We start from the raw sequence: 57,497 nt of genomic DNA on the forward strand, positions 1-57,497 counted from the left end.
GATCGAAAGCAGCGCCGCACCGAGCTGCAGCGGGGTCTGCACCAGACCGACCGCGATCATCGACAGCCCAATGCCGGCAAAGAAGATCACCATCATGTGGCGGCGGCTCCAGCGGTCGCCGAGCCAGCCGGTCAGCAGCGATCCCGCGCCGAACGCGACGAAGCCCGGCGTCGCGTAAGGCAGCAGTTCCGAATAGGCCATGCCCAGCGCCGGCCCCATCACGATGATGGCGGCGGCGAAGATCAGCATCGAATAATGGTCGATGAAGTGGGCGGCGTTGACGTAACCGATCACCCTGGCCGGGCTGTTCATTGGCGAATCCTGACTTTTCCTGACATAGGTTATACGGTGTTGCGCTGACGGGATGTCGCCAATGAATATCGCCGAAAAGCCAATTGCCGCGATCAAGGGCCGCCGGATCTCAACCGGCGACGGCCTGCATCTGATCGCCAACCACTACCGGCGCGGCGTCCGCCTCGACACTCATATGCACCGCGAGGCCCAGCTGGTGTACGCCGCCCGCGGCACCATGCAGGTCACCACCCCGAAGGGACGCTGGCTGGTGCCGCCGGACCGCGCGGTGTGGGTGCCGGCGCGATCCGAACACGCCATCGACGTGCTCGCCGACATCGAAATGCGCACGCTGTATTTCGATCTCGCCTGGCTGGAGCGGGAAGACCGCAGTGCCAGCCTCGATGCCGAATTCGTGGTGCGGGTCTCGCCGCTGCTGCACCAGGCCATCCTCGCGCTGTTCGACGGCCGCAACGACCCCGACCGCACCGCGCTCCTGATAAAGCTCGTGATGCTCGAACTGCACCAGGCCGAGGACTCCGCGACCTTCATTCCCTTGCCGCGCGAACCGCGCTGCCGCCGCGCCGCCGACATCGTGCTCGGCGACCCCACCGGCAGCCACGAGATCGAGGCGCTGGCGCGCGAAGTCGGCACCTCGGCGCGAACCCTGTCACGCCTGTTCGCATCTGAAACGCAACTCAGCTTCAAGAGCTGGTGCCAGCGCGCCCGCATCGCCGCGGCGATCGAAAAACTGTCGGTCGACGCCAACCTCTCGGTCAAGCAACTCGCCGCCGATCTCGGATATTCGAGCGTGCCGGCGTTTTCATACGCGTTCCGGCAGGTAACGGGCAAGACGCCGACGGAGTTTGCGGAGAAGGAGTGAGGCGTTGGCCGCAAAACCCATTCAGAAATCGTAGCCCGGATGGAGCCATCGGTTCGGCGCAAGGCGCCGCTCGATGGCGCAATCCGGGGCGGCCTCACCTCCGTTCCCGGATTGCGCCATCGGACGCGCATTCGCGCGTCCTCTCGGCTCCATCCGGGCTACGCTACCTGGTGAAGGCAACGCTCAAGCTCGGGGTCCTTTGATCAAGATCTTGGAACTGAGTTCGACGACATCACGTTTTGGCCTCCCAGCGGTGGTGTCGGTCTCACTCCGCACCCACTAGCGTTACTGTGCATGGGGTTGTTTTCAACATTTTTGGTTTGGGCCTGCCATTCCCCTTCGGGACCGGACAAACTTTCACTTAACACGTCGGGCAAATCACCTTTAGAGATTCGCCCCGCCTCATCCGAAGAAAAAGGGCGGTTCGCGATCGTCACGACCGCACGGCGGGATGGGTGGACGCGATGGCGGACGGAAGTGTGTCTGATGGTTGGAATGTGGCAGGGACGACGTTGAGATGACGTGGCACACCGCTGACCGCCGCCTCCGTAGCGCGCCATGACGTCTTTTTACTCACCCACATCAGCTTGATTGTGATCCGTTCCGCCTTAATTCTCGTGTAGGATTTCCATCCAATCAGGATTCGACCCGCCCGCCATGAGCAGCAACGCCTTCTTCTCCGACCTACTCGCCTCGATTTCCGAGCGCGGCCGCACCTTGCTTCGCCGCGGCGGGGCGCCGGATGCGAAACAGGATGCTTCCGAGCTGATCGAATTGTGCGAGGCGCTGCTGTCGGGCCGTGGCGAAGCTTCCGGCGTCGCGATCGCGCGCGAGGTGCTGGACCGCTATCGCCAGCTCGACGACGCCGGCCGGCTGGCGTTCTTCGAGACGCTGGCGCGCGGCTATGGTCCGGACCGCGAACGGCTGTCGCAGGCGATCGAGGCCTGGCGCGCGCAGCCGTCCGACGAGGACGCCAGCGACCTGCACTTTGCGTCGGAGCCGCGTCGGCAGGAACTGATCCGCCGGCTCAACCGCGCGCCCGGCGGCACCAGCGAGCTGGTGGCGCTGCGCGCCGACCTGCTCGGCCTCATGAACGGAGGCGGCCACAAGGATCTGGCCGCGCTCGACCGCGACGCAGTGCATCTTTTGTCTTCATGGTTCAACAGGGGATTTCTCGTGCTGCGCAGGATCGATTGGCAGACGCCAGCGAACATTCTGGAACAGATCATCCGCTACGAGGCGGTGCACGAGATCCGCGACTGGGACGATCTGCGCCGCCGCATCGATCCGGTCGACCGGCGCTGCTACGCGTTCTTTCATCCAGCCCTGGTCGACGAGCCCTTGATTTTCGTCGAAGTGGCGCTGACCGAAACCATCCCCGCCGCGATCGCGCCGCTGCTCGCCGAAGACCGGGCGCTGGTGCCGATCGAGCGCGCCCGCACCGCGGTGTTCTATTCGATCTCCAACACCCAGAAAGGCCTCGGCGGCATTTCGTTCGGCAGTTTCCTGATCAAGCAGGTGGTCGAGGAATTGCGCCGCGAATTGCCGAAGCTGGAGAATTTTGTCACGCTGTCGCCGGTGCCTGGTTTTGTCGCGTGGCTGAAGCAAGCGAGCGATGTCCCGGTGACCGACGAGGAGCGGGCGCTGCTGGAAAACCTCGAAAAACCCGGCTGGTTCGAGGATGCGGAGCTGGCATCAAAACTGCGCGCGGTGCTGGAGCCGCTGGCCGCGCATTACTTCCTGAAGGCCCGCACCGCAAAGGGCCGGATGATCGATTCGGTGGCGCGATTCCATCTCGGCAACGGCGCGCGGCTGGAGCGGATCGACTGGCTCGGCGATGTCTCGCCCAAGGGCCTGCGCGAATCCGCGGGCATCATGGTCAACTATCTCTACCGGCTCGAGGACATCGAGAAGAACCACGAGGCCTATGCCAACCAGGGCGAGGTGATCGCTTCAAGTGCGGTGAAGAAGCTGCTGAAGGGCGAAGGGCGGCGGCTGCTGGATATGCGGTTGTCGTAAAGAGGCCGGGTTATTCGATATGCCCGCCACGACGGCGGTGAGCCCCCTCTCCCCCTGTGGGAGAGGGTTGGGGTGAGGGGTTACGGTCTATCGGTGAGCGTAACCCCTCACCCGGCGCTTCGCGCCGACCTCTCCCAAAGGGAGAGGTGAAAGGAGCGCCTCGCGCGCTACCCCGCCAGCGCCCTCATCTCCGCAAACAGATCGCTCTTGCCCTCGAACCCGATGCCCGGCAGATCCGGCATGGTGATGTGGCCGTTCTCGACGCGCACGCCGTCCGGAAAACCGCCATAGGGCTGGAACAGATCGGGATAGCTCTCATTGCCGCCCAGCCCGAGTCCGGCCGCGATGTTCAGCGACATCTGGTGGCCGCCATGGGGAATGCAGCGGCTTGCCGACCAGCCCTGGGTCTTGAGCACGTCGAGCGTGCGCTGGTATTCGCACAGCCCATAGGATAGCGCGCAATCGAATTGCAGCCAGTCGCGATCAGGCCGCATGCCGCCGTAGCGAACGAGGTTGCGCGCGTCCTGATGACTGAACAGGTTCTCGCCTGTCGCCATCGGCCCCGGATAGAACTCCGCCAATGCGGCCTGCAGCTGGTAATCGAGCGGATCGCCGGCCTCCTCGTACCAGAACAGCGGATAGTCGCGCAGCATCCTGGCGTAGGCGATCGCGGTCTCCAGATCGAACCGGCCGTTGGCGTCGACCGCGAGCCTGGCCTCGCTGCCGATCTCTTCGAGCACGGCCTCGATGCGGATGCGGTCCTCTGATATCGGCGCGCCGCCGATCTTCATCTTCACCACGGTGTAGCCGCGGTCGAGATAGCTGCGCATCTCGCCGCGCAGCATCGACAGGCCCTTGCCGGGATAATAATAGCCGCCGGCGGCATAGACGAACACGCGCGGATTGGCGGTGCGCCGGTGGCGCTCCGCCAAGAGCCGGAACAGCGGCTTGCCAGCGATCTTCGCCACCGCGTCCCACACCGCCATGTCGATGGTGCCGACCGCGACCGAGCGCTCGCCGTGGCCGCCGGGCTTTTCGTTCGACATCAGCGTCGCCCAGACCCGGTCCGGATCGAGATTGCCGCCAGCCTCGTCGAGCAGCGTCTTCGGGTCCGCCTCCATCAGGCGCGGCGCAAAACGCTCGCGGATCAGCCCGCCCTGCCCGTAGCGGCCGTTGGAATTGAAGCCGTAGCCGACCACCGGCCGGCCGTCGCGTACCACGTCGGTGACGACGGCCACGAGGCTGGTCGTCATTTTGGTGAAGTCGATATAGGCGTTGCGGATCGGCGACGAAATCGGCTTCGTCACCTCCCTGATATCGACGATGCGGACCGACATAGCTTACGATTCCGTCTTGTCCCTGAAATACGGCTCGACCGGGCCGTGCACCTTGATGGTTAGCGGATTGCCGTAGCGGTCCTTGGCATTGCCGGCGGTGACGCGCACCCAGCCCTCGCTGATGCAATATTCCTCGACATTGGTCTTCTCGGCGCCCTTGAAGCGGATGCCGACGTCGCGCTGCAGCAGCTCCTCATTGTAGTAGGGGCTCTTCGGGTTGGTGGACAGGCGGTCCGGAAACGCGTCGCTCATGGTCTCGTTCTTCTCGTTCATAGCAGTGCCTCGATTTCCTTCTTCAGACCTTCCGGCTTCGCCGTCGGCGCATGCCGCGCCACCACCTTGCCGGAACGGTCGATCAGGAACTTGGTGAAATTCCATTTGATCGACGGCCCGAGCAGGCCGGATTTCGCATGCTTCAGATACGCAAACAACGGGTGCTCGTTGCTGCCATTGACATCGACCTTGGCGAACATCGGAAAGGTGACGGCATATTGGCTCGAACAAAACTGCTCGATCTGTTGCGCGTCGCCCGGTTCCTGGCCACCGAACTGGTTGCACGGAAATCCGAGCACCGAAAAGCCGCGCGGGCTGAGCGTCTGATGCAGCACCTCGAGCCCCTTGTATTGCGGCGTGAATCCGCACTTGCTCGCGGTGTTGACGATCAGCAGCACCTGACCCTCGAACCGCTTCAGCGGAACGTCCTCGCCGGCCAGCGACGTCGCCGTGAAATCAAGAACGCCGGTCATCTTGCTCTTTCGTTGCGGCCAGACAAATTCAGCCGGCGGGATCGATCGCCGCCGAGGGAGTTCCGCCGGCTTCGATCGCCTCACCCGCGGCGAGGCAGAGATCCTCGCGGTAGCGGCCGGCGACGACCTGAACGCCGACGGGAACGCGCCCCACCAGACCGGTGGATACCGTTAGCCCGGGCAGCCCCATGAAGGGAATGGCGATCTGCGTCAGCTGCGCGTGCCACACCCGCGCGAACGAGGCATCGTCCTTGACGTCGAGCTGATCGGGAAACGGCAATTCGCCGGATACCGGCATCACCAGCACGGCGTATTTCTCCAGGAATTGCAGCCATTGGCGCGTCAGGGTCGCGCGCCGCGTCAAGACTTTCGAGAGCGTGTCGACATCAAACGGAAACACCTTGGACCGGTTGCCGCGCAGGCAGGCCAGCGCGCCGGGATCGCCTTCGCGTTCGGCGGTAGCCAGCTGCGCCTCGTAGCCATCGCCGAGCCACAGCTTGGTCTGCAGTTCGGCGGCCTCGCGCAGCGGCGGCGTCTCGACCTCCTCGACCACCCATCCCGCGCGTTCCAGCCGCTTGCCGGCATCCGCGACGGCGGCCCTTACTTCCGCTACCGGATCGAGCCCGTCGGGATTGAGGCACAGCGCGGCGCGCTTTTGCATCGCCGGCCCCTGCAGCGGCGCCGGCACCCACCAGGGATCGCGGGCGTCGTAGCCCGACATCGCCGCCAGCGCGATCCTGAGATCGCCGATGGTGCGCGCCAGCGGACCCGACACCGCCGAGATCTGCGGCCCGATCGGGCGCTCCGGCAGCTCGGCATTGAAGGCGGCGATGCGCCCGATTGTCGGACGCAGGCCATGCACGCCGCAGGCATAGGCGGGATAGCGGATCGATCCCGCGATATCGGTGCCATGCGCGATGTGGCCGATGCCCGCCGCCACTGCGGCCCCTGCCCCGCCCGACGAACCGCCCGGCGTGATGCCGGGGTCGCGCGGATTTTTGGTGTCGCCGTGAACCAGATTGGTGGTGAACCAGCGATAGGAAAACGCCGGGCAGTTGGTGCGCCCGAGAATGACGGCGCCGGCCTTGCGCAGATTGTCGACCACCGGGCTGTTGGTCCTGGCAATCACCTCGCGCTGCAGCTTGAGGCCGTTGGTGGTGGCAAACCCTTGCTGGTCGATATTGACCTTGACGGTGACGGGCACGCCCGCCAGCGGACCCGGATCATCGCCCCGCGCGATCGCGGCATCGATGGCGGCGGCCTGCGCCAGCACATCCGCCGGCCGATGGTCGACCACGGCGTTGATTTTGGGATTGACCGCGTCGAGCCGGGCCAGCGCCGCCGTTGCTGCCTCCGTCGCCGAGATTTTCTTCGATCGCACCAGGGCAGCGATATCGGTAGCCGACAGACGCCAGAGATCTTGCATGAATAGCTCCGTTTGATCGCCCGCTTGTAGCGCTGAGCGGAGGGCAAGGCCACCCGGAAAAAGCGCCTGTCTGGCCCAGATCTAGCGCACGCGGGCGATGAAATGAGCGAGATCAGGCGATCTGCTCCGGCGTGACCTGCGCTACGCCGAAATGCTCGCCGACTTTGGTCACGCGGTTGAGTTCGTCCTCGGAAATGTCTTCCGACATCCAGTCGCGGCCGTTAACGCCCTGAGCCAGGCGGCGTTGCGTCAGTGCCTGGTGGCCGCTTCGCCTGTCATGTCGAGGATCGCCTCGGTGAACGGAAACTCCAGCACGATCTCGCCTGCGTCATCCGTCACCTCGAGGGTCGCATTCAACAGGCCGCCTTCCGCGCCTTCGAGCTTGAGCAACTCCCGGATCATGGCGCGCGCAATTTCCCATGCCTGATCCGGATCCCTCAGCTGTTCGCCTTCGGGATCCGAAATCAGCTCGTCCCCGATCCGTGTGTTGAAGAAGTACCGGGGCATGGCAAACCACTTTCCATTGCGGGGCTCCAGCCAAAGCCCCGCGACATCTCACAAGTTCTTTATCCGAAAGGCGACGGCCCGCCACCTCGGCGCGAAGTCACCATCTAGGTGACTTGGGCGCAACTTTGAACCCGTTGATCCCTCGTTGTTTTAGGTCGCGCTCGCACAATTAAGTGAGTTCCTTGTGCATCGCAGCAAGAAAACGAAGATTTACGACCGAAGATTTAAGTGGCGAACTTTTCATTCCGCAGTAGTTTATCCTGGGAGGACGGAAGTCGTCCGTTCGAAAAGGAGAGCCAAATGGCCTGGAAAACCCCGAAGATCGTCGAAGTGCCGGTCGGCATGGAAATCAACATGTACGCGTGCGCCGCCCGCAAGTAAGCGGCTGCGACAGCTTCACATGATTTGAGGTGGACCTCCGGGCGTGACACGATCCCGATCGTGGGATTGTGCCCGTACCGGCGTCCACCTTCGAAGCTTGAAGACCTCACATTCTTCTAGACCTCAAGGCTTTGGAATCTCCGGGAGGCGAATCATGCTTCGCGTCGTCGTCCTGGGCGCCGCGGCAGGTGGTGGCGTTCCGCAGTGGAATTGCGGATGTCCGGTTTGCCGGGCCGCAAGAAGCGAGCATCCCGAGCTCCAGAGCACCCAGGCCTCGATCGCGATCAGCGCCGACGGCGAACACTGGTTCCTGATCAATGCCTCTCCCGATCTGCGCCAGCAACTGATTGCGACACCGCAGCTTCATCCCAGGGCCGGAAAACTGCGTCACAGCCCGATATCGGGCGTGATCCTGACCAATGGCGAGATCGATGCCGTGGCGGGCCTGCTGTCGATGCGCGAGGGCTCGCCATTCACGATCTACGCCCACAGCCGGGTGCTTTCGATCCTGGGAGATAACAGCGTCTTCAACGTGCTCAACGCGAAGAACGTGAGGCGCCAGCCGATCGAACTGGACACAATTTTCGAGCCGACGCTGCCCGACGGCGCGCCGTCCGGGATCGAAATCCTGCCGTTTGCCGCTCCCGGCAAGGGCGCCTGGTATCTGGAGGGCAAGGCCCATCCAGCGGGTAATGACAGCGCAGGCGACACGCTCGGGCTACGAATCGGCGACAAGGCAACGGGCAAGTATTTCTATTTCCTCGCCGCCTGCGCCGATGTGACCGACGACCTCAAATCCAGGCTTGCCGGCGCGCCCCTGATCTTCTTCGATGGCACGGTGTGGCGCGACGACGAGTTGATCGTGGCCGGCCTCGGCACCAAGACCGGGCAAGGCATGGGACATATCGCCATGTCGGGCGAGCGCGGCGCGATCGAAGCCTTGTCGGGCCTCAATATCGGCCGCAAAGTGTTTCTGCACATCAACAATTCCAACCCGGCGCTGCTGCACGATTCCGCCGAACGCCAACAAGCCGAGCGCGCGGGCTGGCAAATCCCCGCCGATGGAACGGAGATTACGCTGTGAACGCAATAACCCTGAACGGGATGACAGCCTTCTCGCTCGCCGGCAGCGCGCCGCTCAACAGTGCCGACGAACTGGAAGCAGCCTTTCGCCACATCGGCGCGACCCGCTACCACAATCTGCATCCGTTTCACCGGCTACTGCACGGCGGCAAACTCAACAAGGGCCAGGTGCAGGCCTGGGCGCTGAACCGCTACTATTACCAGAGCACCATTCCGATCAAGGACGCGGTGGTGATCTCGCGCTTCCGCGACCGCGCCATCCGCATGGAATGGCGGCACCGGATCGAGGACCATGACGGAGACGTCGGCACCGAGGGCGGCATCGAGCGCTGGCTGAAGCTGACCGAGGGACTCGGGCTCGACAACGCCTACGTGGAATCCACCGAGGGCATCTTGCCGGCGACGCGCTTCGCGGTGGAGGCCTATGTGCATTTCGTTCGCGACAAGAGCCCGCTGGAGGCCATCGCCTCGTCGCTGACGGAACTGTTCGCGCCGAACCTGCACGAAGAGCGCATTTCGGGCATGCTGGCGCATTACGATTTCGTCAATCCCGACACCATGAGCTATTTCAGCCGGCGCCTGACCCAGGCGCCGCGCGACGCCGGCTTTGCGCTGGAGTACGTCAGGGAACACGCCACGACGCCGGCCGAGCGCGCGGTAGTCTGCAATGCGCTGATCTTCAAGACCAATGTGCTATGGGTTCAGCTAGATGCGCTGTATCATGCCTATGTCGATGGCCACATACCGCCGGGGGCATTTGTTCCCAAAGCCGGCTAGAGACGAGACATGGCAACCCCGCGTAACCGCAACATCAGCGTCAGCGAGACCAGCAGGCCGGTTCTGCCGCGGCATGCCAGACTGAAGTTCGATGAAACGCGAAAGGTCTGGGTCATTCTGGCGCCGGAGCGGGTGCTGGCGCCGGACGAAATCGCGGTGGAAGTGCTGCAGCTGTGTGACGGCGTTCGCAGCGTCGCCGACATGGTCGACCACCTCGCCGCCAAGTATTCCGCCGAACGCGAGGCGATAGCCACCGACGTCATCGCCATGCTGCAGGACCTGGCCGACAAGGGATTTTTGACGGAAGCACGCGAGAAGACCGCATGAGTCCGACGCTGACAGATGCCGGCGTAGCGGCCAGCGACCCCCACGACGGGCTCGCGGTGCTGGAGGCGCGCGGCTCGACCGCGGAGACGTTTGGCATTCCGCTCGCGGTGCTCGCCGAGCTGACGCATCGCTGTCCGCTGCAGTGTCCCTATTGCTCCAATCCGGTCGAACTCGACCGCGGCGGCAGCGAACTCACGACCGATGAATGGAAGAAGGTCCTCACCGAGCTTGCGCAAATCGGCGTGCTGCAGATCCATTTTTCCGGCGGCGAACCAACCGCGCGCAAGGATCTGGTCGAACTGGTGCAACACGCCAGCGATGTCGGGCTGTACTCCAATCTCATCACGTCGGCGGTGTTGCTGACCCGCGAAAAATTGTCTGCGCTGGCCGATGCCGGGCTGTGCCACGTGCAGATCAGCTTTCAGGGCAACGAGCCCATGGTGGCCGACCGCGTCGCCGGCCTGAAGAACGCGCATCAGAAGAAGATCGAGGTGGCGCGGTGGACCCGCGAACTGGATCTGCCGCTGACCGTCAACGCAGTAATGCACCGGCAAAACCTGCATCAACTCGCCGACATCATCCAGATGGCGGTCGATCTCGACGCCGACCGGCTCGAGGTCGCCAACGTGCAATATTACGGCTGGGCGCTGAAGAACCGCGCGGCGCTGATGCCGACGCTGGAGCAGATCGAGGAGACCAGCCGCATCGTCGAGGAAGCCGAGGCGAGGCTGAAAGGCATCCTCGCCATCGATTATGTGGTGCCGGATTATTATGCGCTGCGGCCGAAGAAGTGCATGGGCGGCTGGGGCCGGCAGTTCTTCAACATCTCGCCCGCGGGAAAAGTCCTGCCCTGCCACGCCGCCGAGTCGATCACCGGGCTTGAATTCGAAAGCGTGCGATCCAATCATTCGATCGCCTGGATCTGGCAGAACTCCGAGGCCTTCAACCGCTATCGCGGCACCGGCTGGATGAAGGAGCCGTGCAAGAGCTGCGAGTTCCGGGAGATCGATTTCGGCGGCTGCCGCTGCCAGGCTTTTGCCCTCACCGGCGATGCCGGCAATACCGACCCGGCCTGCACGCTGTCGCCGATGCATGAGCAGATTTTCAAGCAGGCCGAGTTGGAGTCCGCGACCGGCGGCGACCGTTTCATCTACCGCAATTTCGCCGGGGGAACGCCCGAGACCGGCGGCGACCATGGCGCCTGACGCCGAAGCGGGCAAAGCCGGCAGCCATCGCTCCGATCCCTTCGCCTCGCTGACGTCGGAGTTGCTGTCCGTCGGCGACGGCCACGAGATCCATGTCGAAAGCGTCGGCCGCGCAGATGGTATTCCCGCGGTCTATCTGCATGGCGGCCCCGGCAGCGGCTGCCAGGCCGACCATCGGCGGCTGTTCGATCCCGAGCGCTTCCACGCAGTGCTGTTCGACCAGCGCGGCGCCGGGCGAAGCCGCCCAAAAGGCCGCCGCGAGAACAACACGCTGCCGCATCTGATCGCCGACATGGAGCTGATCCGCGAGAAATTCGGGTTTCAGCGCTGGATGATCGTGGGCGGATCCTGGGGCGCGACGCTGGCGCTGGCCTATGCGCAGACGCATCCCGACCGGGTCACCGGCATCGTGTTGCGCGCGACCTTTCTCGGCAGCCGCCGGGAGCTGGAAGGCGCCTTCCTCGATGCGCTGCCGCGCCTGCATCCCGGTCTCTCCGAAGATTTTTTAGGCGCGCTGCCGCCCGAGGATCGCGAAAAACCGCTGGATGCCTACTTCCGCCGTATCCTTGACTCCGATCCGGCGGTGCACGGCCCCGCCGCCCGCGCCTGGGGCGACACCGAACGCATTCTTTCGGAACACACCTCGTCGAGGGTCCGGCTCGATCTCAATGCGCTGAACTCGACCCGTGCACTGCCCTCGACACCGTTCATGGAAGCGCATTATTTTCGGAACGACTGCTTCATGCGACCCGGTCAGCTTCTCAGCGAGGCTAGCCGGCTCGAAGGCATTCCCGGCATCATCGTGCAAGGCCGCTATGATTTGCTGTGTCCGCCTGCGACTTCGCATGCGCTGGCCGCCGCATGGCGCGGGTCTGAAATCCGCATCGTCGAAGGCGCCGGCCACTCGTTGTACGATCCCGGCGTGCGGGACGCCGTGATGAAGGCGATCGCGGATCTGGCTTCCATCATCAAGCGATAAGGACAAGCTGAAATGCCGCTCGCCGGAAAGGGAATGCTGCTGACGTCGATGGACATCGACCCATCCGACGAGGCCGAGTTCAACCGCTGGTACGACCGCGAGCATCTCGAGGAGCGCGTCGCGATTCCCGGCTTCCTCGAGGCCAGGCGCTATGTCGCCCATGACGGCCAGCCGAAATATCTCAGCCTCTATTCCACCGAAACCTTCGAGGTGCTCGACAGCCCGGCCTATCGCACGGCGCTGGCCAACCAGACCGCCTGGTCGAAGGCGAACATCGCGCGCTTCAGGAACATGATCCGCGCGGTCGCGCACATTACGATCAGCCGCGGCCAGGGCCGGGGCGCCGCACTCGGCATCGTGCGCCTGCGTCCCGTGGACAAGGATAGGTTGCGTACCGCACTGCGGGATCAACTCGAACCCGGGAAGCTGGACGGAATTATCTCGATGCACCTGCTCGAAAGCGATGCTTCGTTGTCCAAACCGATCACCGACGATCCCTCGGCCGCCAATCCCGGCGCGGGCGACTGGTTCGTGCTGATCGACGGTACGGATGTGACAGCGGTGTCGGCAGCCATCACCGCGCGCCTGGGCGATGCCGCGGTCAAATCCGCCGTGATCTCGACCGGTCTCTATTGTCTGATGTGGGACCTGGCGAAGAGCGACCTCCCGACGATTTGAACGTCGCATGAACCGCTTTGCGCATGTTGCACTGCCGCAATAACGGCAACGTTATGGCGTTCGACTAATGAAGGCGGGTGGTGAGACAAATTTGCCTTTGTGCACGCTCTGGAATGCCTCTAATAAGGTAAGCCTATGATGCAATTCAATAACCGCAAGAGCGCCGACTGAGCGTTCGCAGGCAAAGATAAGGCCGCGCCGTCCTTGAAGCCGCGCGGACAAGGTAGGAATGAAACCGACTGATATTTCGGCGCCGGACTACTTCCATAAAGTGGTCGATTGCCAATGGGCCTGTCCTGCGCATACGCCCGTTCCAGAATACATCCGTTTGATTGCTGAAGGCCGCTACAGCGACGCCTACATGATCAATTGGAGATCCAACGTGTTTCCGGGGATTCTCGGACGCACCTGCGATCGCCCGTGCGAGCCGGCCTGCCGCCGCGGCCGCGTCGAGGATACGCCGGTCGCGATCTGCCGGTTGAAGCGCGTCGCCGCCGATTTCAAGGACGACGTCAAGCACCGCATGCCGAAGCTATCCGCGAAAAACGGCAAGCGTATCGCGATCGTCGGCGGCGGCCCCGCCTCGCTGACGGTGGCCCGAGACCTTGCGCCGCTCGGCTATCACTGCACCGTGTTCGATTCCGATCCCAAGGCCGGCGGCATGATGCGGACGCAGATTCCGAAATTCCGGCTGCCGGATTCGGTGATCGACGAGGAAACCGACTACATCCTCAATCTCGGCATCGACTTCAAAGGCGGCCACCGCATCGACAGCCTGAAGCAGTTGCTCACCGAAAACTTCGACGCGGTCTTCGTCGGCTCCGGCGCGCCGCGTGGCCGCGAGCTGGAAATTCCCGGCCGCAAGGAAGCCGCCGCCAATATTCACATCGGCATCGAATGGCTCGCCTCGGTCTCGTTCGAGCATGTGAGCAAGATCGGCAAGCGCGTCATCGTGCTCGGCGGCGGCAACACCGCGATGGATTGCTGCCGCACCGCGCGGCGGCTCGGCGGCGAAGACGTCAAGGTGGTCGTGCGTTCCGGCTTCGAGGAAATGAAGGCCAGCCCCTGGGAGAAGGAAGACGCCCTCCATGAGGACATTCCGATCCTCAATTTCATGGTGCCGGTCGCCTTCGTCCATGACAACGGCAAGCTCACCGGTGTCACCTTCCAGAAGGTGAAGGCGGAATACGACGCCAACGGCCGCCGCAACCTGGTGCCGGCGGGCGAAGCGGACGAGACGATCAACTGCGACGACGTATTGGTGGCGGTCGGCCAGGAGAATGCCTTCCCCTGGATCGAGCGCGACTGCGGCGTCGAATTCGACAAGTGGAACATGCCCAAGGTCGACGCCAGGACTTTCGTATCGACCAATCCGAAGGTGTTCTTCGGCGGCGACGCTGCTTTCGGCCCGAAGAACATCATCTGGGCGGTGGCGCACGGCCACGACGCCGCGCTGTCGATCCACAAGATGCTGTCCGGCGAGGATATCACCGAACGGCCGCTGCCCGAGGTGACCATCTCCTCGCAGAAGATGGGCATCCACGAGTGGAGCTACGACAACGACATCTCCGTCGACAAGCGCTACAAGGTGCCGCATCGCGACAAGGTGATCGCGCTGAAGGACATCCGCGCCGAAGTCGAACTCGGCTATGACGTCAAGCTCGCGCTCGGCGAAGCCCACCGCTGCCTGAACTGCGACGTTCAGACCGTGTTCGCGGCCCCCTTGTGCATCGAATGCGACGCCTGCGTCGATATCTGTCCGATGGACTGCATCACCTTCACCCAGAACGGCGAGGAAGAAGATCTGCGGACCCGGCTGAAGGCGCCCTCACCGCATCCGGATCAGGACCTTTATGTCGCCGACGGCCTCAAGACCGGACGCGTCATGGTCAAGGACGAAGACGTCTGCTTGCACTGCGGCCTGTGCGCCGAACGCTGTCCCACCGGCGCCTGGGACATGCAGAAATACCTCATCGATATGACTCACGCAGGAACATCATGTCCGTCCAAAGCCCGATCAGCAGCGTAAACGACTTCGTCGTCCGCTTCGCCAACGTCAACGGCTCGGGGTCGGCGAGCGCCAACGAAATGTTCGCGCGCTCGATCCTGCGCCACGGCGTACCGGTCAGCCCGCGCAACGTCTTCCCGTCCAACATCCAGGGCCTGCCGACCTGGTACGAGGTGCGGGTGACCGAGGATGGCCATCTCGGCGCCCGCGGCGGCGTCGACATGATGGTGGCGATGAACCCGCAGACCTGGGACAAGGACATCGCCGCGATCGAGCCCGGCGGTTACCTGTTCTACGATTCGACCAAGCCGATGCCTGCGTCGAAATTCCGGGCCGACATTACCGTGATCGGCGTACCGCTGACCGCCATCACCAACTCGACCTATACCGATCCGCGCCAGCGCCAGCTGTTCAAGAACATCATCTATCTCGGCGCGATGTGCGCCCTGCTCGACATGGACCCGAAGCTGGTCGAGCAGCTGATCGGCGAGCAGTACAAGGGCAAGGAGAAGCTCTTGTCCTCGAACATCCACGCGCTGCATCTCGGCCGCGACTGGGCGCTGCAGAACCTGAAATGCCCGATCGGCCTGCGCGTCAAGAAGGCCGACAAGGTCGGCGACCGCATCTTCATCGAAGGCAACAGCGCGGCTGCCCTCGGCGCGGTCTATGGCGGCGCCACCGTGTGCGCCTGGTATCCGATCACGCCGTCGTCGTCGGTGGCCGACGCTTTCACCAGTCACTGCAAGAAGCTGCGCCACGACCCCGTCACCGGCAAGGCGAAATACGCCATCGTGCAGGGCGAGGACGAACTGGCCTCGATCGGCATCGTGATCGGCGCATCCTGGAATGGCGCCCGCGCCTTCACCGCCACTTCAGGACCCGGCATATCGCTGATGACGGAATTCATCGGCCTGTCCTATTTCGCCGAGATTCCGGCTGTGATCATGAATGTGCAGCGCGCCGGTCCCTCGACCGGCATGCCGACGCGAACCCAGCAATGCGACATCATCGCCTGCGCCTATGCCTCGCATGGCGACACCAAGCATGTGCTGCTGTTTCCGGAAGACCCGGCCGAAGCCTTCGAATTCGCGGCGCACGCCTTCGATCTCGCCGAGCGGCTGCAGACCACGATCTTCCTCATGCTCGATCTCGACATCGGCATGAACCACCGCCTGTCGCGTCCACTGAAGTGGGACGACGCCAGGCAATACGACCGCGGCAAGGTGATGACGGCGGAGATGCTGGATGAACCCGGCCGCGACTTCGGGCGCTATCTCGACGTCGACGGCGACGGCATCCCGTACCGCACCTATCCGGGCACCCACCCGACCAAGGGCTCGTTCTTCACCCGCGGCACCTCGCGTAACCGCTACGCGATCTACTCCGAGGAAGGTCCTGTTTATGCCGACAACATGCAGCGGCTGGTGCGCAAGTTCGAAACCGCCCAGGACATGGTGCCGCGGCCGCTGCAGGCCAACGCCGCCAAGCCGACAAAATACGGCGTGATCTATTTCGGCTCCACCGCGCCGGCGATGGACGAGGCGATCGGGATCCTGGAATCGCGCGGGCATCAGCTCGACCGCTTGAGGATCCGCGCCTTCCCGTTCCATTCCAGTGTCGCCAGCTTCATCGCCGACCACGACTTCGTCTATGTGGTCGAGCAGAACCGCGATGCGCAGCTTCGCTCATTGATCGTCAACGAGAACGGCATCGATCCGGTCCGGCTGATCCCGATCCTGCATTATGACGGCACGCCGATTACCGCGCGCTTCATCGCCGGCGCGATCGGCGACCACCAGGACCAACTCAAGGTGACCCCGCTCCGCAAGGTGAAGTCATGACGGCAAAGCAACAAGTTTCGAGGCTGTCACCTCTCCCCGCGCGCGGGGAGAGGTCGGATTGCGCAGCAATCCGGGTGAGGGGGACTCTCGGCACATTCGACTCGCTGAGACCCCCCTCACCCCGACCCTCTCCCCGCAAGCGGGGAGAGGGAGCAGAAAGGTGAAGTCATGACCTATATCGCCAAGCCGAAATTCCATCATCCCGGCCTGCCCAAGAACGATCTCGGCTTCACCCACCGGGATTACGAGGGCAAGATCTCGACGCTGTGCGCCGGCTGCGGCCATGATTCGATCACGGCATCGATCATCGAGGCCTGCTTCGAACTGTCGATCGAACCGCACCGGGTCGCCAAGATTTCCGGAATCGGCTGCTCCTCGAAAACCCCGGACTATTTCCTCGGCAATTCGCACGGCTTCAATTCGGTGCATGGCCGGATGCCCTCGGTGCTGACCGGCGCCAACCTCGCCAACCGCGAGCTGATCTATCTCGGCGTTTCCGGCGACGGCGACTCGGCCTCGATCGGCTTCGGCCAGTTCGCGCATTCGATCCGGCGCGGCGTCAACATGACCTATATCGTCGAGAACAACGGCGTCTACGGCCTGACCAAGGGCCAGTTCTCGGCTACCGCCGACCGCGGCTCCAAGTCGAAAAAGGGCCTGATCAACAACGACAGTCCCATCGACCTGGTGGCGATCGCGCTGCAGCTCGGCGCGAGCTTCGTGGCGCGCAGCTTCTCCGGCGACAAGACCCAGCTGGTGCCGCTGATCGCGGCCGCGATCCAGCACAAGGGCGCGGCGTTCATCGACGTCATCAGCCCCTGCGTCGCTTTCAACAACCATGCCGGCTCGACCAAGAGTTTCGATTATGTGCGCGAGCACAATGATGCGGTGAACCGGCTCGACGTCATCTCGGGACGTGACCCGATCACGGTGGATTATGCCCCGGGCACCGTGCAACTGGTCGAGCAGCACGACGGCACCAGGATCGCGCTGCGCAAGATCGATGCCGACTATGATCCGCATGATCGCGTCGGCGCGATGTCGTTCCTGCAGAAGCACGCCGCCAGGGGGCAGATCGTTACCGGCCTGTTGTTTGTCGACCCGGAATCGGACGACCTGCACAGCCATCTTGACACGGTGGAAGTGCCGCTCAATACGCTGGACGCGGGGGATCTTTGCCCCGGCACCGCCGCGCTCGAAAAGATCAACGCGAGCCTGCGCTAGAGCGTTTTCAAGCGAAGTGGAAACCGGTTCGCGTCAAGAAAACGCGCTAAATCAAGAAGCCGGCGTTCCGTTTCGATGCAATCGAAACGGAACGCTAGGGCCGCAATAATTGCGCCCACTCCGTCTCCAGCCGTTCGATCGCTGCGGGAAGCGGCAAAGCCGACAGCATACCATCGCTCTCGTCCAGTAGCCCGAGGCGCTTTAGCCGCGTCAGGGCCTCATCGATCGCGAACTCGGCCGAGACGCCGAAACGATGCGACAAAAGTTCGTCGATGCTCGTACCGAGCGCCGCGCGCGTGAGCGGTTCCGCCGCCGTGCTCAGGCAGTAATGAGCGAGCAGCGCTTCCTTGCATTCCTGCTCCTCCGCCTCGTCGATCAGATAACTGAAAATGCCGGAATTGTTGTTGATGTTGCGATAGTAGATATTGTCGGTCAGCTGCTTCTGATGGATCAGCGACTGACGGTGGAAGTTTCCCCACTGCCGCAGCAGGAAGGCGCCCAGCGCGAACAGGCCGCTGAGCGCGGCCAGCGCCTGTTCGAGATCATTGTCGCCGAGCGTTCCATTGACGCCAAGATAGAAGCCGGCGACCAGGAACAGGATCACCAGGGTCGAGGCCAGCTTGATCAGGATCGGGATGCCGCCAAACACGGCTGGTACGCCCAGCATGAGCTGATCGGACAGGCTCATCACCACCCGCACATTGGGAAACAGCGCCTCGAGATCGGCGCGCGCGACGTGCCGGAAATACTTGAACAACACCGCGCCACCGCGAATTTTCTGACTGCTCCGTTTCCCGCTCCAGCGCAGCTTGCGGGCGTCCGCCGGCGGGCCGCCGCCCGGCCGGGTCGCAACCATCATCACCACGTCGTCGAACACCTCGATCTCGCGCGAGCGCCGGCGCAGGCCCCGCCAGACCGGAATTTCGATGGTCTCCATGTGGCTGCCGCGGCGGAACATGCGGACGTCGCGATACTCCTCGACCGGAGCCTTGAGCTTGACTCGAACCAAAGCGTGCTCGGCAAAGGCCTTGATGATTTCGTCATGCGTGATCTCGATGAAATTGGCCTCGGTGAGCACACGAACCACCTCCTCGCTCAGCCGGCGATAGGCCGCCTCGTCATCCTGCTGAGGCCCGCAGGACCGCGCATCAACCTCGGGGTCGAAAGGAAAATAGGCCTCGCGCAGCAGGTCGAGCTGTTCGAAATACTGGTAATGAAAGACGGCGCCGAGTTGACGCGCAAATTGCCGGAACCCGGTCTCGCCGGCGTCGCCGAGATGGCCCGCGGCGACGAGGCCGTCGATCAAATCCGACTTCCGAAGCGGAATGAAACGATCCCGCAGCGCCAGCGCGGCAGATTCGCCTGAAATGCCGTTCACAAAACCATCGCGCGCGCTGGAATAGCCATCGCTGGAATTATCCCGCAAACCTGGGGGAAAACAATAGCCGTATTCGGGATCGGCCACGCCTCCAAATGATCTCTACCGATCCGAAATTTTGCCCCAATCTCCATAGGATATGGCCCCACGGGCGTAGCGTATGCAGGGGTTGCAAATGGCTTCCAAGCGAACCGAAATGGCGATCGAGAAGATTATCGCGGCATGCGACGGCAACATGCGCGGAGCGCTTGAAGCCTTGTTGCTGGTCAACGAGCATCTAGAAACTGAGCTTCATCAGCTCTATGCGCTCGCGTGCCGCGCGGGCCCACCACGCTACCGAACGGTGCACTAACGGCCGGCCCACGGGAATCCGGCGCCAGGGCGCCGGCTTTCCGACACGGGCAAATCGCCGTCAGATGCCGCGGCCCCAATAGCCGCACCCGCGGTGGACGTTCCATTCGATATTGGCCTCATAGCCGGTCAGCGTGCCGTATTGCGGCAGGCGCACCTCTTTTCCGGCTGGATCGAAGCATTTGCCGGCGTCCGATGCCTTTTTGACCTCGGCTGAAAGGTCGGTCATGAAGGCGAGTTGCTTCTCCATGTCCTCCCTTGTGCCGAGCCGGCCGCCGGAGCCGGGATGGCCGGGGATCTGGCGGTCCTACTTCAGCGCCAGCGTGCGCTTCAATGAGGCTTCCCATTCGATCGGATAGGAATCGTTGACCGCGAGCCGCGACGGCACCGCGTCCAGCGAATTGAAGACGGCTAGGATGATCTTCTCCTTGCCGGCATTCCCCCAATTCCAGCCGATCCGTTGAACGTCCCCCGCGGCTGCCGCGACCAAGGATTGGCCCCGCAGGCCCGGAACGCAACGCCGCGCGCTGCGTCAAAATGGCGTGCCGGGCGTCAAATGGATGTACGTAAAATGGCCGCGAGCTTCATGAAACATTGCTGGAACGTGATGCTGGCTGCCGCCGCGGTGCTGGCGATCTCCGCTGCCGGAATCACCCTCGGCCATGCCGAGGAGGACGGCATCGACAAGGCCAAGGCCGCCGCATTCGACGTCAGGATGTTCACCAAGCCGCCCGGCAAGAAGGCCTATGCTTGCTTCGTGCGCCGCTATGACCCCGACCACCTCGCGCGGCATCCCCTGCAGAAGGTCAACGCGATGAAGCTGCTGGTCACCGCCGAAATCCTGCCGGAAGAGAAGAACACCAATTATTCGTTCCGGCTCGGCCTGAAGTATCGCCACCGCACGGGCGATTTCGACTCCAGCGGCACCTGCAATCATTTCGTGCCCGAAGACAGGATCCATGAAATACACCTCGGCTGCGGCGTCGATTGCGATGGCGGCGGGATCGGCGTGGCGATGTCGAAGGACGACAAATCTGTGGTGGTCCGGGTCGAGCGGGTGCGGATCTGGCAGAACAGCAAGCCTGACGAGGAGCTCAGCGACGCATTGGTCGCCGGCGCCGACGACAAGGTGTTCCGGCTCGACCGCGCCGACATCCGCGAATGCGCCGCGCTGGTGACCGACCGCAAGGAACTGGCGGAGATCAGGCGCAAACGATAGGCTCGCTGCAAATCCCCGTTCGGCAACCCGAGGAAAGTGCCATGCATCGACGCAGCATCTTGTGGGGCGCGGTTTCGGCCCTTGGCACCGCCTTCGCCGCATCGCGCGCCAGCGCCGCCACTGACGCAGCACCCGCCGCCAAATTGAAAGTGGTCTATCACCTCAACGACCTCGACAAGGTCTCGTTCGTGCTCGGCAATATCCAGAATCATTTCGACGGCGTCGGCGGTCCCGACCACGTCACCATCGCGCTGGTGATTCATGGCCAGGCGCTGCGGTCGTTTCACTTGAGTGCCGCGAACCCGGATATCACCCGGCGCGTCGCTCAATTTTCCAAGGCCGGGGTCGAACTCGCCGCCTGCGGCAACACCATGAAATCGCAGAAGATCGAGCTGAAGGATCTGCTGCCGGGCTTTGTCGGTGTCGAGCAGGGCGGCGTGGTCCGGATCGCGGAACTGCAGTCGCAGGGCTATCTCTATCTGCGGCCGTAAAGGTCCGTAACGCCCAGCTGCTGGAAGTTGATATAGCGCAAGCCCGGTTCTCTTGCCGTGTGCCAACCTGCATCTAGGCAATCTCGTCGGAATTTTTTGCCTGCCCGCCAGCGAAGATCCGGACGCCCTGCACCAGGTGAAATGACCGACAACCCGCTCACCCCCTTGCACGCGACTTCCACACAGCGGCTGTCTGCGCGTGCATTCCGCCTTGGCCGTCGACTCAAGCTGACGAGCCTCGAAGCCGCAGACCTCAATCAAGCAGAAGCCGTCACGACGTCGCCATTGATATTGCGCCTGCGCGGTGGAGGGTCTGCCGCGCTGTTGCCCTACGGTACCGTCGTCCTCATTGGCGTTTCGCAGGGCGAGGAAGAGGCTTTCCTGCAAAAGCTGCGCGATTGCGTCGAAGGCCGGTTGGACGCGCCGGTCACCGTCACATCGGAGATCGAGATCGGAGCCAGCGACAAGATCTCGGGGGACATTATTACCGTTCGGGACCTGTCCCCGCCGCGACTGGTTGCCGTTGCCGACGCGCTTGCCAAGAATGTCGCGCTCGCCTTTGAGGAAGAAGAAGTCAGAAAACTCATCGAGGTGCTCGAACCTTTCGCCAGCGACCTCGCCAGTACCGGCCGGCTGCCGTGGCAGCGGAAACGGATGCTGCGCACTGTCGGACATGCGCTGCTGACCCATCATCGCCTTCTTGAACGGGTCGAAGTGGAAGAAAGACCCGAGCTGTTGCCGGATGATGGTGGAGTCGGACAATTGCATGAGCGTCTGGCCGAAGCCTACCATTTCAAGAAACGAGCCAAGGCGTTGTCGCGCAGACTCGATGCGATCGAAGTGATGACGGCCGCACTCACCGAACTGATCGACGCGCAGCGCGGGATTCGGCTGGAAACGATGATCGTGCTCCTGATCGTGTTCGAAATTTCGGTCTACCTGTATGAGCTTTTCTTGAGCCCAGGCTGACTTCTCCGTCGAACCGCGGCGGCCGCCGGTCAGGCTGCCGTCGCCCAAAAAACGGTTCAATCGGCCTCCGGAAACCGGGACCGCCACCAAACCGCCACGTCCCGGAGGGATCGATATGGTGTGAATGGCGTTAGCCCCCCGGGGATCCGCATATTCCCCTCCCCAGCGTTGCCCAACGACTTGTTGACAATCCGGCCCCCCACCAGAAAAGGTGCTGGGAACCCGCGATAAACCCCGCTCGAACAGAACAAGGCATCATGAATCCCGTCAAAGCACTCGAAAACCACGGCCAGGCGGTCTGGCTGGATTTCCTGGCCCGCGGCTTCGTCGCCAAGGGCGACCTGAAGCAGCTGATCGACACTGACGGCGTCAAGGGCGTCACCTCCAATCCGTCGATCTTCGAGAAGGCGATCGGCAGTTCGGATGAATATGACGGCGCGATCGGCAGCGCCCTGAAAAAGGGCGATCGCCCGGTTGCCGAGCTGTTCGAGCATCTGGCGATCGAGGACATCCGGAACGCGGCGGACGTGCTGCGCCCGGTCTATGACCAGCTGAGGGGCGAGGACGGTTTTGTCAGCCTGGAGGTCTCGCCCTATCTGGCGATGGACACCAAGGGCACCATCGCCGAGGCCGAGCGGCTGTGGAAGGACGTCGGCCGCAACAACCTGATGGTCAAGGTGCCGGCGACGCCGGAAGGCCTGCCGGCGATCCAGCACCTGATCGGCAAGGGCATCAGCATCAACATCACGCTGCTGTTCTCGCAGAAAGTCTATGTGCAGGTCGCCGAGGCCTATCTCGCGGGCCTGGAAAAACTCGTCAAGAGCGGCGGCGATCCCTCACGCGTCGCCAGCGTCGCCTCTTTCTTCGTCAGCCGCATCGACAGCGCGGTCGACAAGGAGCTCGATGAGAAGATCGCGCGCGCCAACGACCCGACCGAGAAGGCGCGCTTGGGCGCGCTCAAGGGCAAGGTCGCCATCGCCAATGCCAAGATGGCCTACCAGGATTACAAGCGGCTGTTTTCCGGCGCGCGCTGGGACAAGCTTGCCGCCAAGGGCGCCAAACCGCAGCGGCTGCTGTGGGCCTCGACCGGCACAAAGAACAAGGACTACAGCGATGTGCTCTATGTCGAGGAGCTGATCGGTCCCAACACCATCAACACCGTGCCGCCGGCGACGCTCGACGCCTTCCGCGACCACGGTACGCCGCGCGACAGCCTCGAGGAGAACATCGAGGATGCACGGCGCGTGCTGTCGGAACTCGAGAAGTCCGGCATCTCGCTCGATGCCATCGCCGCCGAACTGGTCAGGGACGGTGTCAGGCTGTTCGCCGACGCCGCCGACAAGCTCTACGGCGCGGTCGCGCACAAGCGCGCCAGCGTGCTCGGCGCAGGCATCGACCGCCAGCAGCTGAAGCTGGGCAGCACCATCGCCAAGGCGGTCGAGAAGGCCACGGAGGAATGGCGCGCGTCCGCAAAAATCCGCCGGCTGTGGCAGCACGACAAATCGGTCTGGAGCGGGAGCGACGAGCACAAATGGCTGGGCTGGCTCAACAGCGCCGAGGCCGCCGACATCGCCGATTATGAGGATTATGCGCAGCGCGTGAAGGGCCAAAACTTCACCGACGCCGTGGTGCTCGGCATGGGCGGATCGAGTCTCGGTCCGGAAGTGCTGGCAGAAACATTCGCGAAGCAGCCCGGCTTCCCGAAACTGCATGTGTTGGACTCGACCGATCCCGCGCAGGTCCGCACCCTGCAGGCCTCGGTCAACCTCGCCAACACCGTTTTCATCGTCTCCAGCAAATCCGGCGGCACCAGCGAGCCCAACGCGATGAAGGATTACTTTTTCGCACGCGTGTCGGAGACCATCGGCGCCGACAAGGCCGGCCACCGCTTCATCGCGGTGACCGATCCCGGCTCGTCGCTGGAGAAGGTCGCGACCAGACAAGGCTTTGCCCGCATCTTCCATGGCGATCCCAGCATCGGCGGACGCTACTCCGTGCTGTCGCCGTTCGGACTGGTGCCGGCGGCAACCGCGGGCATCGATGTCCGCACCCTGATCCAGCATACGCTCGCCATGGTTCGCTCCTGCGGACCGGACGTGCCGCCGCACGAAAATCCTGGCGTGCAGCTTGGCCTGGCCTTGGGGCTGGCCGGGCTCGAAGGCCGCGACAAGGTGACCATCCTCTCATCCGCAAAGGTCGCCGATTTCGGCGCCTGGGCCGAGCAGCTGATCGCGGAATCCACCGGCAAGGAAGGCAAGGGCCTGATCCCGATCGACGGCGAGCCGCTCGGCGATCCCGCGCTCTACGGCAAGGATCGGTTCTTCATCGACATCCGCACCGAAGGCGAGGACGACGCCGCGCATGACGCGAAGCTGTCAGCACTGGAAACCGCGGGGCATCCGGTGGTCCGCATCGTCATGAAATCGATCCACCATATCGGCCAGGAATTCTTCCGGTTCGAGATGGCGACGGCGGTGGCGGGCGCCGTGCTCGGCATCAATCCGTTCAACCAGCCCGACGTCGAGGACGCCAAGATCAAGACCCGCGAGCTGACCACCGCGTTCGAGAAGACCGGCAAACTGCCCGCGGAAAAGCCGGTCATCTCCACCGCCGGGGCCGATCTCTACACCGACGACAGGAATGCCGCCGACCTGCGCAAGGCCGGTGCCGATGGCGATCTCGGCTCCTGGCTGAAAGCCCATCTCGCCCGCGCCGGCGCGGACGATTATGTCGCGCTGCTGGCCTATATCGAGCGCGATTCCGCCCATATCGACAGCCTGCAGGCGATGCGGCTCGCGGTTCGCGACAAACGCCATGTCGCGACCTGCGCCGAATTCGGCCCGCGCTTCCTGCATTCCACCGGGCAGGCCTACAAGGGCGGCCCCGACAGCGGCGTCTTCCTGCAGATTACCGCCGATGACGACAAGGATCTGGCGGTGCCCGGCCAGAAGGCCAGCTTCGGCGTGATCAAGGCGGCGCAGGCCCGCGGCGATTTCGATGTGCTGACCGAGCGCGGCCGTCGTGCGCTGCGCGTGCATCTCAAGGGCGATCTCGCATCGGGACTGAAGCTGCTCGATGCCGCGATCACCGAGGCCTTGAATTAGGGTATTCCACATGCAGCTCGGAATGATCGGCCTGGGGCGGATGGGCGGCAACATCGTCCGCCGGCTGATGAAGCACGGCCATTCGGCGGTCGTTTATGACAAGGATCCCAAGGCCGTTGCCGCGCTCGCGGCCGAGGGAGCAACGGGCGGCAACTCGCTACAGGATTTTGTCTCCAGACTGGAGCGGCCGCGCACCGCCTGGGTGATGCTGCCCGCGGGCGGGATCACCGAGGCGACCATCGACGAACTGACAAAGTGGATGGAGAGCGGCGACGTCATCATCGACGGCGGCAACTCGTTCTGGCAGGACGACGTCCGCCGCGGCAAAGCGCTGAAGGAGCGCGGCCTCCATTATGTCGATGTCGGCACCTCGGGCGGCGTCTGGGGCATCGAGCGCGGTTATTGCATGATGATCGGCGGCGACAAGGCGGTGGTCGACCGCCTCGACCCGATCTTTGCGAGCCTGGCGCCGGGCATCGGCGACATTCCGCGCACCGACGGGCGCGAAGGACGCGATATCAGAATCGAGCAGGGCTATATTCACGCCGGCCCCGTCGGATCAGGGCATTTCGTCAAGATGATCCATAACGGCATCGAATACGGCCTGATGCAGGCCTATGCCGAGGGCTTCGACATCCTGCGCAATGCCAATATCGACGCGCTGCCCGCCGAGCATCGATTCGATCTTGATATCGCCGACATCGCCGAGGTCTGGCGGCGCGGCAGCGTGATCCCGTCATGGCTGCTCGACCTCACGGCTTCGGCGTTGGCGAAAAATCCAACGCTGGAGAGCTATTCGGGATATGTCGATGATTCCGGCGAGGGCCGCTGGACCGTCAACGCCGCCATCGACGAGGCGGTCCCGGCGGAGGTGCTGACCGCGGCCCTGTTCGCGCGGTTTCGCTCGCGCAAGGAGCATACCTTCGCCGAGAAAATTCTTTCCGCGATGCGCGACGGCTTTGGCGGCCACAAGGAACCGCAGCAACATCCGGGTCCGGTGCAGCAGAACGCGCCCGACATCGTCAAGCCGAAGGCGTAACCGCCGATGCCTTCAGATCAGCCGGCGCAGAAAAGGCCCGAACCCTGTTGCTTCGTGATCTTCGGCGCCACCGGCGATCTCGCCCACCGGCTGGTGATCCCGGCGCTGTATAATCTGGCGGCCACCGGACTGTTGCCCGACAAATTCTGCGTGGTCGGCATCACCCGCAAGACGATGTCGAACGACGCGTTGCGCGACAGCCTGATGAAGGGCCTCCGCGAATTCGCCACCCGCCCGGTGGAAGATGAAACCGCCGAGCGTCTCCTCAATTGCGTCACCTGCATCGCCGCCGATCCCGGCGATCCGGCCTCGTTCGACCGCATGGAGGCGCAGCTCGACGAACTCGAGACTATCAGGCAGACCGGCGGCAACCGCCTGTTCTATCTGGCGACGCCGCCCGATGCGTTTGCGCCGATCGCCCGCGAACTCGGGCGAACCGGCATGTTGAGCCAGCCGAACGGCACGTGGCGGCGGCTGGTGATTGAAAAGCCGTTCGGCACCGATCTGGCCTCGGCCAAGGCGCTGAACGCCGAACTGCTCGGCATTGTCGACGAACACCAGATCTACCGGATCGACCATTATCTCGGCAAGGAGACGGTGCAGAACATCCTGGTGCTGCGCTTTGCCAACGGCATGTTCGAGCCGATCTGGAATCGCAATCACATCGACCATGTGCAGATCACGGTCGACGAAAAGCTCGACGTCGGCCATCGCGGCGGCTTCTACGATTCGACCGGCGCCCTGCGCGACATGGTGCCGAACCATCTGTTCCAGCTGCTGTCGCTGGTCGCGATGGAGCCGCCGATCCGGTTCGATGCGCATTCGGTGCGCGCCGAGAAGGCCGACGTGCTGGCGGCGATCCAGGTTCCGAGCGAGAGCGAGGCCCTGCGGAATTCCGTGCGCGGCCAGTACCGGGCCGGCAGGGTCGACGGTGTCGAGATTGGGGACTATCGCAGCACCGCGGAAGTCGATCCCGACAGCACCACCGAAACCTATGTGGCGCTGAAGCTCACCATCGACAACTGGCGCTGGGCGGGCGTTCCCTTCTACCTGCGCACCGGCAAGGCGCTCGGCGTCAAACGCACCGAAGTGGCGATCAAGTTCAAGCAGGCGCCGTTTGCGATGTTCAGCTGCACGCCGGTGGAGACGCTGGCGCAGAACTACCTCGTGATCGGCGTGGCGCCGACCGAGGGCATCGCCCTGCAATTCAACACCAAGGTGCCGGGTCCCTCGATCCGGATCGACGGCGTCGAGATGAAATTCCGCTACAAGGACTACTTCAAGGCGGAGCCGAGCACCGGCTACGAGACCCTGATCTATGACTGCATGATCGGCGACAACATCCTGTTTCAGCGCGCCGACAGCGTGGAAGCCGGCTGGAAGGCGGTGCAGCCGTTCCTGGATGCCTGGAAGAAGGCCGGCGCCGACGGCCTGCTCGGCTATGAGGCCGGCAGCGAAGGTCCCGCCGAGGCCAACACGCTGCTGACGCGTGACGGCCGCAGCTGGCGGAAGCTCGCATAGATGATGCCCTGCGCGCTGATCGTGATGGGCGTATCCGGCTCCGGCAAGAGCACCATCGGCGAAGCGCTGGCCGAACGCCTGGGCCGGACTTTCGAGGATGGCGACAGGTTTCATCCCCCCGCCAACGTTGCCAAGATGAGCGCCGGCCATGCCCTGACCGATAGGGATCGCTGGCCCTGGCTGCAGGCGATTGCCGATGAGATCGACCGGGTCTGCCAGGCTGGCGGAAGCGTGGTGATCGCCTGTTCCGCGCTGAAGCGGGCCTATCGCGAGGTGCTCGTACATGGCCGTGACGACGTCAGGATCGTCTTCCTCGACGGCACACAGGATCTGGTCGCCGGCCGCCTTGCCGCGCGCAAGGGTCATTTCATGCCGCCCGGTCTGCTGGCCAGTCAGTTCCAAACGCTGGAGCCGCCGGCCGGCAACGAAAATCCCGTCACCGTATCGATCGACGCCCCGATTGAGGCCATCGTCGATGACATCGTGCGCCAGCTCAGGCTTGGCGCCGAAGGCGATTCTGCCAGCAGGAAACGCCCATGAGCCGTATCGCCCTCGTTGTCTCCGATGTCGATGGCACCCTGGTGACCAGGGAGAAGATCCTGACCGATGCCGCGAGGGGCGCGGTCCGCCGGCTCGGCGATGCCGGTATCGGCTTCACCGTCGTCTCCAGCCGTCCGACCGTCGGGATGCGGTTTCTGATCGAGCCGCTGGCGATCACGCTGCCGGTCGGGTCGTTCAACGGCAGCTCCATCGTCGACTCGCAGATGAACCCGATCGAGCAGCACCTGATCCCGGCGGCCACGGCGCAAATCAGCCTCGACGTGTTGAACGAGTTCGGCGTCGATATCTGGCTGTTCACCACCAACCTCTGGCTCACCCGCAACGGCGACGGCGAGTATGTCCCGAACGAAATGCGCGCAATCCGGGCGGAGCCGACCGTCGTGGCGGATTTTTGGCCTTACCTGACCGCCGCCTGCAAGATCGTCGGCGCCAGCAGCGACGCGGCGTTGTTGCGGCGCTGTGAAGCTACGTTGCAGGAGACCCTGGGCGGGCGGGCCACCGCGGTGCGGTCGCAAAGCTACTATCTCGATGTCACCCCACCGGGCTGCGACAAGGGCACCTTCGTTCAGGCCATGGCGAAGCGCCAGGGTATTTCGACCGACGCGGTCGCCACCATCGGCGATATGGAAAACGATCTGGCGATGTTCAGAACGAGCGGCCTCTCGTTCGCGATGGGCAACGCCGCCGACGACATCAAGAACATGGCGACGCATGTCACGGCCTCGAACGCGGACGAGGGCTTTGCGAAGGCGATTGAGACGATCCTGAGGAGTAATGAAAAGAGCTGAGCGATGGCGATAGTTGCACAATGCCTCGCGCCACTCTCTCAACATGTCGTCCCGGCGTTCGCCGGGACGACGAGAGTTAATTGCCCGGCTCGCGATCAGACCGCGCTGCGACGTCCGGCGACGAGGCTGTAGACGAACAGCACGATGATGGCGCCGACCACGGCCCCGATCAGGCCCGCCCCCTCGCCGGGCCCATACCATCCGAGGGCTTGCCCCAGATAGCCCGCGACGAAAGCGCCGACGATTCCGAGGATGGTGGTGAGAATGAACCCTGATGGCTCGTTATCGCCCGGCATGAGGAACTTGGCGATCACGCCGGCGACAAAACCAATGATGATGGTCCACAAGATACTCATCTCGATACTTCCTTCCTGATTGAGGTGGCGACAGTGCGTTGGTGTTAATCGTTGGGTAGCCGGCCGCCGGGCGTGTATTTGTCCACGGCAGCCGGAAGCTCGCGGGAAAGCCGCGCCAGAATCTCGTCCTGCGAAAGGCCGGTCTGCTGCTCCAGGGCGGCCAGAACGTCGGGCCCGATCGCCTGCTTCAGTTGCGGGGGCGCGACTTCCTTGTTCGGACCGTTGTTGACCCAGGATTCGGCGGTCTCGCCCTGGCCGTTCTGCTTGAACTTCTCGAGCAACTCGCCGATGCCGCCGTTCAGCAGGCCACCGACTCCGGCGCCGCCCAGCATGCCGCCGAGGTTGCCCAGCAGGCCACCCAGCGGAGAATCCGGGGCGCCGCCGCCGGGTGCCTTGTTGGCTCCGGCCCCCTTGAGCATCTCCGCCAGCTTGTCCCGGTTCTGGTACCCGGCGATCGCAAGCAGTCCCAGCAACGCAGTCATTGAGGGCAATCCGCGCTTCATCTTCGTCTCCCATGCGATTGTCGTCGGCAACGCTCCCGGTTCCATTCGGTTCCAAACCAATATGTCGAAAACAACCCCATGCACAGAAACATGGGTGTTGATGCATCAGCGTTTTTTGGCGCCGGCCGGCTCGTCCACGAACGCCACCGGCGTTCCCTTTTTGACACTGGCGCCGAGCAGGCCGACGTCCCAATTGGTCAGCCGAACGCAGCCGTGGGATTCGGCTTTGCTGATCTTGGAAGGATGGGACGTGCCATGAATGCCAAATCCTTCCGCTGACAGCCCGATCCAGTACGAGCCCGCCGGGTTGTTCGGCCCCGGCTTGATCGTGAATGCCTTGGTGGATTTCACGCCCTTGAATTTGTAGTCGGGATTGTAGCGGTAGTTCGGATTGGCATCGGCGGAGACGACCTTGAGGCTACCCGTCGGCGTCGGCTTCTCTTCGCTGCCGACCGTCGCCGGAAAGAACGCCACGAGGCCGCCCGCGGCATCGAATGCCTTGACCGTTTGACCTGTCTTGTCGACCTCAATACGGCCGATCGCCAGCCTGGCCGGCTTGTTCAGCACGTTGGCCACGAAAATGGCTTCGCCGGCCTTGTCAAATTTCTTGCCGGGGTTGAGCGCGGCGAGCAGGTCCTCGCTCATATGGAATTTCTCCGCAATGGCCTCGCGCGGACTGGTATAGCCGAGCGCCTTGAGGCTTTTCATGTCGTCCATTTTCGCCGGCAGCTTTTCCAGGAATGGTCCCTTCACATCCTTGTCCGAGATTTTGTACTCGACGATCGCGGCGTCTTCGCCGGTCCCGGCAAGCGCCTTCCATATCTCCGGGTTAGGCAATTTGTCGGAGGCGAGGCCTTTCGCCTCGGCGAAGGCCTTCAGGGCTTTCTGGGCATTTTCACCGAGCTTGCCGTCGATCTCGCCGGGCGAAAACCTGATACGGTCGAGCAGCACCTGGATCTTGACGACAGCGGCATCGATCCGGTCATCGGCGGCACGCCTGGCGGAATACTCGGCGCCGTTGATGGCCGCAGCGTCAAGGCTGGCGGCAGCGGCCGGGGCCAACAGCCAGCCCGACAGGATGGTGGCGAGGAACAGGCGGATCAATCCGGTAACCTCCAGCAAGGGATCGGATGATCAAGCAGTCTGGAGCTTGCGGGTTCCGCGGCCGTCGGCGGTTTTGGCGTCGTTCTTCGGGAACCGGGAGGCGACGATCCGCCCAGTCTTCCGAGCGTGGCGTCAGCAGATCGAACTAATCGTATTCTAATATGCTCATAGACGGTGGTTTTGATCTGGGTCAACGTGAGCCCGTCACCCGTGTTTATCAGGCGCATGTTTTGGCTGCACTGACCAAGCCGCCGGCTCGTCGTCTTTGTCTGCTTTGGCCGCCGCCGCCGTCGCCTGCACCTTGCCGGGCTTGTGATGGGCGGGCGCATAGATCGTATAGACCTGCATCGGAGTCGTGCCTATATTGGTGATGTTGTGCCAAGTCCCCGCCGGAACGAGCACACACCAGCCGTTCGAGACTTCCTTTTCAAAAGTCAGTTTGTCTTTCGCGGCTCCCATCTGCACGCGGCCATGGCCAGCGTCGAGGCGCAGGAACTGATCCGTCTCTGGATGTGCTTCAAGGCCGATATCTCCGCCGACGGGGATCGACATCAGCGTCACTTGCAGGTAGCGCCCGCTCCAGGCGACGGAGCGATAATCTGTGTTTTCCTTCGTCGCGTGTTCAATGTCGAACGATTGTGGCTTTGGGCCAATGTCATTGATCGTCATTCCTGCCTCCATTCTGACCGCAGCACGATAATGCGCGAGCCGAGCGCGTTGATAGCAGGGCTTTGCGGCGAAGCCATTGCGGCAGATCAAGGGAGCCAAAGGGCGAATGACCGCTTCGGGTCATTCTCGCCGTTCTAATCCCTTGCCAACCACTTCCGGTCTTGCCCAGGGAACGGACATCGTCAGACCGGCCCGGTTGGTCCGGTTCGTGCCAACAAGAGACATCTCACCGACCCATTCAATGACCTCATCAGCGCCTACGAGGAGGGACGGCGGGATCGTGGGGCATCAGGCCGGCTGTAACGTTTCAGCTTCTTACGCGATTGCGACCGCATTCCTTGGCGCGGTACAATGCACGGTCAGCGCGGAGCAGCGCGCTATCCATAGCTTGATCGGTGCTGTCAATCGACGCCACACCAATGCTCGCTGTCACCGGTAAAGCTTTTCCGTTGCTGAAGATCGAAAGCTGTTCTATTGCCGAGCGCAGCTTTTCTGCAGCCAGTATCGCGCCCCATTCGTCGGTGCGGGGGAGCAGACAAACGAACTCTTCACCGCCCCATCTAATAAACAGATCACAGCTACGGAAAACTAGCTTACCGAGCGCAGCAACGCGACGGAGGACCTCATCGCCTGCTGCATGGCCGTAGGTATCGTTGATAGTTTTGAAGTGGTCCAGATCGACCATCAGCAACGAAGACGGTTCTCCGAATTGCAGAAAGCGGTCCATATCAAGTTTGGCAAACTCATCGAAAAACCGACGATTTGGCAGTCCCGTCAGCTGATCCGTCGAAGCCAATCTTGCGTAGTCCATTTCGGCGAGTTTTCGGTCAGTAATGTTCATATGAGAGACGACCGCGCCGATGTTGTTGTGCTCGATAGAGGGAGACCTGCGCCGCAAGGGACTCACCCGCGCAAGAAACCACCGGATCTCTTTCGCGGAATGGCACGGGTATTCGATCTGGAAGAACTCTCGTTCACCGCGGAGCACGGCACGCAATCCGTTGGCAAAGTCTAGTGCTTCTTCCGAACCAGGTCCGATTGAATGCCGGCAGACATTAAGATAGCTAACGCCAATATGATCACGAACTTGGCCAGGAGAGTTCTCGGCGGTAAATTGCTTCCAGGCGCGGTTTACGGCAAAGATCACGCCCTCCGGATCAACAACGCAGATTTGGGACGTCAGAGCGTCGATGACAGCAACTGCGATGTCGCCTTCAACAAGGGTGGAGCTCATTTGATATCCTGATGGCAGGCTTTGCAGCATTTCTGCTACCGTGTGTTGTTCGTGGCGCTGAGGCCCGTGCCCGGCAAATATTCCGATGAACTTTGGGCTCAGCAACTTTTCGAGTAGTTAACCAACGCTCGGGACCCGAGATTCAGTTGCAGTCGCCGGTTAAAACGGGGATCGCAGTTAACATTGTGTGCGATTGGAATTCACCTTGAGGTAAACAAAGATAGCGCGCGTGATAGTGAACAATCTTCGGCGAAGGACAGTTTGTTCAAAAATCGTGGGTTTAGGGAGCACCAATTGATCGATAGCCGAAATCGTCCTGATCAGGATGTGAGGGGGCACGGTTCCCACTATTTTGAAAACGTAAGAGGCCCGACTGATCCTGCATGATCGGACGTTAGATTTGTTCGTCCAAGGCCTCGGCGCCCTGCGAAACGGAGCGTCTGATGGTTGAGGTCGGCCAAATGAAAGGACCGCCCATGAGGCGGCCTTCCATTTTCAGCTGGGTTTCAGTTCGCGATCTAGGCTGCTTTCCTGAGCCGTTCGGTTGGCGAGGCAATGCCATTCGATGGCTACGTCCGCCCATGCACATTTAGCCTCGTATTCCTTGGCCTCGCGACCACGCTTTTCACAATCTAAAGCCTTGAGACGGTACTTCTCAGAAATCTTCATTTACTGATCGCCTTGATTGGCGGGAGCCCAACACTCTCTGTCACCGGTAACTGCCCAAAAATTGCGGTGATACAGAACCAACACTCTCGGTTGCGACGCGTTCCGCAAAAGTGAGCAATATTGCTCACCGCAGTATTACTACCGGTTGGAACATTCAAAACAGGCCACTGCTGCGCAAATCCAACTAGGCCATTAGGCCATTACTCGGGGGAACAGGCCAATAACCACGAGAGGTAGGAACATATCGTGACTTTGGAGCATTTCAAGAACACGGCGGTTCGTTGGTCCGAAGTCCGGTGTGGGTCAATCTCGACCAAATTGGTCGGGGCCATGTCCGGGTTACCCCCGGTAGCGACCGGATCGCGGACATCCCGGTTGGCAGCTTTGTGCCAAACTCGGAAGTCTCCCCGCCGTTATCGGTTACGAGAGATAAAGCACCACAGAGCTGTAACCCGGACGAGCGAAGATTCACCGCGCTCAAACGGGCTACTCGCTGTTCGTGGTTTGCGCCGGGGAGGCGCTTACTTTTTAAACCTCGCTTGGATATCGACCAGGCCAGCTTCGTAGACGCCGCTCAGGGCATCAAGCGCATCCTTTTCCTTGCCGGAATCCGGCGTGTAGGTGCCGGTCCAGGTCACGACGGAAACGCCGTCACCTTTTGCCGTGACCTTGATCGTGGATTTGTAATTTGTGACCGGCAACGGGCTCGATACGAAGGCGTAGGAATAGCTGTATTCCTTCTCGTTGCGCGCGGTCTGCGTCTCCACGAACGACGCCTTGCCGTCCTTGGTGACTAGCGTCCGGGTCGGCGGGGACTTGCCGTCTTCGATGCACATGCCGACTGGCGGCAGCCAGTCCTTGATGGCGCAGAACGAACCGATCACGGACCACACCGCCGAGGGCGCGGCGTTGACCTCGATGCTGCGGGTCAGGTTGGCGGCGGAAGCGGGCATTGTGCCGAAACCCAGGACGACGGTGCAAAGCGCCACGAAACGGACCAATGTCGTGATCCTGTGTGCTGTGTTATTCATGGGGTATTCCCTTCATTTTGAGAGCAGCCGGTATGCGATCCTGCGATGGCCGGCGGAATGCCGGCGCGCGAGACAACACGTGTCGTGCAGGCGAGCTCCTGCTCGCGATCGGTTGAATATTGATTCCGGCGATGGGCGGCCAGTTCAGGAAATGAACCCAGACCGATACAGAATCTGAACTAGGCCCCCCCCTCGTTTTAGCTTTAAGTTCCCTATCTTGCCTGTCACGGAGGAACGCATGACCATTGGCAGCTATAAACAGTTCTGCCCGGTCGCGATGGCCGCAGAAATATTGTGCACGCGCTGGACCGTGGTGCTGCTCCGCGAACTCATCGCCGGTTCGACGCGCTTCAACGAGCTTCGCCGTGGCGTGCCTCGGATGTCGCCGGCATTGCTATCGCGGCGGCTAAAAGAGCTCGAGGTGGCCGGCATCGTGACACGTGAATCGGGCTCGGAACGTGGTGTCTTCGAATATCAACTGACCGCGGCCGGACGCGAACTCGGGCCGATCGTCGAGGCCTTCGGCCTTTGGGGCCAGCGCCGCATCGATTCGCATTTGTCGCTGCAGCATCTCGACGTCCAGCTGCTGATGTGGGACATGCGGCGCAATCTGAACACGACGCCGATGCCGAAGCAGCGCAGCGTGGTGCAGTTCAGTTATCCTGAGCTGCCACCGACGCAAAGGTCGTGGTGGCTGATCGTCGATCCCAAGGAAAGCGTCGATCTCTGCTCGATTGATCCGGGCTTCGACGTCGATCTGTATGTATCGGTCGATCTGCGGACCATGACGGCAATCTGGATGGGACTCGATACCGTTCGCGCCGCAATCGCCAACCGTCGCATGATGCTGACCGGCAACCGGCAGCTCGCCACGGCCATGCAGAGCTGGCTTGGTCTCAGTCCCTTTGCGAAAGAGCAAAAGCTCGCAAGCTGAGGCGTGACCCCTCGGCCAGTTCAGTCTCTGTATCGGCCCGCTTCACTTCCTGAACTGGCGCGCCGCGACGCACTTCTGGCAAGCCGGGATCAGGCCTCCTATTCAGGCGGAGGCTGATATCGAACCAGGAGCGACACGACATGACCGCGTTTTTGATCGCAGACATCAAGGTAACAGACGACAAATGGATGCCGGATTACGCTGCCTCCGTTCACGATCTCGTGCACAAGCATGGCGGCAAATATCTGTCGCGCAGCGGCAATGTGAAGACATTGGAAGGCGCGCCGCTGGATACGTCGCTGATCGCGATCATGGCTTTCCCATCGGCAAAAGCAGCGGAATCCTTCATTACCGATCCCGCCTACATCCGCTATGCCGCAGCTCGCCGGAGCGGCAGCGAAAGCCGCTTTCAACTGATCGACGATACCGACTTAGCCGGAACAATTCCGTATCTCGCCAAAGCCTGAACGATGCTCGGGAACGGATTTGAATTGTCAACATATCAGAGAATAGCGAGCCATCCGGCATAAAGCGAAAGTTCCCCGAGTAACTTCCGGTTCCAGCCTTCCCCGACTGGGGCCGGTGCATTTTCTAGCTTGGGCGAAACGCCATCATGTCCGGTTTGGGTCAAAACTACCCTGACAGCGCCTTCGGCCCATGTCCGGTTTACCCCCGATAGCGACCGAATTGCGGACATCGCCCGAGGTCCGGTTCGTGCCAATAGGCGACATGGTTCGCTATTCGATCACCTCGTCTGCGCGAGCGAGAAGCGTTGGCGGGATCGTCAAACCGAGGGCCTTGGCAGTTCTGTTGTTTAAGACCAGTTCGAACCGGGTCGCCTGCAACACCGGCAAGTCGGCGGGCCTCTCGCCCTTGAGAATGCGCCCAGCGTAGAGGCCAGCTTGGCGATGAGCATCGACAAAACTGGGCCCGTAGCTCAACAGACCGCCCGCCAAGGCATATTCGCGCAAGGAAAAGATTGTCGGAAGACCGTGGCGCGCAGCCAGTGCGACCACTTGATTACGCCGATTGGAAAACATGGGGTCGGGGACGACTAACAGAGCAGTGGCTTGATGTTGGACAAGATTCGCGAAAGCCGCATCGAAATCCCGTTCGTGTTTGGCTTGAACGACGTGAATTTGCCGCCCAAGCGAAAGCGCCGCCGCCTGCAACTCTTTTGTGTCGGACATGGCGTTAGGATTGTTCGGATTCACAAGGATGCCGATCACAACAGTTGTCGGTACCAACTCACATAACAATTCCAGCCGCTTCGCAATCAACGTATTGAGCAGAGAACTCACGCCCGTCACGTTTCCGCCGGGAAGATTGAGACTGGCGACGAGGCCAATCTTTACCGGGTCAGCGCCAATCACGAACACGACGGGTGTCGTCGGGCTCGCCGCCTTGGCCGCGAACGCGGCAGCGCTGGTTGCGGATGCAAGGATCACCGATACTCGTCGGTCGACCAACTGAACCGCCATTGCTGGCAAGCGATCAAGCTGGTCCTCCGCCCAGCGATACTCGACAGCAACGTTTCGACCTCCGACGTAGCCGGTTTCACCGAGCCCGTGCAGAAATCCAGCCACATAAGTCGCGTGTGCTGTAGGTGATGCCGGGCTAAGAAATCCTATCACGGGATATGCCGGTTGCTGCGCGCGCGCCGCAAATGGCCACGCCGCCGCTGTGCCGGCAACCAAACTGATAAACTCCCGTCGCCTCATGTCGCCCCAAAAACAGGTCAAGGTCGCGGTCGGAAACTACCCTAATAAAAGGGGCTCGGACATAGGAAATGCAGAGCCAAGGGCGACCCGCGCCTATTTCCGCTTTGGGTCAAACTCAGACCTGAGCCCGCCAGCGCGGCACGTCCGGTCTGCCCTTAGGACCAGACATCGCCCTGCCACCCGCTCAGGTCCGAAAAGTGCCAAACCCGGAAGTGATCAGAATCGAGGAGCCGCGTTATCTAAGCGACCGTGGTCCATTTCCGCCAGTGTGAAGGACGCACTTCAACCCGCTCTTTGGTTTTGGCCTTGGCCCATCCGTATGCAATGCGACGGCATGGGAATATCAGAGCATGTGCGCCGTCCTTATCGATGAAGGCGAGTTCAAGATCACAGTCGAAAGGCGCCTTAGATATATCTTCCCATATTTGATCGGACGGTTGCGCCTTCAGACCAAATAGAACGTCGAATGTGAAGGCTTTGGGACAAAAATCGCGGAAGTCTTTACCGGCTAATCCTTTTGCCACTTCCTGTACGCATCGCTTCTTTTCGCTACAGGTAATGCACGCCCGTCGCAGATCGCCGATGATCTGAGGGTCAGTATTCGCAAGAACATTCGGATCAACGTGCAGTGCGGCAAGCATTTTCTTTAGCAAATCAGCAGCGTCGTGTCCTTTTTGCGCAAGCTCACTAAGTACGCTTGGGGTGAGCCCAAGGTCACTTGCCACACGCTTCACTTCGTCTGGACCGCACTGCCCGAGTTCATCTTGGAGACCGAAAATATGGCGAAATTTGCTTACCCAATTGGCAATGCCATTAGAGACAATCTCTAGCAAAGGGGTACTCGGAGGATGGCTTTCAGGCATGGCCCGATCCATTGGGAAAATGATTCCTATGCTGTAACACCCGCCATAAGTGAATTTGCGTTAGATCAAAGAACCGGCATTGCGGCTTACAAAGTCCGCATCGGGTCAATCTCTACCGAATCGGGCCTTTCGGGCCATGTCCGCTTTACCCCCGGTAGCGACCGGATGGCGGACATCCCCGATTGGCAGCTTCGTGCCTACAAACGACGTGCGCTACTTTGCAAGGTAGCGGCGATCTGCGTACGGAAAACCATTCAGCTGGCAGTCTCTAGATTCATCGTAATGATAGTAGGCACGCACTTCGGCAATTCGGCCCTCCGGGATAACGTACCATTCGGTTCCTCGAAATATCAGCCGGTCGCCGGTTGATGGCTGCGTGTAAGCGCAACTCCATTCACTGACTACCTCGTTGCCGCCTGCAAGTGTGTGGTCAATTTTCCAAGTTGGTTGATACATTTGTTTGAATTTCCGCCAATATCTGGCCAAGTGGTCGGACCCTCTGATGGGTCGATGGACCTGGGGCAGGAAATAGTGAACTACGTCGTGCGCCAAGGTGCTTTTCAAGTGCTCGATGTCGCCTGTATTGCAGCCATCAAAGTACTTGAGAACCAATTTGACATTCGCCTCCGGTGACATATCGATCTCCGCATCGGACAAGGCTGCAGCATCCGTAACTCAGTCTGGCATGCCGCTCGATTGTCAGGCTACTCGCACCACCGCTCCGGGTCAAAAGCCGCCGTGGCGGCCCCAAATGGGACGTCCGGTATACCCCCAGAAGCGGACGCAACTCGGACATCGCCGGAGGTCCGGTTCGTGCCAATTTCGGAAGTGAACCGTTTCGCGTGGTTCCGCCGGAACACCTAATTGCCCTGGAGTGGCCACGAGTTGCGCGTCATCGATATTCAGACAGCGCATTCGCTTAAGCTTCTCAATTCGGTGACACCGATGCCAACTGTGATGGTCCGCGCGACCACGATCCTCGGCGAGTTCGAGCACGTTCAGGCCGAACTTGTCGGCACGGCCGTGATGCTCACCGATGGCAGGGCGGGGACAGTGGAAAGGGTTTGGCTTGATGAATTGCACGGCCTGCGAATTTCAATCAGGGGCCACGATGGCAAGTGGCCTATCTCCACGGTGAAGTTGGTGGAGACCCGCTGAAATCGGACCTCGGTGAGCGTCTGAGCGCATGTCCGCTTTCCCTTCGATGGCGACCAAACTGCGGACATTGCGGAGGGTCCGGTTCGTGCCAACAGGCGATACTCAGGAGTGGACATCGTCAGGCGACCTTGGCTGGTCCGAAAAGTGCCAACAGCGGGCGTCCGCGACAGCTGGCAAGTCTCAATCGTAGAAATCCGGCGCCATCGTCAGGCTGTCGCGCTGCAATGTAGATCGTGACTGCGCTACTTCAGCGTTCAAAGTTCTGATTGCTGAAGGGAGACGCCTTGGGTACCTGGATGCGGATATACCCAACTTGACCCGCCTGGTGGCAGCTGTTGCATCCGGCGGTCAGTTCATCAAATGCCTTGACGTAGAGTGCGTGGTCTTTTTTGTTCGCCGCTTCCATCAAGCGTCTCAGAGGCTGGGCTACGAGCGTGATGTTATCAATTGGAAGACTCCGGTAAAATCCACTCGCGACATAGAAATCCTTTTCGAGCTTCTGAGCTTCATAGTTGAGCAAATCCCAGTTCTTTGCCTTTCCGATGGACCACAACTTGATATGGCGCAGCTGAATGTTCGCCATAATGTTGGCAAGCGTCGCCACAGCCGGTTCGGAGGGAAATGGAGGTGTGGCAAATGGCACATCTTCAGCAGCCATTGCTGGCGCAAGTATCAAGGTCAAGATCAAAAAAGCTGCCGGGAAACGCTTCACTGCCAACCTCTTTGCCCTGCTGATAGTAACTTTCAAATCCGCAACATGGATCAGCGGCAGGTCGATGCGTGACTGGCGCGAATTCGGAAGGCTTACTTCCGCATCAGGTGCTTGGTCGGCGTCACCGTGCTGGCGGGCACAGCCTCCGAGATCGAGAACGTCAGCCAGGTGTTCCAGCCGGATGCCCGGTTGGCGGCGTCGAACTCGCCATATCCCTTCAGGCCGAGAAACGCATGGTTGGCTCCGATCGGAAAAATATATCCGATCTGCGGACCTATGCCGAGAACGCGGGAGCGGAAGCCGCCGAGGGCTGCCGGCTGTCCAAAATCGTCGGTGATCTGCTGGTAGGCGTAGCCGGCGAAGCCAACAAAGACCTGCTTCGACAGGAACTGCGACACGCCCCAATCGAAATGGAAATCGATGCCGCTTTGATACTGCGTATCGGGATTCTTGAAATTGTAGGTCAAGCCGCCGACGCCCGAGAATTCCGTGCCGGTCGCCAGATTCAGATAGGTGTAACCGCCGCCGAAGTCGATGGCGCCGTGACCGAGACCGATATTGGAGAGCCGGCCCGCTTGGTAGTCACCGACCGGAACGGCGCCCGTGCCGTAAACCATATAGTTGTGGACGCCGCTGTTCCATTTCAGCTTCAGGGTCGGATAGAGGTCGCCGTAGGAGACGAGCGCGTCTTCGAGGAAACCGTTGCGCGTGGTCACGATCGGCCCCGCCCCCGTCGTCAGTGTGCCGGCGAGGCTCGCGGAATTTCGGCCATAGACGCTGGCCAGCGTCGCCGACAACTGGCCGCCGAGCACCGGCGTCGCGAAAGTATAGGTCGGCGCGATCAGCATCAGATCAGCCTGGCCGCGCAAGGCGACGTTCAGATCGATGTTGACGGTCGGAGAAAATCGTCCGATCTGGAATTCTCGTGACGCAGCAGCCCCGCCTGACGCACCCACGCTGGCATGGTAGTAGATTGCGGCGATCGACCAGCCGGGCGTCGCCGGCGTTGCGGCAAGGCTGCCGTAGAGGCCTGGCAGCCAGAACGAAATGCCGCTTTCGTCGGCGCGCGCCGTTTGCGGAGAAAACAAAGCAAGCGCGGTGAAAGCGAGAGCACCGGTCAGCCGGGGCCCGGTCAAAATGCTGCTTTTCATGGTCCTCGCCTTTCAGCTTTCTTGTAGTCTCGGTTAGTCTCGTTGGTTTTGCAACATCCGAGTGCTCAATCGGATAGTCCCTGCTTCAACACCGCTTTGCGATGCCGCACATGATGAAAAAAGCTATTGCTGAAGTTCAATTTCTCCGGGTCGCCAGGTCTTGTCGAACCATGGCTGTGTCGGACCATAAAGGCGCAACAGGGTGTTCCAGCTCGTACCGGGGACCGTCTGCACCCAGTTCTTTTCCTGGCCCGCGGGAGCCTTTGGGCCGAAGAAGACGTCCACCGAACTGTCGGCGTTGACCTTGAGGCCCTCGGTTTGGCTACCGACCGTCGGGAATTGCTGGTCAGTCTGGATCATCGAGCGTGTCTGATTGTCGTAGAGGATGACCGACCAGAAATTCTTGATCGGAATATTCGGCGGCAAATTCAGCTTGTACGACTTTCCCCCGTCAAGCGCATCGCCCTTCGAGTCGACGAAGGCTGCCATGTATTGCGAGCCTTCGCCAACGGACCTTGAATCCATCGCTGGCGTTACTCCGGTTGCATAGAAGAAAAAGCCCGAGTAGCCGTTCAACTGACGGGCGCCTTTTTCCTCAAACTTGTAGCCGCCGATAAAACCAAGCCGCCAATTGCTCTTGCTGTCGGGATAATAATAGCCGTCGGATCCTCGCCACTTGTACATTGTGGCGCGCGCCGTGGCATCGCCGACGACGGCGGCTTCGGTCAGTATCTTCTTCATGCGGTCGTCGGGCGCGAACGGCTTGCCCTTCGCGATTCCAATTGAGGCCCAGAAGCCGAGGGTCGTGGCGTCAACGCTGTCAGTGGGTTCGTCCTGCACGACCTTGGCGAGAAGCTCCCAGAACCGATAGTCCGCCGGCCCGACCATGTTGAACGGCTTGCCGGACATGTTGACGAAATTGAGTTTCGGCGGATTGGCCGCCTGCTTGAGCGGGTAGATCTTCGTGAATTTCTTGACGGCATCCACGCCCGGCTTCGGATCGCCATTGACCAGGAAGCTGCGCCAGGCCGTCCAGACGCTGAACGAGTTCGGACGAATGATGAAGTAACCTTTCGGCACCTCACCCTTGTAGCCGGGCGGCAAGAAAAGGTATTTCCCGCCTTTTCCTCGATCCGGACCTGTGAGGCCTATGTCACCGTTCCAATTATACCACATGTCATCGGCCAGCCCGAGCACCTTGGGAGGAGCTTCGACGACGATGGGTCCGCCATGGAGGTCCAGCCAAAACCAGGTGTAGGGCGTGTTGTTGTTGGCAGTGAGCTCCGTGGTGCGGGAATCGACCAAAGTCTCCCAGATCGGCACGGTCGTGTTCGCGGGGCCGATTTTCAGAATGTTGTCGCGGTTGGCGACCTGGTTCACCACCGGCAGCGCCAGCAGATAGGCCTGGACTCCGCGCTGGAAGTCGAGATTGTCATACAGCTTGTCGACGGTCGCCGCGTCGGGAAAACCGCCGAAGAAATTCAGGGTCCCAAGGCGCGTTTCCACCTTGTCGGGAATAGCAACACCCGGGGGGACGGGCGTTTGCATTTTGTATTGCTGTGCATTCGCAGCAAATGCCGATAGCGCCATGAAGGAAAGTGCAGAGACCGCTACTCTAACTGGTTTCATCGTATTCTTGCCTTTTCAAAAGCCTGGCAACTCGCGGTGCAATGAAGGCGCGGCGCAAATCCTGTCACTTATGCGCCGCAAGTCTTCTCAATCGGACAGACCCTTCTTCAGCAACGCCGCCTTGCGGCCCTGAACAGCTTCCTCGCTGTCGGCCTTCTTCATTTCCTTCAACTCGATCGTCACCTGACCGATCTTGCCGGTGAACTTGAACGGCACCTTGTAGGCCTCGGTGACCGGAGTGCCCTCGTCGGCGCCGACATCGGCGCCTTCGTCGGCTGAGAAGCCGCAGCATTGGGTTTGCTCGATCCGTCCGGTGGCAACACTCTTGCCGTTGACGAGGATCGTACCAACGCCGCCCTTGCCGATGCCGCCGCCGTCATAGGCGAACTCGAAACGGATCGTGGCCTTTCCGGCAGCCAGCGCCTGCTTTGCAGCGATTGTAAACCGCTGCAAACCAAGAAAATTGTAGGTGTATGTGGGCTTGCCATCCTTCAGGTACAGGCTCCAGCCCCCGAACCTGCCGGCCTGGGCAAGAATAGCTCCGCTTGCTCCGGCCTTCGGAACTTCAATATCGGCTGTGATCGCATGCGAACGATTCTTCGTATTGATGAAGACATTCTCGGACATCCCGATCATGCCCTCGTGAACCGTCAGCGAGGTACGGCCGGCCATCAGGTCGGGCCGTCCGACCATGGCTGGATTCAGTCGCTCCAAAGTCCGGTCATCGAGCGGCAATACCGAATACTTGACGGCTTCCTTGAGAAAGAGCTCCTGGAGCTCCTTCAGTTTGTCGGGGTTCTTCGCAGCCAGATCGTTCGTCAGGCTGAAGTCAGAGCGCGTATCGTATAACTCCCAGATATCCTGCTCGAGCGGCCTGCGATTCTTGGTTTCCCAGGCGGCCCGATGAATCGTGCCGGCCAACCAGCCATCATTGTAGATCGCACGGTTGCCGAAGATTTCGAAGTACTGCGTCGTATGCGTGCTCGGCGCCTTGGCATTGGCAAAGCTGTAGGCCATGCTCACGCCCTCGATAGGAGTTTGGGTCGTTCCATTCACGCTCTTCGGCTCGGGCACCTTCGCGGCTTCGAGGATCGTCGGTGCGATATCGATGACGTGGTGCCACTGCGAGCGCACTTCGCCCTTCGCCGCAATGCCCTTGGGCCAATGGACCACCATACCGTTGCGGGTGCCGCCATAGCTCGAGGCGACCTGCTTGGTCCAGGCAAAGGGCGTATCGCCTGCGACCGCCCACCCGGCAGCGTAATGGCTGTACGTCATCGGGCTGCCGAGTTCATCGTAATGCTTGAGGATGTCCTGAACGGTCTCCTGCACACCGTTGAAGTAGGTCATCTCGTTGAACAGGCCGTTCATGCCGCCTTCGGCGCTCGCCCCGTTGTCGCCGACGATATAGAATACCAGTGTGTTGTCGAGTTGCCCGGTCGCCTTGACAGCGTCGATCAAGCGGCCAATCTCGGTGTCGGTGTACTCGCCAAACCCGGCAAAGACTTCCATCTGGCGCGCAAACAGCTTCTTCTCGTCAGGGCTCAGCGCCGCCCAATCCTTGATGGCTTCGGGCTTCGGCGCAAGCTTCGTGCCGGCAGGCACGACGCCCAGCTTGATCTGGCGCGCCAACGTCTCCTCTCGCAGCTTGTCCCAGCCCTGGTCGAACTTGCCCTTGTATTTGGCGATCCATTGCTTCGGCACATGGTGCGGCGCGTGAGTGGCGCCCGGCGCAAAGTACATGAAGAACGGCTTATCCGGCGTCAGCGACTTCTGGTACTGCATCCAGCCGATCGCCTTGTTCGTCATGTCCGTCATGAAATGATAGTTGGGATCTTTCGACGGCTCGACCTGTGTCATGCCGTCGTAGATCAGCGGCGCCCACTGGTTGGTTTCGCCGCCCATGAAACCGTAGAACTTGTCGAAGCCCTGTCGGGTCGGCCAGCGGTCGGTCGGACCGGACGGACTGACTTCCCACGCCGCGGTCTCATGGTTCTTGCCGAAATGGGCGGTGCTGTAGCCATTCAGCCTCAGCATCTCCGCGACCGTGGCTACGCTGTTGGGGCGCTGTCCGGTCTGCCCCGGGAAGGTCGTTGCAGTTTCCGCAATCGAACCGAAATTGTTCATGTGATGGTTACGGCCACTCAGCAGCGCCGATCGGGTCGGCGAACAAAGCGCCGTGGTATGAAATTCGTTGTAACGGAGACCTTCGTTGGCCAGACGATCCACGGTCGGCATCTTGATCGGTCCGCCGAATGCGCTGGATTGACCGAAGCCCATGTCGTCGATCAGCACGATGAGCACGTTCGGCGCTGCCGCCGGTGCTTTCACTTCAAAGCGGGGTGGCGGCGTCGCATTGCGCGCATCGAATACGGTACTATGCGGATATTGCGGCTCAGGGATCGGCAGTACCGAGCGATCGGTGGGAAGCACTACTCCCGGGGAAGCGGCCTGTTGCGCGTTCGCCGGAATTGCCAGCAGTGCGACCAGGGACATTGCGGCGACCGCCGTCATCGTAGATCTCATATCACCAACCTCCGGGAAAATGAACGACAGCAAATGAAAGTCTGTCTGCTGGAAATGCAGGGACGCGCACTCGCGCATCCCTCAAATCGGTGCCAGCGGTCAAAAAAAGCCGGATCAGCGCCGACCGACGCGATTGACCGGGCCGCCGCGATTCATCGGCGTTCCCCGCACACCAACGCCGGGGGTCACTACGGCGCGCGCAACCGGACGTGGCCGCAGCACGACCCCCGGTCTGACGACGCATCCGACGGGATATGAGACGTACTGGCAGTAGACCACCGCACTGGCCTTTTCAGTGCTTGCGGTGACGAAGCCGGCTACCAGCCCGGTGGTCAGCAGTGCCGACAATGCAATCGATAGCCTCATCCTGGCGTCCTCCATTGTTAAGATTCCCAGTATGACGAGGTTAGGCGATCCGCAAATTGAGACAGATCAAGCCACTTGAGCGCGCGATTAACGCGCAATGCCACTTGAGTTCCGCCCAATGATCCGCAGCATTATTCGTTCGGTTCGACGGAAGCGCCTGTATGTCATCTGCTTGCTTCCACTTGACACGATCCCGGTGTAGCCGATGATGGTACAATAGTCCGGCGAAGAATTGCGTGATCGCGGTTGGACGACAGGGTTAGAAAAAGGCGCTCCTTGGCACGCAAGCGACGCAAATCAGGCAGCAAAACACCGAAGGCGCCTGTGTCCTTGCCGGTTTCGTCGCCACTGAATCCGGAATCCATGCGGCAGGATCATGCCATCGTGCCGAAGCGCGCGCTCTGGATCGCGCTGGCGGTCGCCGCGGCCGCCGTCTTCGCTTTCGGTGGCGCCTTCCAGTTTCTCAATCAAGGCGAACCGCCTTCGCAGGGCCAGCATTCGTCCGTCGCCGGCTTCGTCGGCAGCGAGACCTGCGCGGGCTGCCACCAGGCGGAGGCAAAGCTGTGGAATGCCTCGCAGCACAAGGCCGCGATGCAGCACGCTACCGACCGGACCGTGCTCGCCAATTTCAACGATGCGGGTTTCGATTATTACGGAGTGCATTCCCGATTCTTCCGCAAGGACGGGAAATTCCTGGTCGAAACCGACGGCGCCGACGGCAAACTCGCCGTATTCGAGGTAAAATACACTTTCGGTGTCGAACCGCTGCAGCAATATCTCGTCGAGTTTCCCGACGGACGTCTGCAGGCGCTGTCGCTGGCCTGGGACTCAAGGCCGCAGGACAAGGGCGGTCAGCGCTGGTTCCACCTCTCCCCAAATGAGGAGATCAAACATGACGATATCCTGCACTGGACCAAACTGAACCAGAACTGGAATTTCATGTGCGCGGAATGCCACTCGACGGGCGTCGCCAAGAACTACGACGCCAAGGCCGATCGCTTTGCCACGTCATGGGCTGAAGTCAGCGTCGGCTGCGAGGCCTGCCACGGCAAAGGCTCGGCTCACACCGCCTGGGCGCGCGACCGCCGGAGCTGGTGGCCGTTCGGCAAGCAAGACGATGCCAGTAGGGGGCTGGTGGTGCGCTTCGACGAGCGCCGCGGCGTCGGCTGGCCGATCGACGCGCAGACCGGGACCGCCAGACGCAGTGCCGCGCCGGCCACATTGCGCAAGGAGGTCGAGACCTGCGGCTTGTGCCACGCACGGCGCGCCGGATTCCACGAGGATTGGGTCCCGGGGCAGTCATTGTCGCAAACCCATGCGGTCGAGGCGCTCGCGCGCACCACCTATCACCCTGACGGACAGATCCGTGATGTCGAAGAGCCGTATAATTATACCCCGTTCAAGCAGGGCAAGATGTTTGCCGCCGGCGTCACTTGCAGCGATTGCCACGAGCCCCACAGTGCGAAACTTCGAGCTTCAGGAGAAGGTGTCTGCCTGCAATGTCATGCTCCCGACAAATTCGCCGGCGTCAAGCATCGCCACCACGCCGGCGTCGATCCACCGCCGACCTGCGTATCGTGCCACATGCAGGCCCGGACCTACATGGTCGTCGATGTCAGGCACGATCACGCCTTTCGAGTTCCGAGGCCAGATCTTTCGGTCAAGATGGGGACGCCGAACGCGTGCAACGACTGCCACCGCGACAAGCCGGCACAATGGGCCGCCGCCGCGGTCGAGCAATGGTTCGGTCCTGACCGCAAGGGTTTTCAGACCTATGGGCCGGCGTTCCACGCCGCGCGCACGGACCAGGCCGATGCCGCCGCGCTTCTAGGCGTCGTCGCCGCAGACAACCATGCGCCGGCCGTGGCGCGCGCCAGCGCGCTTGCCGAACTGGCCTCCCGCGTCTCGCCGGCGAACATCGCGACGGCGCGAACTGCGCTGGCCGATCCCGATCCGATGGTGCGGATTGGCGCGCTCGATATGCTGGAAAATCTGCCGGCCAGTCAGATCTGGCCGTTGGCATCGCCGCTGCTCGGCGATCCCGTGCGCGGCGTTCGCATCCGGGCGGCCGCCCTGCTGGCTCCCGTTCCAGCTGCAAGCCAGGCGCCTTCGGATCGCGCGCGCTTCGACCTGGCGGCGCGGGAATTCATTGCGGCGCAACGCGCCAACGCCGAGCGGCCCGAAGCCCGCACCGGGCTGGGGAATTTTCTTGCCCAGCGCGGGCTGACGCGGGAGGCCGAGGCCGAATACAGGGCGGCCCTCGGACTCAATCCGCAATACGTGGCGGCGGCGATCAACCTTGCCGACCTTTATCGGCAAACAGGCCGGGATGGCGAAGGCGAAGTTACTCTTCGTGCCGCGCTTTCGGCTTCGCCGCGCGAGGCAGCTCTCCATCATGCGCTCGGCCTGACGCTGACGAGGCTGAAGAGGTCCGAGGACGCGCTCACGGCATTACGTCGAGCGACGGAGCTGGAGCCGGGTCAGCTGCGCTACGCCTATGTCCATGCCGTTGCACTGCATTCCATGGGCCGTCGCGAGGAAGCGATAGCCATTTTGAAGCAGGTGCTGCAGAGCCATCCGAACGATCGCGAGATTCTTCAGGCCCTCGTCTCATTCAGCAGGATTGCCGGGGATGCAACGGCGGCGCTCCATTATGCGGAGCGACTCGCGATTGTCGAGCCCGGCGACCAAGGCCTGGCGATGCTGATTCATGAGCTTCGGCAAGCTGCCACCTCTCGCGCGCAATGACCGCTTCGGGTCATTCGCGTCGCTTTCAATATCTGCAGCACGTCCGCTATCCGGCCCGTCTCGGACCGGCAATTCGGCGTTGCGCCATTTGAATTCGGCTACGCGCTTGTGAGGCCGTGCCCTACTCCGACCGCTGCACCGCCGGCTTCTCCTTCGGCTGCTTCGCAGCGCTGAGATTGTGAGCAGTATTGATCAGCGCGATATGGGTCAGCGCCTGCGGGAAATTGCCGGTCTGGCGTCCCTCGCCTGAATCATACTCTTCCGCCAGCAGCCCGAGATCGTTTGCTATTCCGACCACACGGTCGAACAGCGCCTGCGCCTTGGCGAACTCGCCTGAAAGCACATGGGCATCCGCGAGCCAGAGGCTGCAGGCGAGGAATGCGCCCTCGATCGGCTGCTTTTCGTCCGAGACCTCGCGGGGATCGTGGCGCAGCACGAACCCATCCCGGACAAGATGTTGTTCGACCGCCGCGATGGTGCCGCGAATCCGCGGGTCCGATGCGGGCAGGAAACCCACCGCCGGCAGCAGCAGGATGCTGGCGTCCAGCAGTTGCGAGCCGTAGGATTCGACGAAACTGTTCTGCATGGCATCAAAGCCGTTCTCGCAGACATCGCGGTAGATCGTATCGCGCAAGCTCCGCCAGCGGTCGAGGGGCGCCTTGAAGCCGAATTTTTCGGCGCTCTTGATGCCGCGATCGAACGCCACCCACGTCATCACTTTCGAGAATACGTAATGTCTGCCGGCGCCGCGCCGCTCCCAGATGCCGTGGTCCGGCTGGTCCCAGATATCAGCCAGATGTTCGAGCACCGCGCATTCCAGGTCCCACGTGCCGTCATCCAGTTTCAGTTCGGCCATGCGCGACTGATGAAACGCATCGATCAATTCACCGTAGACGTCGAGCTGCAGCTGCGCATGCGCGGCGTTGCCGACCCGGACCGGCTTCGCGCCTTGATAGCCCGGCAACCAGGACGCCTCCCATTCCAGCAGGCGGCGCTGGCCCATGATGCCGTACATGATCTGCATGCTGGCGGGTGCACCGGCCGCGGCGCGCAGCAGCCAGTTGTGCCAGGCGGAGGCTTCCGCGGTGTAGCCCGAATTCATCAGCGCCAGCAGGGTGAAGGTGGCGTCGCGCAGCCAGCAGAAGCGGTAGTCCCAGTTGCGCGCACCCCCGAGCTTTTCCGGCAGCGAGGTGGTCGGCGCCGCCACGATGCCGCCGGTCGGGGCATAGGTCAGCGCCTTCAGCGTGATCAGCGACCGCATCACCAGGTCGCGCTGGTCGCCTTCATAGGTACAGTGGCTACACCACTCGATCCAGAAATCCTCGGTGTCCTGCAAGGCCTGCGCCGGATTGATCGGCGCCGGGATCGGCAGATGCGAAGGTCCGTAGGTGAGTACGAAAGGTATTGTCTCGCCTTCGGCCACCTCGAAGTCGGCCACCGTCGTCATGTCCTTGCCACGGGTCTCGACCGGCGTCCGCAGCACCGTCATGTCCTGCCCGGCAATCGCCAGCAGCGCGCCGTCTTCGGTGCGCTTGACCCAGGGGATATCGGCGCCGAATCCGAAACGGATCACCAACTCCATCCCGAGTTTCACCCGGCCGCTGACGCCGCGCACCAATCTGACCACGTCGGAAGCGTTACCGCGCGGCGGCATGAAATCGATCAGCGCGACGACGCCATCAGCGGTCTCGAAGCGCGTCTCCAGGATCAGCGTGTTGTCCCAGTAACGGCGAGAGGTTTTTGTCACTTCCTCGCTCGGGGCGATCAGCCAGCGGCCATGCCGGTGCGTACCGAGCAGCGCCGCAAAGCAGGCATCCGAATCGAAGGCCGGCCAGCACAGCCAGTCGATCGAGCCGTCGCGGCCGACCAGCGCCGCGGTCTCGCAATCGCCTATCAGCCCGTAATCTTCGATCCGGCAGGACAAATCATTTCACCAGCTAAAAACTCAGCCTGCCGCCCGCGACCGCTCCGCGGTCGCGCGCTTGAGCGCGGCGACATCGATCGCGGCAGCCAATGCGTCGATCGTCAGCGGCAGCCGCTGCCGCCAGTTCGGATGCTCGTTGACGGTGCCGGGAATGTTGGGCTGCTCGACCACGCCCAGCAGATCTTCCAGCGAGATTGCGAGCAGGCGGGATTTGGTCCGCGCCAGGAAGCCGGCGACCGCATAGAGGTCGTGATCGTCGATGGCGTGATGGCGCAGCATGTCGCTCAGCATGTGCAGGGCATGCCAACGCGCGTCGTCGCTCTCGCCGGGATCGATGCCGATCGAGCGCTTCAGCTTGAGATCGCTGAACGAGCGCCAGCCGGCATAGGTCGACAGATCATGGGTGTTGAAGGTGACCAGCGCATTGGCCGCATAGTGGTCGACGCCGCGGAACGAGCCCGTGTCGTCGCGCTCGAACATCATCACCTGGTACGACCAGATGCCCCACCCCGCCATCTGCTCGCGAAACCCCTCCGGCACGGTGCCGAGGTCTTCGCCGATCACCACGCAGCGATGCCTCACGCTTTCCTGCGCGGTGGCGGCCAGCAGCGCCTCGAACGGCATTTGTACATAGACGCCGTTGTCGGCGGCAAAACCGTGCGGCACCAAATAAAGCCGCTTCAGGCCGAGCACATGATCGAGCCGGATCGCGCCGGCATGGCGCATCGAGGCGCGCAGCATCTCGCGATAGGGCTCGAACGACTGCAGCTCGAGGCCTGCGGCGTTGAAGCCGGCGAGGCCCCAGTTCTGGCCCGCGGTGTTGAGCGGGTCCGGCGGCGCGCCGACCGAGAGATGGCGCGAGATCGCCGATTGCTCGTTCCAGGCGTCGAACCCGTCGCACTGCACGCCGACGGCGACGTCGAGGTAAAGCCCGACCTTCATGCCGAGCGAAGCCGCAAGCTCCTTGCAGGCCAGCAACTGCCGGTCGGCCGCCCATTGCACGAATTCGACGAATTCGATTTCCGTGGCATCCTCCCCCTGACGCAGGGACGCGCATTTGGCCTCGTCAGGCAGACGCCATTGTTCCGGCCATTCCCACCACGGCTTGCCGAATTTGTGCCGCAGCACCTCGAAACAGGCGAACCGCGACAGCAACGGCGCGCGCTCGGCGCAAAACTTCTCGAAATCCTGCTTGCGCTCCCCTTTGGGGTTGGCCTTGAACGTATCGAAAGCGAAGCGCAACGCACGCCATTTCAGCTCGGCAACGCCTGCATAATTGACGGTAGTGCCCGCTCTCAGCCCCGCGACCGCGCCCTTGCTCTCGAACGCGCGCTGATATCCCGGCAGTTTCTCGACGTCGACATAGAGCGGGTTCAGAAACAGCCGGCTGTTCGGCGAATAGGGACTGCAATCGCCGGGGCGGTCATCGAACAAGGCATGCAGCGGATTGAGGCCGACACCGTCGGCGCCGAGGCTGGCGGCGAGTTCGATCAATCCTTCGAGGTCGGTGAAATCCCCGATCCCCCAGTTGCGCGCCGACCGGACCCCATAGAGCTGCACCGCCAACAGCCAGCAGCGGTCGAAATCCCCTGCGAAGGCCCGGGGCGGCGCCACGATCAATGGTGCTTGCTCGGCGAAACCGGACGCGTCGGTGAGATGCAATCGGTAGGAGCCGACAGGCAGATCCGGCCAGGCGATGGCGCGATCCCGGGTCTCGCCATCGGCGATAACCCTATCTCCCGTCGCGATTTTCCAGCGCAGCGGCAATGTGGCGGCCGGGCTGAGTTCGGTCCGGGAGGGTTGACCCGACCGCACCACCACCGCCTGATCCAGAAACCGGTACGGGGTGCGCACCGGCAGGGCGTCGAGGATGATTTGCAGGGCGTCTGCGCCCGTCACATGGCGGTGACCCTGACCATCGATATATTCGGTCTGGATCCCCAGCTCTCTGGCTCTGGTGAAAAGGTCCATTCGGCACAGGGTTTGCACGCGACAACCCGAGATGTCGCGAAATTCTCTAGATGTCGGAAGAGGATAGCCGTGGTTAACTCGCTGCCATCCCCACCGTTCCCCGGGAACCAATGTCCGGTGAGCGGCTTTGTATATATGTCCGGAACATCCCGCGTCCCGCAACCGCAACGGGACGTCTTTCCCATGTCAATGGCATCACCGTGAACAAGACAACTCAAACTGTCGAGAGCGCCAGTGGTGCTTTCCATATCGAAGATGTCTTCCCGCTGATCGACGGTGGCCGCTTCCCTGTGAAGCGCATCGTCGGCGAGCGCGTCGAGGTGTGGGCGGATATCTATCGCGACGGCCATGATGTCATTGCCGCGGCGCTGGTCTGGCGTCGCGAGCAGGACCGCGAATGGCACCGGGCGCCGATGACCCACCACAGCAACGACCGCTGGGGCGGCTCGTTCGTGCCCGACGCCCCCGGTCGCTATGTCTATGCCATCGAGGCCTGGACCGACGAGTTCGCCACCTGGCGGCACGGCTTCGAACTGAAGCAGAAGGCCGGTGCCGATCTCACCCTCGATGCCATCGAAGGCGCGGGCATGCTGACCAAGGCGCAGGCCGGCGGACAAGCCGCGGCCGCCGTGATCCTGCGGCAATGCGAGGATTTTCTGCAGACCGGCGAGGCCGCGCCGCTGTTGACCGATGAACTGAAGGCCGCCATGGCCGAAAGCCAGTTGCGGCCCGATCTGACCCGATCGCAGCTGTTTCCGTTTGTCGCCGACCGGCCACGGGCGCGCCACGGCGCCTGGTACGAGATGATGCCCCGCAGCCAGGGCGTTCACCCCGGCCGGCACGGCACCTTCCAGGATTGTATCGCGCGGCTGCCCGATATCGCGGCGATGGGATTCGACGTGGTCTATCTGACGCCGATCCACCCGATCGGCCAGACCAACCGCAAGGGCCGCAACAATGCGGTGACCGCGGCGGAAGGCGATCCCGGCAGCCCCTACGCCATCGGGTCCGCCGACGGAGGGCACGATGCCGTGCATCCGGAATTGGGCACGCTGGAGGATTTTCGCGGCTTCGTTGCGGCTTGCAAGCAGTTGAAGATGGAAGTCGCGCTCGACATCGCGGTGCAGTGTTCGCTCGACCATCCCTGGCTCAAGGACCATCCGCAATGGTTCAGGAAACGGCCGGACGGATCGATGCGCTATGCGGAGAACCCGCCCAAGAAGTACGAAGACATCGTCAATCCCGATTTTGCCTCCGAGGATGCCGGCGCGCTGTGGAACGCTTTGCGCGACATTATCCTGTTCTGGATCGACCAGGGCGTCAGCATCTTCCGGGTCGACAATCCCCACACCAAGCCGTTCCGGTTCTGGGAATGGCTGATCCATGAGGTTCAGCTGCTTCATCCCGACACGATCTTCCTCGCGGAAGCCTTTACGCGCCCGAAGCTGATGAAGGGCCTCGCCAAGCTCGGTTTCACCCAGTCCTATACCTACTTCACCTGGCGGACCCAGAAATGGGAGCTGGAGCAGTATCTGACCGAACTGACCGCCTATCCCGAGCGCGATTACTATCGCCCCAATTTCTTCGTCAATACGCCGGATATCCTGCCCTATCATCTGCAGAGCGGCGAGACCTGGATGTTCAAGACCCGCGCGGCGCTCGCCGCCACGCTGTCCAGCACCTACGGCGTCTACAGCGGTTTCGAATTGCTGGAGCACGAGCCGATCCCCGGCAAGGAAGAATATCTCGATTCCGAGAAATACGAGATCAAAGTGCGGGATTGGGACAAGCCCGGCAATATCAAGCCCTACCTCCGCGATCTCAACCGCGCCCGCCGGCAAAACGCGGCGCTGCAGCAGACCGGAAATTTGCATTTTCTCCCAGTCGAGGACAACAACATCATCGCCTTCGTCAAGGAATCGGTCAATCAAACCAACAGCGTCATCGCCGCCATCGCGCTGTCGCGCGACGTCCATGAATTCCGGTTACCCCTCGGCGGCGTCCAGGTCGGCATGCCCGACGATCGCCGCAACGTCGCCGCGGTGGAAAACCTGATGACCGGCGAACGCTATCCGGTCGAGTACGGCGGCATCCGGCTGCGGATCGATCCGGTGCGCGATCCCGCCATACTCTTCCGTTGCCTGGCGTGAGGCGCGCCATGAACGTGATGTCGTCGATCGATGCCAAGGAGCTTCCCGTCAAGGACGTGAGCGACGAGCTGTGGTACAAGGACGCCATCATCTATCAGCTGCACGTCAAGGCCTTTGCCGACAGCAACAATGACGGCATCGGCGATTTCGCCGGACTGACCGAAAAGCTCGGCTATTTACAGGAGCTCGGCGTCACCGCGCTCTGGCTGCTGCCGTTCTATCCCTCGCCCGGCCGCGACGACGGCTACGACATCGCCGATTACGGCGCGATCAATCCCGATTTCGGCACCATGAAGGATTTCAAGCGCTTCATCGCCGAGGCCAAGGCGCGCGGCCTGCGGGTAATCACCGAACTCGTCATCAATCACACCTCGGACCAGCACGACTGGTTCAAGCGCGCCCGCCGCAGCGATCCGAAATCGAGCGCCCGCAACTGGTACGTCTGGAGCGACACCGACCAGAAGTATCAGGGCACGCGGATCATCTTCACTGACACCGAGAAATCGAACTGGACCTGGGATCCGGAAGCCGGCCAATTCTACTGGCACCGCTTCTTCTCGCACCAGCCGGATCTGAATTTCGACAACCCGCGCGTGGTCAGCGCGCTGGTGCAGGTGATGAAGCGCTGGCTCGATTCCGGCGTCGACGGCTTCCGTCTCGACGCCATTCCCTATCTGTGCGAGCGCGACGGCACCAACAACGAGAACCTGCCCGAGACTCACAGCATCATCAAGAAGCTGCGCGGCGAACTCGACGCCTATGCCAAGGGCAAGGTGCTGCTGGCGGAAGCCAATCAGTGGCCCGAGGACGTGCAGGAATATTTCGGCCGCGGCGACGAATGCCACATGGCCTATCATTTTCCGTTGATGCCGCGGATCTACATGGCGATCGCCCAGGAGGATCGGTTTCCGATCACCGACATCCTGCGCCAGACCCCGGATATCCCGGCCAATTGCCAGTGGGCGCTGTTTCTGCGCAACCACGACGAGTTGACGCTGGAAATGGTCACCGACGTCGAGCGCGATTATCTGTGGTCGACCTATGCCAACGACCCGCGCGCGCGCATCAATGTCGGCATCCGCCGGCGGCTGGCGCCGCTGATGGACAACGACCGGCGCAAGATCGAGCTGATGAATTCCCTGCTGCTGTCGTTCCCGGGCACGCCGATCATCTATTACGGCGACGAAATCGGCATGGGCGACAACATCTATCTCGGCGACCGCAACGGCGTGCGCACGCCGATGCAGTGGTCACCGGACCGCAATGGCGGATTTTCCCGCGCCGATCCGGCGCGACTTTACGCGCCCACCATCATGGATCCGGTCTACGGCTATGAATCGGTGAATGTGGAAGCGCAGTCGCGCAGCCTGTCCTCGCTGCTCAGCGCCACCAAGCGGCTGATCTCGGTGCGCAAATCCACTCTCGCCTTCGGCCGCGGCACCATGACCTTCATCCGCCCGGTCAATCGCTCGGTGCTGTGCTACATTAGGCAGTACCAGGACGAAGTCATTCTCTGCGTCGCCAATCTGTCGCGGTCGGCGCAGGCGACCGAACTCGATCTGTCGGCCTGGAAGGGCCGCATCCCGCTGGAGATGCTGGGCCGCACCCGCTTCCCGCCGATCGGCGAGGCGCCCTACATGGTCACGCTGGCGCCGTACGGTTTCTACTGGTTCCAGCTCAAGGAGCGGGACAAGTCGGAGCCGGTCGAGCCGACCGTCGTTCCGGAATTCGAGACGCTTGTGGTGCCGCTCGGCGCCACATGGATGTCGCTGGCGCGCACCCGCGGCGTGTTCGAGCGCGACGTGTTGCCGACCTATCTGGCGCGAACCCGCTGGTACCCGGAGCGCTCGGCGCGGGAGATTCGCCCCAACGTGACCTCGGCGGTGCCGTTCTGCGATATCGGCGACAACCGGCCGTGGCTGGCCTTTTTCGAAGCGACCACCGAACACGGCGAGAGTTCGCGCTATGTGCTGCCGATGCAGATCGAGTGGGTTCGTTTCGACCGCGAGCGCTACAATCCCCGCGCCTTTGCGGCGGTGCGCCAGGGCGCCCGCGAGGGCACCCTGCTGGACGTCGCCACCGACCAGATCTTCATCGCGCTGCTGCTGCGCAATCTGCGCGAATCCCTTGTTGTCGATGAACTCGAGGGGGTGCGCCTCGAATTTCGGCCGACCGCCAGGCTTCTGGAACAGCCGTTCAAGCCGCCGGTGCATATCCGCGCGGTCGAGACCGAACAATCCAACTCCACGGCGCTGGTCGATAATGATTACGTCTGCAAGATCTATCGAAAACTGGAGTCCGGCATCAATCCGGAGATCGAGGTCGGCCGCTTCCTGACCGAAGTCGCGGGCTTCGCCAACACGCCGGCACTGCTCGGCAGCGTCGAGCTGGTCGAAGGCGACAAGACCAGTGCGGTCGCCGTCGTCCACGCCTTCGTGCAGAATCAGGGCGATGCCTGGACCGTGACCTCGGCCTATCTCGACCGCTTTGTCGAGGAGCAACGCCTGCTGGCGGCGAGCGAGCATCCCGGCGAGAGCGAAGAGCAGGTCCCCTATTTGCGCTACATGTCGCAGACCGGACGGCGCGTGGCCGAGATGCATCTGGCCCTGGCCGGTAGCGGCGAACTGGCCGACTTCACGCCGGAGCCGATCCGGCCCGAGCACGTGCGGCTCTGGATCCAGGAAATTACGACACGTGCCGGGCGCGTCTGCGATACCCTGCAGCAACGCCGGTCGGCGGTGCGGGAATCCGATCGCGTGCTGGTCGATCAACTGCTGGCGCAGCGTGCGACCCTGAACGATCGCCTCGGCGCACTGCTGCCGCCGGATATCGGCGGCCTCAATATCCGTCACCACGGCGATTTCCACCTCGGACAGATGCTGATCGCCAAGGACGACATCTTCATTATCGATTTCGAGGGCGAGCCCCGACGCAGCCTGGCCGAT

52 protein-coding genes and 1 pseudogene (1 of these 53 running past the window's edge) are annotated in these 57,497 nt (G+C 62.0%); 27 read left to right on the top strand and 26 right to left on the bottom strand.

The annotated features are described in order from the left end of the window. A pseudogene (locus tag Q7T45_RS04725) lies at nt 1–312 on the bottom strand (MFS transporter); the annotation flags it as partial. A gap of 61 nt (nt 313–373) precedes the next feature. Between Q7T45_RS04725 and Q7T45_RS04730 the strand changes: the two are divergent. Next, nucleotides 374–1,174, top strand: coding sequence for a helix-turn-helix transcriptional regulator (locus Q7T45_RS04730; protein ID WP_304868221.1), 801 nt, complete (start codon nt 374–376; stop codon nt 1,172–1,174). Between the two features lie 657 nt (nt 1,175–1,831). Then, nucleotides 1,832–3,193: a malonyl-CoA decarboxylase gene (locus Q7T45_RS04735; protein ID WP_304868224.1), complete on the top strand. Its 1,362-nt coding sequence runs from the start codon at nt 1,832–1,834 to the stop codon at nt 3,191–3,193. Nucleotides 3,194–3,360: 167 nt separating this feature from the next. Here the strand turns inward: Q7T45_RS04735 and Q7T45_RS04740 are convergent, their stop codons facing one another. From Q7T45_RS04740 to Q7T45_RS04760, 5 genes are all read right to left on the bottom strand, one after another. Then, entirely contained in the window at nt 3,361–4,530 is a 1,170-nt protein-coding gene (locus Q7T45_RS04740) for a mandelate racemase/muconate lactonizing enzyme family protein (protein WP_304868225.1), read from the bottom strand. A gap of 3 nt (nt 4,531–4,533) precedes the next feature. Then, nucleotides 4,534–4,803, bottom strand: a complete 270-nt coding sequence (locus Q7T45_RS04745) for a DUF3297 family protein (RefSeq protein WP_304737332.1) — start codon at nt 4,801–4,803, stop codon at nt 4,534–4,536. Further along, nucleotides 4,800–5,276 (bottom strand): glutathione peroxidase, encoded by a 477-nt coding sequence (locus Q7T45_RS04750; protein WP_304868226.1) that lies wholly within the window; start codon nt 5,274–5,276, stop codon nt 4,800–4,802. The genes Q7T45_RS04745 and Q7T45_RS04750 overlap by 4 nt, the downstream gene beginning before the upstream one ends. Nucleotides 5,277–5,304: 28 nt before the next feature. Continuing rightward, nucleotides 5,305–6,702 (bottom strand): amidase family protein, encoded by a 1,398-nt coding sequence (locus Q7T45_RS04755; protein ID WP_304868228.1) that lies wholly within the window; start codon nt 6,700–6,702, stop codon nt 5,305–5,307. Between the two features lie 249 nt (nt 6,703–6,951). After that, nucleotides 6,952–7,209 carry a hypothetical protein gene (locus Q7T45_RS04760; RefSeq protein WP_304737337.1) on the bottom strand — a complete coding sequence of 86 codons (258 nt, stop codon included), beginning with the start codon at nt 7,207–7,209 and terminating at the stop codon, nt 6,952–6,954. A 300-nt stretch (nt 7,210–7,509) separates the two neighbouring features. Between Q7T45_RS04760 and pqqA the strand changes: the two genes are divergently transcribed. The 10 genes from pqqA (at nt 7,510) to Q7T45_RS04810 (ending at nt 17,712) form a co-directional block, all read left to right on the top strand. After that, a complete protein-coding gene (gene pqqA / locus Q7T45_RS04765) occupies nt 7,510–7,590 on the top strand; it encodes a pyrroloquinoline quinone precursor peptide PqqA (RefSeq protein WP_009031067.1) in 81 nt (26 codons plus the stop codon). A gap of 154 nt (nt 7,591–7,744) precedes the next feature. Then, on the top strand, nt 7,745–8,674 hold the full coding sequence (gene pqqB / locus Q7T45_RS04770) for a pyrroloquinoline quinone biosynthesis protein PqqB (RefSeq protein ID WP_304868230.1): 930 nt from the start codon (nt 7,745–7,747) through the stop codon (nt 8,672–8,674). Between the two features lie 11 nt (nt 8,675–8,685). Then, nucleotides 8,686–9,450: a pyrroloquinoline-quinone synthase PqqC gene (gene pqqC, locus Q7T45_RS04775; RefSeq protein WP_304868443.1), complete on the top strand. Its 765-nt coding sequence runs from the start codon at nt 8,686–8,688 to the stop codon at nt 9,448–9,450. A 9-nt stretch (nt 9,451–9,459) separates the two neighbouring features. Beyond that, complete coding sequence (gene pqqD / locus Q7T45_RS04780; protein ID WP_304868232.1) at nt 9,460–9,777, top strand: pyrroloquinoline quinone biosynthesis peptide chaperone PqqD; 318 nt, start codon at nt 9,460–9,462, stop codon at nt 9,775–9,777. Beyond that, nucleotides 9,774–10,982, top strand: a complete 1,209-nt coding sequence (gene pqqE / locus Q7T45_RS04785; protein WP_304868234.1) for a pyrroloquinoline quinone biosynthesis protein PqqE — start codon at nt 9,774–9,776, stop codon at nt 10,980–10,982. The genes pqqD and pqqE overlap by 4 nt, the downstream gene beginning before the upstream one ends. Beyond that, nucleotides 10,972–11,961, top strand: coding sequence for a prolyl aminopeptidase (gene pip, locus Q7T45_RS04790; RefSeq protein WP_304868236.1), 990 nt, complete (start codon nt 10,972–10,974; stop codon nt 11,959–11,961). Before pqqE ends, pip begins: the two co-directional genes overlap by 11 nt. 12 nt (nt 11,962–11,973) lie before the next feature. Further along, nucleotides 11,974–12,639, top strand: coding sequence for a DUF4286 family protein (locus Q7T45_RS04795; RefSeq protein ID WP_304868239.1), 666 nt, complete (start codon nt 11,974–11,976; stop codon nt 12,637–12,639). A gap of 229 nt (nt 12,640–12,868) precedes the next feature. Next, a complete protein-coding gene (locus tag Q7T45_RS04800; RefSeq protein WP_304868241.1) occupies nt 12,869–14,668 on the top strand; it encodes an FAD-dependent oxidoreductase in 1,800 nt (599 codons plus the stop codon). Further along, a complete protein-coding gene (locus Q7T45_RS04805) occupies nt 14,638–16,488 on the top strand; it encodes a 2-oxoacid:acceptor oxidoreductase subunit alpha (protein ID WP_304868243.1) in 1,851 nt (616 codons plus the stop codon). The genes Q7T45_RS04800 and Q7T45_RS04805 overlap by 31 nt, the downstream gene beginning before the upstream one ends. Before the next feature lie 168 nt (nt 16,489–16,656). Further along, the gene (locus tag Q7T45_RS04810; protein ID WP_304868245.1) at nt 16,657–17,712 is read left to right on the top strand and encodes a 2-oxoacid:ferredoxin oxidoreductase subunit beta; all 1,056 of its coding nucleotides are present in this window, start codon (nt 16,657–16,659) and stop codon (nt 17,710–17,712) included. Nucleotides 17,713–17,806: 94 nt separating this feature from the next. Here the strand turns inward: Q7T45_RS04810 and Q7T45_RS04815 are convergent, their stop codons facing one another. Next, the gene (locus Q7T45_RS04815) at nt 17,807–19,177 is read right to left on the bottom strand and encodes a TMEM143 family protein (protein ID WP_370691209.1); all 1,371 of its coding nucleotides are present in this window, start codon (nt 19,175–19,177) and stop codon (nt 17,807–17,809) included. Between the two features lie 88 nt (nt 19,178–19,265). Between Q7T45_RS04815 and Q7T45_RS04820 the strand changes: the two genes are divergently transcribed. Continuing rightward, complete coding sequence (locus Q7T45_RS04820) at nt 19,266–19,442, top strand: hypothetical protein (protein ID WP_304868247.1); 177 nt, start codon at nt 19,266–19,268, stop codon at nt 19,440–19,442. Between the two features lie 60 nt (nt 19,443–19,502). Here Q7T45_RS04820 and Q7T45_RS04825 read toward each other — a convergent pair whose 3' ends face one another. Both Q7T45_RS04825 and Q7T45_RS04830 read right to left on the bottom strand, forming a co-directional pair. Then, on the bottom strand, nt 19,503–19,691 hold the full coding sequence (locus tag Q7T45_RS04825; protein WP_304868250.1) for a hypothetical protein: 189 nt from the start codon (nt 19,689–19,691) through the stop codon (nt 19,503–19,505). Nucleotides 19,692–19,748: 57 nt separating this feature from the next. Then, entirely contained in the window at nt 19,749–19,931 is a 183-nt protein-coding gene (locus Q7T45_RS04830) for a hypothetical protein (protein ID WP_304868252.1), read from the bottom strand. A 117-nt stretch (nt 19,932–20,048) separates the two neighbouring features. Between Q7T45_RS04830 and Q7T45_RS04835 the strand changes: the two genes are divergently transcribed. The 8 genes from Q7T45_RS04835 (at nt 20,049) to Q7T45_RS04870 (ending at nt 29,133) form a co-directional block, all read left to right on the top strand. Beyond that, nucleotides 20,049–20,660, top strand: a complete 612-nt coding sequence (locus tag Q7T45_RS04835; protein ID WP_370691212.1) for a hypothetical protein — start codon at nt 20,049–20,051, stop codon at nt 20,658–20,660. A gap of 41 nt (nt 20,661–20,701) precedes the next feature. After that, nucleotides 20,702–21,151 carry a DsrE family protein gene (locus Q7T45_RS04840; RefSeq protein ID WP_304868256.1) on the top strand — a complete coding sequence of 150 codons (450 nt, stop codon included), beginning with the start codon at nt 20,702–20,704 and terminating at the stop codon, nt 21,149–21,151. A 141-nt stretch (nt 21,152–21,292) separates the two neighbouring features. Then, complete coding sequence (locus tag Q7T45_RS04845; RefSeq protein ID WP_304868258.1) at nt 21,293–22,120, top strand: RMD1 family protein; 828 nt, start codon at nt 21,293–21,295, stop codon at nt 22,118–22,120. A 257-nt stretch (nt 22,121–22,377) separates the two neighbouring features. After that, complete coding sequence (locus tag Q7T45_RS04850; RefSeq protein WP_304868260.1) at nt 22,378–25,224, top strand: bifunctional transaldolase/phosoglucose isomerase; 2,847 nt, start codon at nt 22,378–22,380, stop codon at nt 25,222–25,224. A gap of 10 nt (nt 25,225–25,234) precedes the next feature. Beyond that, nucleotides 25,235–26,263: a phosphogluconate dehydrogenase (NAD(+)-dependent, decarboxylating) gene (gene gnd, locus Q7T45_RS04855; RefSeq protein WP_304868262.1), complete on the top strand. Its 1,029-nt coding sequence runs from the start codon at nt 25,235–25,237 to the stop codon at nt 26,261–26,263. A 6-nt stretch (nt 26,264–26,269) separates the two neighbouring features. Continuing rightward, a complete protein-coding gene (gene zwf / locus Q7T45_RS04860) occupies nt 26,270–27,784 on the top strand; it encodes a glucose-6-phosphate dehydrogenase (protein WP_304868264.1) in 1,515 nt (504 codons plus the stop codon). Further along, a complete protein-coding gene (locus tag Q7T45_RS04865; RefSeq protein ID WP_304868266.1) occupies nt 27,785–28,324 on the top strand; it encodes a gluconokinase in 540 nt (179 codons plus the stop codon). After that, nucleotides 28,321–29,133 carry a Cof-type HAD-IIB family hydrolase gene (locus Q7T45_RS04870; protein WP_304868268.1) on the top strand — a complete coding sequence of 271 codons (813 nt, stop codon included), beginning with the start codon at nt 28,321–28,323 and terminating at the stop codon, nt 29,131–29,133. The genes Q7T45_RS04865 and Q7T45_RS04870 overlap by 4 nt, the downstream gene beginning before the upstream one ends. 95 nt (nt 29,134–29,228) lie before the next feature. On the opposite strand, the gene Q7T45_RS04875 is transcribed toward Q7T45_RS04870, so the two are convergent. The 7 genes from Q7T45_RS04875 to Q7T45_RS04905 form a co-directional block, all read right to left on the bottom strand. Continuing rightward, the gene (locus tag Q7T45_RS04875; protein WP_304868270.1) at nt 29,229–29,489 is read right to left on the bottom strand and encodes a GlsB/YeaQ/YmgE family stress response membrane protein; all 261 of its coding nucleotides are present in this window, start codon (nt 29,487–29,489) and stop codon (nt 29,229–29,231) included. Nucleotides 29,490–29,533: 44 nt separating this feature from the next. Next, the gene (locus tag Q7T45_RS04880; protein ID WP_304868272.1) at nt 29,534–29,992 is read right to left on the bottom strand and encodes a YidB family protein; all 459 of its coding nucleotides are present in this window, start codon (nt 29,990–29,992) and stop codon (nt 29,534–29,536) included. Between the two features lie 105 nt (nt 29,993–30,097). Then, nucleotides 30,098–31,096: a L,D-transpeptidase gene (locus tag Q7T45_RS04885; protein WP_304868274.1), complete on the bottom strand. Its 999-nt coding sequence runs from the start codon at nt 31,094–31,096 to the stop codon at nt 30,098–30,100. Between the two features lie 204 nt (nt 31,097–31,300). Then, nucleotides 31,301–31,765, bottom strand: coding sequence for a cupin domain-containing protein (locus Q7T45_RS04890; RefSeq protein WP_304868276.1), 465 nt, complete (start codon nt 31,763–31,765; stop codon nt 31,301–31,303). A gap of 307 nt (nt 31,766–32,072) precedes the next feature. Then, the gene (locus tag Q7T45_RS04895; RefSeq protein WP_304868278.1) at nt 32,073–32,999 is read right to left on the bottom strand and encodes a sensor domain-containing diguanylate cyclase; all 927 of its coding nucleotides are present in this window, start codon (nt 32,997–32,999) and stop codon (nt 32,073–32,075) included. Between the two features lie 495 nt (nt 33,000–33,494). Next, complete coding sequence (locus Q7T45_RS04900) at nt 33,495–33,668, bottom strand: hypothetical protein (RefSeq protein ID WP_304868280.1); 174 nt, start codon at nt 33,666–33,668, stop codon at nt 33,495–33,497. A gap of 521 nt (nt 33,669–34,189) precedes the next feature. Further along, nucleotides 34,190–34,699, bottom strand: a complete 510-nt coding sequence (locus tag Q7T45_RS04905) for an SRPBCC family protein (protein ID WP_304868282.1) — start codon at nt 34,697–34,699, stop codon at nt 34,190–34,192. A gap of 238 nt (nt 34,700–34,937) precedes the next feature. On the opposite strand from Q7T45_RS04905, the gene Q7T45_RS04910 reads away from it, so the two are divergent. Both Q7T45_RS04910 and Q7T45_RS04915 read left to right on the top strand, forming a co-directional pair. Continuing rightward, on the top strand, nt 34,938–35,633 hold the full coding sequence (locus Q7T45_RS04910; RefSeq protein WP_304868284.1) for a helix-turn-helix domain-containing protein: 696 nt from the start codon (nt 34,938–34,940) through the stop codon (nt 35,631–35,633). A 140-nt stretch (nt 35,634–35,773) separates the two neighbouring features. Then, complete coding sequence (locus Q7T45_RS04915; protein ID WP_304868286.1) at nt 35,774–36,100, top strand: DUF1330 domain-containing protein; 327 nt, start codon at nt 35,774–35,776, stop codon at nt 36,098–36,100. Nucleotides 36,101–36,370: 270 nt separating this feature from the next. Here the strand turns inward: Q7T45_RS04915 and Q7T45_RS04920 are convergent, their stop codons facing one another. The 3 genes from Q7T45_RS04920 to Q7T45_RS04930 all read right to left on the bottom strand — a co-directional run bounded on the left by Q7T45_RS04920 (nt 36,371) and on the right by Q7T45_RS04930 (nt 38,874). Beyond that, nucleotides 36,371–37,354, bottom strand: coding sequence for an ABC transporter substrate-binding protein (locus Q7T45_RS04920; protein WP_304868447.1), 984 nt, complete (start codon nt 37,352–37,354; stop codon nt 36,371–36,373). A gap of 239 nt (nt 37,355–37,593) precedes the next feature. After that, nucleotides 37,594–38,217 (bottom strand): hypothetical protein, encoded by a 624-nt coding sequence (locus Q7T45_RS29010; RefSeq protein WP_370691210.1) that lies wholly within the window; start codon nt 38,215–38,217, stop codon nt 37,594–37,596. Nucleotides 38,218–38,430: 213 nt separating this feature from the next. After that, nucleotides 38,431–38,874 carry a nuclear transport factor 2 family protein gene (locus tag Q7T45_RS04930; protein ID WP_304868288.1) on the bottom strand — a complete coding sequence of 148 codons (444 nt, stop codon included), beginning with the start codon at nt 38,872–38,874 and terminating at the stop codon, nt 38,431–38,433. 288 nt (nt 38,875–39,162) lie between these two features. On the opposite strand from Q7T45_RS04930, the gene Q7T45_RS04935 reads away from it, so the two are divergent. Next, entirely contained in the window at nt 39,163–39,375 is a 213-nt protein-coding gene (locus Q7T45_RS04935; protein WP_304868452.1) for a PRC-barrel domain containing protein, read from the top strand. A 247-nt stretch (nt 39,376–39,622) separates the two neighbouring features. Here Q7T45_RS04935 and Q7T45_RS04940 read toward each other — a convergent pair whose 3' ends face one another. The 5 genes from Q7T45_RS04940 to Q7T45_RS04960 all read right to left on the bottom strand — a co-directional run bounded on the left by Q7T45_RS04940 (nt 39,623) and on the right by Q7T45_RS04960 (nt 45,759). Beyond that, complete coding sequence (locus Q7T45_RS04940) at nt 39,623–40,087, bottom strand: hypothetical protein (RefSeq protein ID WP_304868290.1); 465 nt, start codon at nt 40,085–40,087, stop codon at nt 39,623–39,625. A 92-nt stretch (nt 40,088–40,179) separates the two neighbouring features. Then, nucleotides 40,180–41,238, bottom strand: a complete 1,059-nt coding sequence (locus tag Q7T45_RS04945; protein ID WP_304868292.1) for a transporter — start codon at nt 41,236–41,238, stop codon at nt 40,180–40,182. Nucleotides 41,239–41,361: 123 nt separating this feature from the next. Next, on the bottom strand, nt 41,362–42,867 hold the full coding sequence (locus Q7T45_RS04950; protein WP_304868294.1) for a DUF1254 domain-containing protein: 1,506 nt from the start codon (nt 42,865–42,867) through the stop codon (nt 41,362–41,364). Nucleotides 42,868–42,954: 87 nt separating this feature from the next. After that, nucleotides 42,955–45,381 carry an arylsulfatase gene (locus Q7T45_RS04955; RefSeq protein WP_304868296.1) on the bottom strand — a complete coding sequence of 809 codons (2,427 nt, stop codon included), beginning with the start codon at nt 45,379–45,381 and terminating at the stop codon, nt 42,955–42,957. Nucleotides 45,382–45,507: 126 nt separating this feature from the next. Next, a complete protein-coding gene (locus tag Q7T45_RS04960; RefSeq protein WP_304868298.1) occupies nt 45,508–45,759 on the bottom strand; it encodes a hypothetical protein in 252 nt (83 codons plus the stop codon). A 363-nt stretch (nt 45,760–46,122) separates the two neighbouring features. On the opposite strand from Q7T45_RS04960, the gene Q7T45_RS04965 reads away from it, so the two are divergent. Beyond that, nucleotides 46,123–48,507, top strand: a complete 2,385-nt coding sequence (locus tag Q7T45_RS04965; protein ID WP_304868300.1) for a tetratricopeptide repeat protein — start codon at nt 46,123–46,125, stop codon at nt 48,505–48,507. A 121-nt stretch (nt 48,508–48,628) separates the two neighbouring features. Here the strand turns inward: Q7T45_RS04965 and Q7T45_RS04970 are convergent, their stop codons facing one another. Both Q7T45_RS04970 and malQ read right to left on the bottom strand, forming a co-directional pair. After that, nucleotides 48,629–50,431, bottom strand: coding sequence for a glycoside hydrolase family 15 protein (locus Q7T45_RS04970; protein WP_304868302.1), 1,803 nt, complete (start codon nt 50,429–50,431; stop codon nt 48,629–48,631). Nucleotides 50,432–50,452: 21 nt separating this feature from the next. Further along, a complete protein-coding gene (malQ, locus tag Q7T45_RS04975; RefSeq protein WP_304868304.1) occupies nt 50,453–52,402 on the bottom strand; it encodes a 4-alpha-glucanotransferase in 1,950 nt (649 codons plus the stop codon). A gap of 200 nt (nt 52,403–52,602) precedes the next feature. Between malQ and Q7T45_RS04980 the strand changes: the two genes are divergently transcribed. Then, nucleotides 52,603–54,552, top strand: a complete 1,950-nt coding sequence (locus Q7T45_RS04980) for an alpha-1,4-glucan--maltose-1-phosphate maltosyltransferase (RefSeq protein ID WP_304868306.1) — start codon at nt 52,603–52,605, stop codon at nt 54,550–54,552. Between the two features lie 8 nt (nt 54,553–54,560). Then, nucleotides 54,561–57,497 carry the 5' portion of a maltose alpha-D-glucosyltransferase gene (treS, locus tag Q7T45_RS04985; RefSeq protein WP_304868308.1) on the top strand. 369 nt of this gene lie beyond the right edge of the window, so 2,937 of the gene's 3,306 nt are visible here — the first part of the coding sequence; it begins with the start codon at nt 54,561–54,563; the stop codon falls past the right edge of the window.

It is taken from the genome of Bradyrhizobium sp. (assembly GCF_030646015.1).
GTDB lineage: Bacteria > Pseudomonadota > Alphaproteobacteria > Rhizobiales > Xanthobacteraceae > Bradyrhizobium.

Excerpts from the sequence above, each read along its gene's own strand:
- malQ (WP_304868304.1), bottom strand. The coding sequence starts at position 52,402 with ATGGACCTTTTCACCAGAGCCAGAGAGCTGGGGATCCAGACCGAATAT.
- Q7T45_RS04845 (WP_304868258.1), top strand. The coding sequence starts at position 21,293 with ATGACCGACAACCCGCTCACCCCCTTGCACGCGACTTCCACACAGCGG.
- Q7T45_RS04905 (WP_304868282.1), bottom strand. The coding sequence starts at position 34,699 with ATGAATAACACAGCACACAGGATCACGACATTGGTCCGTTTCGTGGCG.
- Q7T45_RS04745 (WP_304737332.1), bottom strand. The coding sequence starts at position 4,803 with ATGAACGAGAAGAACGAGACCATGAGCGACGCGTTTCCGGACCGCCTG.
- Q7T45_RS04915 (WP_304868286.1), top strand. The coding sequence starts at position 35,774 with ATGACCGCGTTTTTGATCGCAGACATCAAGGTAACAGACGACAAATGG.
- Q7T45_RS04795 (WP_304868239.1), top strand. The coding sequence starts at position 11,974 with ATGCCGCTCGCCGGAAAGGGAATGCTGCTGACGTCGATGGACATCGAC.
- Q7T45_RS04890 (WP_304868276.1), bottom strand. The coding sequence starts at position 31,765 with ATGACGATCAATGACATTGGCCCAAAGCCACAATCGTTCGACATTGAA.
- pqqD (WP_304868232.1), top strand. The coding sequence starts at position 9,460 with ATGGCAACCCCGCGTAACCGCAACATCAGCGTCAGCGAGACCAGCAGG.
- Q7T45_RS04735 (WP_304868224.1), top strand. The coding sequence starts at position 1,832 with ATGAGCAGCAACGCCTTCTTCTCCGACCTACTCGCCTCGATTTCCGAG.
- Q7T45_RS04835 (WP_370691212.1), top strand. The coding sequence starts at position 20,049 with ATGCTGGCTGCCGCCGCGGTGCTGGCGATCTCCGCTGCCGGAATCACC.
- Q7T45_RS04850 (WP_304868260.1), top strand. The coding sequence starts at position 22,378 with ATGAATCCCGTCAAAGCACTCGAAAACCACGGCCAGGCGGTCTGGCTG.
- Q7T45_RS04810 (WP_304868245.1), top strand. The coding sequence starts at position 16,657 with ATGACCTATATCGCCAAGCCGAAATTCCATCATCCCGGCCTGCCCAAG.
- pqqE (WP_304868234.1), top strand. The coding sequence starts at position 9,774 with ATGAGTCCGACGCTGACAGATGCCGGCGTAGCGGCCAGCGACCCCCAC.
- Q7T45_RS04755 (WP_304868228.1), bottom strand. The coding sequence starts at position 6,702 with ATGCAAGATCTCTGGCGTCTGTCGGCTACCGATATCGCTGCCCTGGTG.
- Q7T45_RS29010 (WP_370691210.1), bottom strand. The coding sequence starts at position 38,217 with ATGCCTGAAAGCCATCCTCCGAGTACCCCTTTGCTAGAGATTGTCTCT.
- Q7T45_RS04820 (WP_304868247.1), top strand. The coding sequence starts at position 19,266 with ATGGCTTCCAAGCGAACCGAAATGGCGATCGAGAAGATTATCGCGGCA.
- Q7T45_RS04740 (WP_304868225.1), bottom strand. The coding sequence starts at position 4,530 with ATGTCGGTCCGCATCGTCGATATCAGGGAGGTGACGAAGCCGATTTCG.
- Q7T45_RS04760 (WP_304737337.1), bottom strand. The coding sequence starts at position 7,209 with ATGCCCCGGTACTTCTTCAACACACGGATCGGGGACGAGCTGATTTCG.
- Q7T45_RS04880 (WP_304868272.1), bottom strand. The coding sequence starts at position 29,992 with ATGAAGCGCGGATTGCCCTCAATGACTGCGTTGCTGGGACTGCTTGCG.
- Q7T45_RS04825 (WP_304868250.1), bottom strand. The coding sequence starts at position 19,691 with ATGGAGAAGCAACTCGCCTTCATGACCGACCTTTCAGCCGAGGTCAAA.
- Q7T45_RS04875 (WP_304868270.1), bottom strand. The coding sequence starts at position 29,489 with ATGAGTATCTTGTGGACCATCATCATTGGTTTTGTCGCCGGCGTGATC.
- Q7T45_RS04870 (WP_304868268.1), top strand. The coding sequence starts at position 28,321 with ATGAGCCGTATCGCCCTCGTTGTCTCCGATGTCGATGGCACCCTGGTG.
- Q7T45_RS04730 (WP_304868221.1), top strand. The coding sequence starts at position 374 with ATGAATATCGCCGAAAAGCCAATTGCCGCGATCAAGGGCCGCCGGATC.
- Q7T45_RS04910 (WP_304868284.1), top strand. The coding sequence starts at position 34,938 with ATGACCATTGGCAGCTATAAACAGTTCTGCCCGGTCGCGATGGCCGCA.
- Q7T45_RS04935 (WP_304868452.1), top strand. The coding sequence starts at position 39,163 with ATGCCAACTGTGATGGTCCGCGCGACCACGATCCTCGGCGAGTTCGAG.
- pqqB (WP_304868230.1), top strand. The coding sequence starts at position 7,745 with ATGCTTCGCGTCGTCGTCCTGGGCGCCGCGGCAGGTGGTGGCGTTCCG.
- Q7T45_RS04750 (WP_304868226.1), bottom strand. The coding sequence starts at position 5,276 with ATGACCGGCGTTCTTGATTTCACGGCGACGTCGCTGGCCGGCGAGGAC.
- pip (WP_304868236.1), top strand. The coding sequence starts at position 10,972 with ATGGCGCCTGACGCCGAAGCGGGCAAAGCCGGCAGCCATCGCTCCGAT.
- Q7T45_RS04800 (WP_304868241.1), top strand. The coding sequence starts at position 12,869 with ATGAAACCGACTGATATTTCGGCGCCGGACTACTTCCATAAAGTGGTC.
- zwf (WP_304868264.1), top strand. The coding sequence starts at position 26,270 with ATGCCTTCAGATCAGCCGGCGCAGAAAAGGCCCGAACCCTGTTGCTTC.
- pqqA (WP_009031067.1), top strand. The coding sequence starts at position 7,510 with ATGGCCTGGAAAACCCCGAAGATCGTCGAAGTGCCGGTCGGCATGGAA.
- Q7T45_RS04960 (WP_304868298.1), bottom strand. The coding sequence starts at position 45,759 with ATGAGGCTATCGATTGCATTGTCGGCACTGCTGACCACCGGGCTGGTA.
- Q7T45_RS04840 (WP_304868256.1), top strand. The coding sequence starts at position 20,702 with ATGCATCGACGCAGCATCTTGTGGGGCGCGGTTTCGGCCCTTGGCACC.
- Q7T45_RS04865 (WP_304868266.1), top strand. The coding sequence starts at position 27,785 with ATGATGCCCTGCGCGCTGATCGTGATGGGCGTATCCGGCTCCGGCAAG.
- Q7T45_RS04950 (WP_304868294.1), bottom strand. The coding sequence starts at position 42,867 with ATGAAACCAGTTAGAGTAGCGGTCTCTGCACTTTCCTTCATGGCGCTA.
- Q7T45_RS04895 (WP_304868278.1), bottom strand. The coding sequence starts at position 32,999 with ATGAGCTCCACCCTTGTTGAAGGCGACATCGCAGTTGCTGTCATCGAC.
- Q7T45_RS04955 (WP_304868296.1), bottom strand. The coding sequence starts at position 45,381 with ATGACGGCGGTCGCCGCAATGTCCCTGGTCGCACTGCTGGCAATTCCG.
- Q7T45_RS04920 (WP_304868447.1), bottom strand. The coding sequence starts at position 37,354 with ATGAGGCGACGGGAGTTTATCAGTTTGGTTGCCGGCACAGCGGCGGCG.
- Q7T45_RS04805 (WP_304868243.1), top strand. The coding sequence starts at position 14,638 with ATGTCCGTCCAAAGCCCGATCAGCAGCGTAAACGACTTCGTCGTCCGC.
- gnd (WP_304868262.1), top strand. The coding sequence starts at position 25,235 with ATGCAGCTCGGAATGATCGGCCTGGGGCGGATGGGCGGCAACATCGTC.
- Q7T45_RS04965 (WP_304868300.1), top strand. The coding sequence starts at position 46,123 with ATGCGGCAGGATCATGCCATCGTGCCGAAGCGCGCGCTCTGGATCGCG.
- Q7T45_RS04900 (WP_304868280.1), bottom strand. The coding sequence starts at position 33,668 with ATGAAGATTTCTGAGAAGTACCGTCTCAAGGCTTTAGATTGTGAAAAG.
- Q7T45_RS04945 (WP_304868292.1), bottom strand. The coding sequence starts at position 41,238 with ATGAAAAGCAGCATTTTGACCGGGCCCCGGCTGACCGGTGCTCTCGCT.